This window comes from Acinetobacter sp. TAC-1 (genome assembly GCF_029025845.1).
Classification (GTDB): domain Bacteria; phylum Pseudomonadota; class Gammaproteobacteria; order Pseudomonadales; family Moraxellaceae; genus Acinetobacter; species Acinetobacter guillouiae.
Window position 1 is genome coordinate 807401 of sequence record NZ_CP118892.1, and the last position, 57671, is coordinate 865071.

Consider the following 57671-nt stretch of genomic DNA (forward strand, 5'->3'; position numbering starts at 1 on the left):
GATTGCAGGGCCTTCAGAAATTTTGGTTTATGCAGAAGGTCATAATGATCCTAAATGGTTGGCAATGGATGTTTTGTCACAAGCTGAACATGATACGGTTGCGCAAGCGATTTTTATTACGCCTGATGAACAGCTGTTAAATGATGTCGAGCAAGCCATTGAGGAACATTTGGCTGCACTACCCAAAGCTGAAATTGCACGAACTTCGATTGCAAATCGTGGTGCTTTGGTCTTGGTTAAAGATCGCCAAGAAGCCATTGATTTGATTAATCAAGTTGCGCCTGAGCATTTGGAATTGTGCTTAGATGACGCTGAGCTGATGTCAGAAAGTATTCGCCATGCAGGTGCAATCTTTATGGGGCGCTATACACCAGAAGCGATTGGTGATTATTGTGCAGGACCTAACCATGTCCTACCTACTTCTGGTACAGCACGCTTTTCATCACCTTTGGGTGTTTATGATTTTCAAAAACGTTCAAGTTTGATTATGTGTTCTGAGCAAGGGGTTAAATCGCTTGCCAAGGCCGCAGATATTCTTGCACAACAAGAAAATTTAGATGCGCATGCCCGATCAGCAAGATATCGTTATCAGTAATTCACCAATGGCCCAGTATCCGTAAAAATCCTTCTCCCTTAGGGAGAGGGTGTGGATGAGGGTGTAAAAATTTAACTGACTTAGTTTGGAGATTCTATCGAAATACCCAAACCCTCTCCTAGAGTGAGAGCGCTTATATAAAGTAAGTCAAGTGAGAAAAAATACGAGATAAAAATGCCAAATATTAGCCCTGAGCAAATGCGTTTTTGGAGTCCTGAAGTACGTGAGTTAGAACCGTATGTCCCAGGTGAGCAGCCTAAAATCCAAAACTTATTAAAACTGAATACCAATGAAAACCCATATCCACCATCGCCAAAAGTGGTTGCAGCGGTTCAGTCTGTACTTATAGATTCAGCAGATGTATTGCGACTTTATCCAGATCCAGATGCATCGGCACTCAAACACGCGATTGCGAAACAACAACATGTAGATGTCGCAAATGTCTTTGTTGGCAATGGGTCGGATGAGGTTTTAGCCCATATTTTTAAAGCATTTTTTGTTCAAGATAAACCGATTCTATACCCAGATATTACCTATAGCTTTTATCCTGTTTATAGTCAGTTTTTTGGAATTTCAACCCAAACTAAAATCTTGCCGTTAAATGATGATTTTGAAATTGACGTGGCTGATTATAAACAGCCGAATGGTGGGATTATCATTACCAACCCCAATGCACCAACCAGTATTGCATTGGGGCTGTCGGCAATTGAACAGGTCCTGCAAGCCAACCCTGATTCGGTGGTTGTGATCGATGAAGCATATGTAGATTTTGGTGCTGAGTCAGCTGTGAGTCTGGTTGAAAAGTACGAAAACTTAGTGGTTTGCCAAACGACTTCAAAATCGCGTTCTTTGGCGGGTTTACGCGTTGGTTTTGCAATTGCACAGCCACATTTGATTGCCGCATTGGAAGCTGTTAAAAATAGTTTTAACTCCTATCCAATTGATCGTTTTGCAATAGCTGCAGCTGTCGCATCATTTGAAGATCAAGAATACTTTGTAGCACAATGTCAAAAAGTCATAGTGAGTCGTGACAAACTGGTTGCAGATTTAGTGGCGCTTGGGTTTAAAGTATTACCATCTTCAGCCAACTTTATTTTTGCTTGTTTACCCTCAAAAGATGCTGGTGAATTGGCAAAAGCATTGCGTGAACGTGGCATTATTGTTCGATACTTTAATAAACCACGTATTGATCAATTCTTACGTATCACTATTGGTACAGATGAACAAAATCAACGCCTTGTTGATACGTTAAAACATGAGATTCTAGTCTAGGATTCATGTTGAGGTTGATGCCATGTATTGAGTAAATCAAGCATGGCAGCAACTTTATCAAAACATTCCTGATATTCTGCATCACAATCTGAAGCAATAGTAATTCCACCGCCTGCCCACAATGACACTTCATCTTGATATTTTTGAATTGAACGAATCAAAATGTTCCAAGAGCCGGTTCCATCAAAATTAAAATAACCCAGTGAACCACAATAAGCACCTCTTGGTGCACTTTCAAGTTCTTCAATAATTTGCATCGCACGAATTTTGGGTGCACCAGTAATTGAACCACCCGGTAATGCTGTAAATAAGACCTCAAATGGATTGACATCTGGTTTTAGGGTGGCAGTCACCTCACTCACCATATGATGTACTTGGTTAAAAGATTCAATATTAAACAATTTTGGGGTTTTTACTGAGCCAGTTTCAGCATAGACACTGAGATCATTGCGTAATAAGTCCACAATCATGACATTCTCTGCTTGATCTTTTTTAGACTGAATCAAAGCATTTTTTGATTGTGCATCTAAAGTTGGATCGTCATAACGCGGCATTGTCCCTTTAATGGGTTTGGTGATAATTTTACGCTCAGCTTCGAAATCAATAAATAACTCAGGTGAGCAACTCAGTAATTCAAAATCATTGATTTTTAAATAACCCGAATAGGGGGCATCTGTGAGTGTCCAAAACTTTTCGACGGTATCTAAAAGTAAACCATGTGCTTTTGCAGTGAATTCCTGAGTTAAATTAATTTGATAGCAGTCACCTGCTTTAATATATTCTTGAACTTGTGTAAATGCATGATCATATTGTGGCTTTGTCCACGTCGCAGTACAGTTTGATAAAAGTTTAAAGCGTTGATTCTGGGTGACGGGTGTGGTTAATAAATCTTGTATAAAGTTGAAAAACTCTTCTGCACAGGCTTCTAAACTATAAAAAAAGAATTGCTCATTTTCTCGTTTGATAAATGTTTTATAAATACCCATGTAAAAATTGGGCTGAGATTTGCTTTGAGCATCAACATATTGCTGACTGGCATAGTTATAGTCAATAAAACCCATATATCCACCCTGAAAACTGTGCTGTTTCGGAGCCGATTGAGCGGTGAAGTTAAAGAAGTGTTTTAAATGAGGATCGCTTTTATCTTTTTGATAATGAGTAAAATGATTTCTTGTATAACGATAAAGTTGTTGCTGGGTTGAGATACAGTATTGTTCAGGTGAAAAAGCAACAATGTCTTCACCCGCGTTTTTTAAATAGATACAACCGAATAATGAGTCAAAACGGTGTAATAAATCTGCAGTGCTATTTGATGGAAAATCTAATAACTTCCGAAACATAGGGAGGTTTAACTCAAGCGCAAAAAGGGTTTGTAAGGCACTATTCTACCTGAAAATAGCACTTATAAAAGTGTTTACCGTTTATCGGTTTAATTGGGTTTTTGATAAACAGCAGTTGAACAAAAAGTAACATACCGTTAATTTAAAAGGGCAAAACGGACTACTCAAGGATTGGTGTTCTAAGTTGTAAAACAACTAAAAACAACAGGGAACTATGGAGAGTGGTTAAAAATGAAAAAAAATGCTCTTGGGAGAGTACAGATTATGAAATTATTTACTAAACTTGCTTTAGTTTCCGCAGTGGCTATGAGTTCAAACGCAATGGCAATGCAAGCAATGGATGATGCAGCGCTGAGTGCTACGACTGGTCAAGATGGTATCAGTATTGGTATTGATGCATCTAAAGTTGAAATTGCAAAACTACATGTTTTTGATGGTGATGGTTTAGCAGTAAATCCAACGACTGGCGGTACGGGTAAAGCGGGTGCAATTACTTTAAATAACGTAGTTGTAACCAAAACTGGTGCTTCTGGTAACTTGGCTGACTTGGTCATTGATACTGACGGTGGTGCTACAGCTGGCGCTAGTGGTACGCCATTCCTAAACGTTGCTGCTGCAATTAATGCATTAAAAATTGATTTAGGTAAAATTGAAGTGAATAATGTCACGGGTTCAGCAGGCGCATATAAACCTGATACTGGATCTGCTGAAATTTTAAGTGGTTTGACGATCAATACTGGTGCTACGACAGCAAATATTCAATTGGGTAATACGCCTCAAGGTGCAATGATTAAATTGAATGGTTCGATGGTTGGTGGTTTATCAATCAGTAACTTAGCCTTGAAAGATGCTTCTGCAGCAGGTGGTGGTTATATCGTACTGGGTGGCATTAAAGTGACAGACACCGGTTCTTCTGATTTGGCTTTAAATGCTGATGTGGCTGTAACGAAAGATGGTTTAGCTGTTACTGCAATGAAAAGTTCAACAGGTACAGATATTTACTTAACTAAAGTTGTATTGGGCGGTGGTACTGGCTTTGTACCAGGTGGAACAGCAGGTTCTGGAACAGGTTCTGGTTCGATTGGTGATGTTGCGATTACAGGTATGAAATTCTATAACGGTGGTTCAGCAACGCCGAATGGTGTAAAACTGACGATTTCTGGTCACTAAGCCTAGAATTAAAATCTTAAAAAAGACGCATGCAAAGCATGCGTCTTTTTTTTACAAAAAAGCTGAGAAAAAGCGACAAAAGTTGAAAAAAAGACTGTTTTTTTTTTCAAAAACCGTTATCTTCATAATCACAGGGACGTAGAGTGTTCACTCTAAAAATAAAATCAGCACTTTAGGCAAAATACTGCCGACACTTGATAGTTAAAATTATGATAGAAATTACTTTAGGTTCGGCATTAATGTATTATTTTGCCAACCACGCCTTAGATGTGAAACCCAAGCCAAAGGATGCGATTTACTACACTGAGCTTGCGGATTCTAGAGATAAATCATTTACACGTAATCATCGTGAAATGGTGCATGTTAAACCCGCCTTAGAAAACCAATTCCGTGGCATCGTACGTCAAGGATATGACTATAGCTGTGGTTCTGCTGCGTTAACAACATTGTTAAATGGCTATGTTGGGACAAATTTAACCGAACAGCAAACCATGGAAGGCTTATTACGGTTTGGAGAATACAACCGCATTATTGAGCGACGAAGTTTTTCATTGCTGGATATGAAGCGTTTTGTCGCTGCAATTGGATATGAAAGCGGTGGCTATAGAGGTGAGTTCACGGATTTAATCAATCAAAATCAACCGGTGATTGTGCCAATTTCTTATGCGGGTTTTAAACATTTTGTTGTGTTTAAAGCTTATAAAGATGGTCGTGTTTATGTGGCAGATCCAGCCTTGGGGAATATCAGTTTTGATCAAGAGCGATTTAAGCAAATTTGGGAAAATAACACCTTATTTGTGATCAATGCGCCAAAAGATCAACAACGTAACTTGTTGGCACTACAAGATGCAGATATGCGTCATGTCGATGATGCAACAATCAACCGTTATGCTTTAGTTGAAGCGCAATATTCAACAGATTATACCAATAAATTAGCAGATAAGGCTTCGACAATGCGTAAGGTGATTGACCAAGATACCAAGTCTGCAACATACAATCAGCCAATTACATCTTATATGCGACTCTATTATAAACGTAAGTAAAAGATGGATTAAAAAATTACATAACTGAATTGGAATTTTTGGAATAGGAAGAATATGAATAATCAATGGATGAAACGGACTTTACTTGCAGTGAGTATTCAGTTTGCAATTGGAAGTTTATATGCAGCTGAAACAGAGGCAAGTGCGGATGTCGTAGCAGATCAGGCTGCGAGTACAGACAATGCCAGTTCTGCAACCAGCAGTCAAACAGCTCCAGTTGCAGATGTTGCACAGGCTACAGAAGATGTCAAAATTAATAAAGATGAAACAAAATCTTTAGCACCTAAACCAGGTACACAAGCTGCAGAAGCATTGCAGAAGAAAGAAGGTGATGCTTCTCAAGAAACCAATTTACAAGAAGTTTTTACATCCAATGAACGTCAATACTCTTTAATTAAAAAGGGTGAGTTCTCAACTTTTTATGATTTAGATTATTCTTACTATCGTGATTCGCAATTAAATTTAGGAATTAACGAAGGCACAGCTTATCAACTTCGTGTTGATGAAGATGCAAGTCATACCATTAGTAATACTTTTACTGCACAGTACGGGATACGTGATAATTTAACCTTTACCGCATCTATTCCATTTATTGCTAAATCAGATAGCTTAAAAGATGCCACGGCTGCGGGCCTAGGGGATATTAACTTTGGTGCACGTTGGGAACCGTTCCCGCTGAAAGCAGGGCGTTTACCACTTATTTTATTTGGTAGTTTATCTACTAAGACTGGTGATAGTCCATATGAGATAAACCCAGAAAAAGACCTTTCAACGGGTAAAGGCTATTATTCTGTAGGTGTTGGCGCAAGTACCCGTAAATATATCGATCCTGTTGTACTGTTTGCATCGGTCTCTGCCAATTATGGATTTAAAGAAACTGGCTTAAATCAAGTGCGTGGTGGGGGCAATGCCAATGGTCAAGGTGGTGATCAGACCTATCAGCGCGTTTTAGAAGAGTTTGATCCTGGTATGACCGGTGGTTTCTCTTTTGGTTTTGCTTATTCATTTAACTATGATGTTTCGATGACCATGTCATACCAACAATCATTTAATATGAATACTTCGTTTAAGTATAGACCTACAGCGGGACTTGCAGATTCATATAAAGCAGCTGACCAATCTAGCGGGATGTTTTCCATTGCTCTAGGGGTGCGTGTCAATCCAGATACGATTGTCAATGGTACATTGGGGATCGGCTTAACTGAAGACTCACCAGATATTTCGCTTGGTCTATCTTTCCCATTGGATATTTTAGGCTTTGGTAAGAAGAAAGCGAACTAAAGGAGTGTAAAGTATGAAAAACATACGTTTGCGCCCATTAGTTACAGCGATTTTATTAACAGGGTGTTCAACTCAAGTATTTGCAGCGTTAGGACTTAACCTATCGGTTGATATACGCTCACTAACCATGGGGAATGCAGTAACTGCCGATCCACCTGGAATTAGTGCGATTCATTTTAACCCCGCAGCATTAACGAAACTCAAAGGCTTACAAACTGACGTACAAGCGATTGTTGCAAACTTTGATATACAACGTGAATTTTCTGCGCCACCTGGTTATAACGTATTTGGTTATTCTGATGACCCATTGATCTGTAATGATGCACCAGACAATCCTTCGGGGCTTTGTACAGATTATAAAGATTCAGTGCGTGGCGATGTAGAGTATGCAAGTTTATATATTCCCATTCTAAAAAAAGTCGTGGATTTGGGACCTGGCTGGCCAGTGTTAGCGCCAACGGGAGGGATTTCTTATAATCCTCCAGGTTCAAAATTGACCTATGCAACTGCTGTATATGCACCAATGGTGGCAGGTTTTGGCTCAGAGGATGGTAACCCAGGTAACTATATGGGGCAGCAAGTTGCCATTGAGCGTATAACCTATTTGTCTCCATCTATTGCATACCAAGTCAGCGATGAATTGTCTATTGGTGCTTCGATCGGGATGTCATATAACGCAATGGCATTAAAAACTGATCTACGATTTCCAAATGAAATGATCGGTGTTCTACGATTGATTGATGAGTCTGTTTGTGGGCCTTTCCGAAATAACTCGAATGTAATTACTGACCTTATATTATTTGGTATTTGTAATGCAGATGAGGGTATGAACCCATTTGGTCAATTCGGCAAAATGCAGGTCAGTCTTGAGCAGAGTTTAAGCCCAAGTTATAACTTAGGTTTGATGTGGGAGCCTACGGAAAACTTTGGTTTTGGTATGGTCTATCAAAGTTCCGCCAAAATGCGTATGAAAGGTAAATATTTTATCGACAATGCCAACGCACCACGCGAGCTTATAAAAGGCTTAAACTCTTCAGCAACAGGTCAGATTCTTGCGGCGATTTTAGGTTTTCCAGGCTATATTCCACCAACTGAATCAGGTTTGATTTCAATGGATTTGGAATATCCTGCTCATTTTCAAACCGGTATAAAATATAAAATTTTACCTGATTTACAGGTGAATTTTGATGTGGGCTGGACCGACTTTAAAGCATGGGAAAAGTTTCAGTTTGAATTTGATCGACAAATTTCAGCATTAAAAATTGCCAAATTATTATCCAATCAAGTCACAGATACCTCATTGGCTTTTCCACTCGGCTTTCAATCACCGTGGAGCTGGGGAATTGGTATTGAGTATTCAGCAAATGATCGTCTAAAACTTCGTGCTGGTTATGAACCTCGTGCTAGTGCGATCCCCGATGATAAACGGAATACCATGGTGCCGATTAACAATGCGCAATTATTTGGTTTAGGTTTAGGTTATCGTTTTGATGAAGATAGTGATATTGACTTATCGATCGGTTTCTTGCGTAGCCGAGATAATATTCCAGCAAACAGCAGTAGTTTGGCCAATAAAACAGGGGTGGATAACTTGTTACTCAACCCATATGCTGGTTTAAATGTAAAGACCAATACAAAAGTTACAATTCTAGGGCTTAACTACAGAACGAGATGGTAATGCGTTTGAATGTTGGAAAAAAAACAGTCGTAACTTCTTTGTGGCTAGCTTTAAGTTTTAGTCTAGCCACATCAATTTCTTATGCTGCCAATTTTTATACAATTATTGGCCCTGATGGACATCCGATGATTGTTCAGAAACCTGAAGTAGCTCCAAAAGTAGATGTAAAGCAAAAAAATAAACCAGTACAAGACGTTAAACCAATACAAGAAGTCAAACAAATACAAGAGACTCAAGCTGCCAAGCCTAATGTACCAGTAATAGAAGCTCCAGCCATCGTTAAACAAAGTCAAAAAGAGGGGGCGCCTAAAAATACGCCATCAGCGGTTACTACTGCTCAGCCTGCACGGCAATCCGCTTTAATGGAGCATAAAGCTAAAATTCAAAGCCCTGTTCAGATACCAGATCAGCCTTTAGCACCAGCGTCACAGACGATAGTACCTCAGCTTGTTGTGGAAAAACCGCCACAGCAGCCCGCTGATATTACTCAAAAAACCAATAAGGTTGAGAAACTAGAGAAAATAACGCCAGTAGACCAAACTGCGGTCAAGACCAATAAAGAAGTTGCCCCAAAAAGTACTCAAACGATAGAAGATCAGCATTTCACCGTTATTGATGGTGAACAATATGTCAATAATGAGTATTTAGAAGATCGTGAATTCAATTTAGAAGGTAAAAAAAGATTTTATATGACGCCTGAGATCGGCGCAGTGCATGGTCGTTATGAAACCATCGAACGGCAAAAAGGTTTAAGTAAGAGCCTTTTAAATAGTATTCGTGGCAATTCAGAATCGAAAGAAAAAAAGCCAGTTGTTTTATCATCAAGCTACTTTCGTTTACCTAAAGATGAGGTTGTTCATAATTTAGAACAAGCGTGTTTTTCTGGTAAAAAAATAACTAAAGCAAAAGATTTATCCATAAAAAATCAAGAAGTTGGCTTGTGGCCAGTTGCACCAATCAAAGAGACTTTTGCTTATGAAGTCGTGAAATTAGATTCTCAAGTGCAAAATATTTTATTAACATCCTATGCATCTTCTTCAAAGCTTCAAAGTTATTATTGGCCTTTGGTGGTATTTTTAGATGGACAAGGTTGTGTCCTCGAAGGTGTAAGTGGTTTTAAAAATGAAGAATCCCACGACAATAATTTACAATATGCGGCTATGGAAGGCGTTTTAAGAAAACCTGATCAAGCTGTATATCTATTTTTAACACCACTATCCTCAGCATTAGATGTGGAAAATAAGCAATTAACAAATCATGGACAAATTAAGCTGAGTGTAATTCAGTAAGGATGAAGATATGAAAAAAAGATTATTCGCCCCTTTGGTTTTAACAAGTTTAGGCCTAGCACTCGCAGGGTGCGGTGGTGAAAGTGCAACAGTCAATGAAGACCCAAATAAAGGTATTCCAACCTATTCAAATGGTTGTGATGCAGATTCTACAGAAAAATGTTTAGGTTTTTATGTTGACTATCCAGTGGATGGTTTAAATTTTGATTGTAGTACAGATACCAGAAATCATTATGCGACTAAACTAGAAGGTGGTTTGGCACTTGGTGGCTGTTTAATTGGCGATAAAGCAAAATTTTATATAAAAGGTTCTCAATCAGAAAGAAAAATTGTTTTAGGTGATGTTGACTTAGCAAAAGTACGCCCTTTAAAAGTGCGTGGTCAACCTGCTGCAATTGGTTTGATTGATATTGCAACTGCCATGACAGGTAAAGAACCAACCAGTATGACCATGAGTGATGAGACATTTAAAGTAATGGTTGGATTGGTTCGCGTTTTCCAAGCGATTGGGTTGCAGCAGGATGCCAATCAGGTTGGCGATGTACAACCACTTGAGTTAACAGATAATATTAAAAATAATTTAACAACAGTCAATGCAGATATTGGGGTGGCTGATTTTATCAATGGTAGCTATGTTGAAAAATTAAAACCGTGGGTCAATATTGAAGCGGTCGATGAAGCTTCTGCAGTCGCGACTGCGCAACGCTTGGTTCAACAATCATTGGTAAATATTTATTCAACAAACTTCCTTATTTTCAGTGGTGCAAATGTTGATATTCAGGGCTTTACAGGTAAAAGTGAATTAAGCACCAAGAATGAATCTATCGCCAATATGTATTTAGTCACTGACCGTCAAGGTTATACCTCAGGTTATGCAATGCAATGGGTTGGTGTACCTCAAAAAGTAGAAGGCAGTACAATTGCTGACTCACTGTTAAAGTTTTTATTGCTCAATCAGGTTGTTCCACAAAAACTCAATGTAAATGGTCAACAAGGTTGGATCAATCCACTCACCCGTAAAATTACCTCTCCACTTGTATTTAAAAAAGATCAAAGTTCAACGGATAAACTTGAAATTTTTCAGGGCGCTTTGCTGAATAATACCAATGTCGCTGGTACTGAATATATGTATAAGCGAACAACGGGTGCAACTACGGCACCTGCGGATCCAACGATATATGGGAAATGGCGTCAAACTTTAAATGCTGATCAGCTTTCTGGTGGAATCGATATTTATAAAACCAATCCTGCCAATTATTTAGATCGAAAAGTTTTCCTCACTAAAAATACAGTAAAAGCTGGTGAAAAATACTATTTCCCACTGTATGCGAATATTACATTTGCTTTTGATAACAAAGAAGTTAATCCAAATACCCAAACACTCGGTATTGTGATTGATGAAAATGGAGATATCCGCACCAATTTAGGTAAAAATAGTGCGTTAAATTCAGATACATGTGCTGATGTAGATCCAAACACTTATATTGATAAAGAAACAGGGGTACAACAATATCGTATTGGTACTACGGGTACAGCTTATATAAATGGTAATGTTGAAAAGTCGATTACACTTCGTATGATTTTGGCCAATCCTGTATTTGGTAGTCTTGATGGTGCATTAGCCGGTTTAAATGAAACATTAGTTGTTCGACCAACCAGTGGTACATCTGCAGAAGAAATAGCCAACGCTTCAGTTTCCTCTGGCGGTATACGCTTAAACCTACAACGATTAATCAATGAGCAAAATACAAATAATGGTGTCAATATTACCAGTTGGGATGGGGATAAGACGATTACTGCAACATGGGTAAATTTGCATGCATTTTATCAGTCAGTTTATAACAATATAGAGGCCAATAAGGATAAGACCACTCCTGAGCAAAAAGAGCTAGCAAAGCGTTTATCAGGGACTTTAACTGTAAGCTTACCGCAGTGTTATACCATTAAAACCAAGTAATTTATCTTAATTAAAAAAGCCTCAATTCAAGTGATTTGAATTGAGGCTTTTTTTGTGCTCATATTTTTAATGCTCAACCATTGGTCGAAGCAATATCTATTTGTGATTATCCTGTCTGATCTAATCGGGTGCCTAATGTTTCAAGATGCATTGGAAAGGTATTGGTTTTACGGTCTTCAAAATAATGTCTTAATGTGCGTTCTACACTTGGGAAAGCTAAATCGTTCCAAGGAATCTCATGTTCTTCAAATAAACGACTTTCTATGGTTTCTTCACCAGCACCAAATACACCATCTTTTATTTGTGTTTTAAACAAAACATAAACTTGCCCAATACGTGGAATATTATACATGCAGTAAAGTTGTTCAATTTCAACCTCAGCTTCAGATTCTTCACGTGTTTCGCGTGCTGCACCTTGTTCCATGGTTTCAAAAAGTTCCATATAACCAGCAGGTAAGGTCCATAGTCCATAACGTGGTTCTATTGCACGGCGACAAAGCAAAACTTTATTTTCCCAGATCGCCAAAGCGCCACAAATCACTTTAGGGTTAACATAATGAATGGTGCCGCAGTGTGTACAAACTTTACGGATTTTTTGATCACCTAAAGGAATTTTTTCTATGGTTGGATGACCACAAGCACTGCAAAAACTCATAAGCTTCATTAAAAATGTGAGATAACTCAGCATAACTGAAAAATTCTACTTTCGCATCATTTATAGCCTTATCGATAAAATTTCCTATATGATAGAACGAGAACAAAAAAGATAGAGTGAGATCAATGAAGGATGATGAGCTAACCCAAGTATTGCAAAATCGATTACGTTTTGGCAAAAGAACCTATCCGGCCAATGCCGCAGTACTGATTGCAATTACTCAAGAAGCTGATCCTAAAATTTTACTGACGAGACGCTCTGCCTACTTATCAAATCATGCTGGAGAAGTTTCCTTTCCAGGTGGAAAACGTGATCCAAATGATACCAGTAATATCGTTGTGGCTTTGCGAGAAGCATGGGAAGAAACCGCACTCAATCCCTTTGATGTCAAGCTGATTGGTGATTTACCCATGGAACGGGCGAAAAGTGGATTGACAGTAAAACCTGTAGTTGGATTAATTCCTCCAGATATTCAGTTGATTGCTCAGCCGAGTGAAATTGATCGTATATTCTATGCCCCGATTAAAAAAATGATGGAATCACAGCCTATTCCTTATGAAGTACGTTTGGCACATCAATCGGTGTATTTTCCCAGTCTAAGAATTGAAAATGAAATCATTTGGGGGCTAACCGCCAGAATTTTGATTTCGTTATTTAAATATGGTTTGGATTATCAAAAAAATTGGCCATTTTTATTGAACTCGCCATCTTTTAAATCACAGATATTCAATAAAAAATAATGCTGAAAAGCTATGATCAAAACCAATGCTCTTAAAATATCTCAAAGGAATGTAATACCATGATGTATAAATTTAAAGGTTTTGTGCCAAAAGCATTGCATGCACCTTTTGATGGTTGGATTGCGGATAATGCGACAGTGATTGGTCAGGTTGAACTGGGGCAACAAGTCAGTGTCTGGTTTGGTGCAGTCATTCGTGCTGACAATGCCAAAATTCATATTGGGAATTTTAGTAATGTTCAAGAAAATGCCGTTTTACATACAGATACTGGGATTGAATTAACCGTTGGTGATTATGTAACCATTGGGCATCAAGCCATGTTGCATGGTTGTACGATAGGCGATAACAGTCTAATTGGTATTAACGCCGTGGTTTTAAATCATGCTGTAATTGGTAAAAATTGTATCATCGGTGCAAATAGTTTGATTCCAGAAGGTAAAGTTATTCCCGATAATTCCTTGGTCGTGGGTTCACCGGGTAAAGTCGTGCGAACTTTGGATGAGAATGCGGAGAATTTATTAAAAATGAGTGCCTTGCACTATGCTGCCCATTACAAGAATTTTATTGATTTAGAAGAATTTAAATTTGATTAAAGTCGTGGTTTTAAAATTATCACTTAAATGCCAAGCACAATGTCTTGGCATTTTTATGGATTATTTTGATCTAATGGATTTTATCTAGCAGGCTTTATCTCTAAGCCCTCGCGCTATTGAAATGAGTGGAGTATCATAGGCAGCATTTTTAACACAGTAAGGTTGTGCATGAAATTGCTGGCATTGGAAACTGCCAATGAGCAGTGTTCCGTTTCGATTGTTGATGAAACTCAAACACTCTATTTTCAACTTGATACGCGAGCAAAAGCACAAACTCAAACCATTTTGCCGATGATTGAGCAAGGTTTTGAGCAAAATCAAATCTCCAGTAAAGACTTGACTGCAATTGCATTTAGCCGTGGACCAGGTTCATTTAGTGGTGTACGTATCAATGCCGCAGTGACTCAAGCTTTAGCCTGGGCAAATGATATTCCTGTGATTCCAGTTTCAACCTTGCAAGCGTTGGCGCAAGCTGCTTATCAGCAAGCCCAATTGACTGAAGTCACCGCAGTTTTAGATGCACGTATGCAAGAAGTTTATATGGCAAGTTTTAAGCTTGACCAAAATAACATTATGCAACTTGTAGACGAAGAAAAATTATTAGACTATCAACACGCTGCAGAATATCAAAAATATACCTTGATCGGTTCAGGTTCAGCTTTGGTGAATGTAGAGGCAATCGCGTTTCAGCAGATTACTGCTTCTGCCAATGATATCGCCACAATTGCGCGTCAAAATGCACTGCAAAAGCAATGGTTCAGTGCAGAACAAGCTTTACCTGTATATTTACGTGATAATGCATGGAAGAAAATTCCAGAACAAGGTAAACCATAATCGTTTTTCGCTTTAATTTTTAGGATTTCACAATGGATCTTTTACTGCTACTCAAAGCAGCCATTATGGGTATTGTTGAAGGTATTACCGAATTCTTACCTATCTCAAGTACAGGGCATTTAATTCTTGCATCTGAGCTCATGAATTTCTGGACCAAAGAAAAGAGTGACTTATTTGTCGTTGCTATTCAAATGGGCGCAATCGCTGCGGTGATTTATGAGTATTGGGGCAAGCTTTGGGGCGCAGCAATCGGTCTATTTTCAGGTGAGCCGAAAGGGCGTCATCTTGGAGTCAGTATTATTGCAGCTTCTATTCCAATTATGCTGGTTGGCTTAACCTTTGGTGATATCGTAAAAGAGTTGTTGTTTAATGATATTTCTGTGGCGATTGGTTTAATCGTCGGTGGTTTAATCATTTGGTGGGTTGAAAAAAATCCACCAAAAGTCAATGCGGTTGAAGTGGAAAATATCTCGATTAAAGAAGCAATTTATATTGGTTTAATTCAGGTATTGGCGCTTATTCCAGGGACTTCACGTTCAGGTGCAACCATTATTGGTGGCATGATGCTGGGTGTATCGCGTAAGGCTGCAACCGAATTTTCGTTCTTCCTCGGTATACCTGTTATTGTTGGTGCAGGCTTATTAGATCTTTTTAAAAATTACCATATTTATGAAACAACTCAAGATTGGACCGTATTCTTTGTGGGGCTAATTGTTTCTTTTGTTTCTGCTTTAATTTTGATCCGTGTTTTGGTGGCTTATGTTTCTAAGCGTGATTTCATGGTCTTTGCTTGGTATCGTATTGCTTCAGGTTTGTTGATTTTATTGTTTGCATTAACAGGTTGGAAATTATGGTAAGCGAAATTCGCTTATTTACTGAATCCACATTTTTTGAGAAAGCACAGTCCTACCAAACTGTGCTTTCTTTACGTGGTGTCGTGGTAAACATTGCAACGATTGAAAAACTCAATGCACGGTTTTTAAGACTGAATCCTGAACTTGCCTTGTGTGTTGATGAACAAGGGTTAAGCCTGTGCGCCAATGGCATGAAAATGCAGCCTGATTGGAAAGCTGAGATCCCTCGTTTAAAACGTGCAACTTTAAAATCTGAAATGATTGCACGGGCATGTAATATTTCAGAAAAACCCAATTTAATTGATGCAACTGCTGGTCTAGGACATGACGCATTATTGATGGCACACTTAGGGGCGAAAGTAACCCTGATTGAACGTCATCCAATTTTATTTACTTTACTGGAAGATTCGAAAAAACAGCTGGAAAACGATCCGTTTTTAGCCAAAGTTGTTGAGCGTATTGATTTGGTTTTTTCTGATTCAGCTGAATATTTACAACAATTGATCATCACGCATCAAACTGTCGATGTTGTTTATTTAGATCCGATGTTTCCGCAGCGGGATCAAAATCAGCAAGCCATTAAAAAACAGGCACAAGTGAAAAAGCAAATGCAGCTCTTACACATGCTTTTACCTGAAGATGGTGAAATGGATTTAGGCGATCATCTTTTAGTCTTAGCACGGAAAATTGCCAAGCGAGTTGTGGTAAAACGTCCTAGACTGGCTGTATTTTTAAATGATCAGGCAACCGATCATCAATGGCAAGGTGATGCTTGTCGTTTTGATGCCTATTTTAACAGCAATCTTATTGAGTAATTTGGTAACTGTTTCAATAATAGTCGAATTATTGATATATAGTTAAATCAAACATTGATAATTTTTTAGCCAAGCCTAAACTAGATAGGCTGATTGAAGCCACTGCCTTAACAGAATCTTTATGATAGATCTTAAACCCTCGATTAACTTTTGGCATGATTTGAAAAGTAACCAACGTGCAGGGATTTGGTTATTCTTAGGTTCGCGAAAGTCTTTACAAATTGTTCGTCCATCGATTCTTCAATTGATTTTTTGGGGACTGTTGGGTGCAGGTGCAAATACACTATTTAGCTGGTTAGTTGCCGGTGATGGTGGTGTTTTTAATCGACAAGGTCTAGTCAGCTACGCATTGTGGCCTTTTATTGCCTTGATTGTGGGGATTTTCCTATCACAACGGACCAATAATCCACGTTTGATGTTGGTTCCAGCACTGTTATGGCTGGTACTTGATACGCACATCATGTTGTTTCAATGCTTGCTGCAATATTTAGGCAATCAAGATCTGCTGCCTTATTTCACTTATGATGTGATCCCACTGCTGTTTTTTGCTTTGTTTATTTGGCAAAGCCTTGCTGTGGTGTGGGTATTTTCAAGAGAATTACAATGGCCGTGGTGGGAACGTGCCTTGATCATGTTTGCGACTGTAGCCACTTTGTTTACTTGGCAGGTCTCGATTAAGGAACAGCCGATTTGGAAAGTAGAAGACGTTCCTCCAAGTATTAGCGAAAGTGCTTTTTATGCACAAAGTCATTTACTCAATAAAGCCTTGGAACAGGTGCAGTTTGGCGAGTTTGCACAAACGCATTGGTATTTTTTAGGCGTTGCTGGTGCAAGTTATCAAGACGTGTTTAAATTTGAAATTGATCGAATTAAAGAACAATTTGATACCCGTTTTGGAACCTTTGGACGTTCTGTTGAGTTGGTCAATAACCCACAAAGTATTAAAGACACTCCTATTGCATCTAAAACCAGTATAGATCTGGCTTTACGCCGTATTGGCCAACAAATGAATCGCGAAAGTGATGTATTGTTTCTTTATATGACTTCTCATGGCTTGCCTAATCGTTTTGAACTCGAAAATGAACCGATTAATTTGGATGATGTTGACCCAAAATGGTTAAGAGAAACCCTCGATAAATCAGGTATTCGTTGGAAAGTGATCGTAATTTCAGCCTGTTATTCAGGTAGCTTTGTTTCAGCACTCCAATCACCAGATACCTTGATTATTACTGCTTCTGCAGCAGATCGCGCCTCATTTGGTTGTTCAAATGAAGCTGATTATACTTATTTTGGCCGTGCTTTCTTTGATCAGGCAATGCGTGAACAAAGTTCTCTCAAAGCTGCATTTAAAGAAGCGACTGAAACAGTTGCGAAATGGGAAAACGCACAAGGCTTTGATCCATCTGAACCGCAATGGGTGATTGGGAAAAATATGGAAATGATGTTACCGCAGTTAGAACAACATTTATTTCCACAACAAGGCGTTATTACTACTGCGCAAACCCAAAATGTAAAACTGGATACACAACAAAAGCCATGATAAATAACGGCGCTTTAAATGCGAAAGTAAAAGCGCTTTAATTTATATTGAGTTGAATCTGTTGATGTTATAAGACGGTAGCCCTAAACAATTTAAAGATCAAAATGTGGAGCGATGCGCTGATGGAACTTTTAAGTAAAAATATCTGTTTTGATGGTGAACAAAGAATTTATCAAATTCAGTCAAATTATTTAAAAGGGGCAACGAAGTTTGCGACATATCTTCCGCCTCAAGCACTAAAAGGGCAGAAATGTCCTGCATTATTCTATCTAGCAGGGCTGACCTGTACGGAAGAAACCTTTATTATCAAAGCGCATGCACAGCGCTTAGCATCTCAGCTTGGTCTAATTTTGATCGCACCAGATACATCACCTCGTGGTGAACAGGTTGCACAAGGCGATTCATGGGATTTGGGGCAGGGTGCAGGATTCTATCTCAATGCAACTCAAGCACCTTGGGCTGAACATTTTCAGATGGAAAGTTATATTGTAGATGAACTTTATCCATTGCTAATAAAAAGCTTACCGATTCAATCTGAAGCTGTGGGAATCTTTGGTCATAGTATGGGCGGGCATGGCGCATTAACACTGGCTTGGAAATATCCAAATTATTTTAAATCAGTATCAGCATTTGCACCGATTTGTGCACCGACAGAATGCCCTTGGGGTGAAAAAGCCTTTTCACATTATTTAGGCGCTGATCAGTCTGAATGGGCAAAGCATGATGCGACCCAATTACTGCTTTCTAAAGGTCAGTTATTTGACGAAGTGCTTATCGATCAAGGTATAAAAGATCAGTTTTATAGTCAATTGAACCCTGAGAAATACCAACAAGCCTGTCATAAAGTTGGGCAAAAACTCACATTAAGATTTCATGAAGGTTATGATCACGGTTATTATTTCATTCAAAGTTTTATTGATGACCATTTACAATTTCATGCCTTGCAACTACAAAAATAATTGAATCGTCTAACAAAAATTGGATTTTGAGTAAAAGTAAATCGTTGTTTGCTTTTACTCTATTTCTTTCAGCGCAGAAAAAATATAAACTGCTTTTTGAGGTTTTTTATTTCATATCATTTTAGATTGTCATCAAATAATTTGAATAAAGAGAAGAATATGCAAGAACAAATACCGCCTCCATTTCCGAGTCATTTGAGTTTGGAAAAAGGCGCTACACCACCAGAAATACAGCAGCCCGCAGACCAGCAATATCCTAGAATTCATCGTTTTAAATTTCACGGTGATGCGATGGAATATTTTGGTATATGGATTGTGAATATCTTATTGACCATCATTACCTTAAGTTTGTACGCGCCTTGGGCGAAAGTACGTCGTTTACGTTATTTTTATGGCAATACTGAATTCTTTAAAAGACGTTTTGACTTTACTGGTATCCCCACCAAGATTTTAGTTGGACGTTTGATTGCATTGGGTATTTATGCCGCCTTTTCAATCTCCTCACAATATTCCATGATTGCGACGGTGGTTGGTTTAGTGGTGCTGTATGCAGCAGTACCATGGCTGATTCGGGCAACAATGCGCTTTACCGCAAGAAACAGTAAATTCGGCAACAGTCGCTTTTATTTTGCGGGAACCACAAAAGAATCCTATAAAGTCTTTTTTCTCAGTATCTTAATTTATATTTTTAGTTTAGGGATATTTGCTCCTGTTGCGATCTGGTTGTATAAAAAATACTACATCGATCATTTATATGCAGGGCAGTTGGATTTTAAATTGAATGCTGATTGGTCAGCTTATATGGCGGCAGTTTACATTCCAATTTTTATGTCTTTTGGAATCATGCTGGCATTTGGCATTATCTATTTCGGTATTATCGGTTTTATTGCAGGGTATACGCCAAACTTTTTTATCTTTGGTGTCTTTGCGATGTACGCTGTGGCAGGGTTGTTTATTTATCCATTGATTGCGGCACGTATTTTTATTACCACATGGAACAATACAACGGTTGGAAGCAGTCAATTTAAAACAGATTGTAATCAATGGCGTTATGCATGGATTGTGGCATCAAATTGGCTGGTTAAAATTCTAAGCATTGGTTTAATGTCTGCATGGGCAGCAATTCGTATTCACAAATATCAAGTTGATTCGATGAGTTTAATTTTGCATGATGATCCAGATCAAATGATGAATCTTGCACAGCAAGAGCAAAGTGCTTTAGCTGAAGAAATTAGTGACATCTTCGACATTGATGTTTCTTTATAATGATATGAGTTGAATAATTTATGTCACGACCAATAGAAGTCATTTTCTATGATGGTGTGGTGTCTAAACCACACCATGCCCAACTTTTCGCTCAATCTGAGTCCGAGGTGCTGATTCAGTATGGTGAACGTTTAGAACATCAACGCCGTTATGCATATCGCGATATGGAATTAATTGGCGCACTGGGGCAATTAAATCCTGCGATTGAGCTTAAAGATGACGCTAGGATTGAGTTTCAGGGGGCTTTACCAGAATGGTTTAATTTTGGGACTAAAAATGTTCAGCATTCGATCTGGAAATTAGAACGTTCTCCAAGTTTAATTGTATTCAGTATCATCTTTGTGGTGGCTTTTGTTTTTGCTTTAGTGAAATGGGGTGTTCCAGCAGCATCACATTATGTTGCTTTTCAGCTGCCTGAAAATAGTTTGAATAAATTAGGCGATGAAGCAGAAAAATATGTATTGAACAATTGGACTAATCCTAGTCATTTGGCACAAGGTCAAAAAGATCAAATTTCCAAGCAATATCTAAGTACTATCGCTGAAGGCAGACCAGCAAAATTGGTCTTCCGTGAAGGTGGGCGATTGGGCGCTAATGCAGTGGCTTTACCTAACAATACGATTATTATCACCGATGAACTGATTGAAATGGCGCATAGTGATCAAGAGATTTTAGGTGTATTGGCACATGAGCAAGGGCATTTGGTGGAACGGCATAGCTTACAACAAGGCTTGACCAGTTTGGGGTTGAGTGTGTTGTATATTGCCATGACGGGAGACAGCTCAGACCTATTGACCTCGTTACCTGCCGCGATGATTGGTGCAAATTATTCACGCAAATTTGAAGCTGAGGCGGATATGTATGCGCTGAAATTGATGGATCGTAAAGGCATTGAAGTGTCTCATTTTGCGAATTTCTTACAACGCTTAAGTGATGAAACTGCACTGGAAGAAAAACCAAAGCAGGCAGGCAAAACGGCTGAAGCTGATAAAAAAGCTGACCCAAATAAAAAACAACCTCAAAATGAGTCTAGTGAAAAAGAGAGCTCTTTAGAGATTTTTGATGCCTTGTCTTCACATCCTGCAACTGAAGAACGCATTAAAATGGTTCGTGATTTTGAGAAAAAACAACAGGCTAAACCTTAAACAGTATAGATAAGCGATGTTTATCTATAGATTGTGCAAGGTGGCGGTGACTGGATCTAGGGCTTTATGAAGCCCTTTATTTTTGTATTGTTCTCAAAAGATCAGATTATTCGTTAAAACCCATATCATCAAGTAATAGACAGTCGTTGATTCAACCAGATGATTGCTATGACCTGATAAATGAGCAAGATAAGTAAAACTGTTGCTTTTTGAAACAACCCAATAGGGTAAGTTTGTTATAATGGGAAAAATTTTTATCTTTGCCAGGTTGTTTCATGTCCAAGCCATATCTGATTGCACCTTCAATTTTATCTGCTGATTTTGCCCGTCTGGGGGAAGATGTGGAAAATGTATTGGCAGCTGGTGCAGATGTTGTCCACTTTGATGTCATGGATAACCACTATGTGCCAAACCTAACTTTTGGTGCGGGTATATGTAAGGCATTAAAGAAATATGGGATCAAAGCCCCGATTGATGTGCATCTTATGGTTTCACCTGTTGATCGTATGATTGGTGATTTCTTAGAAGCAGGCGCAGATATTATTACTTTTCATCCTGAAGCAACGCATCATATCGACCGTTCATTGCAATTGATTAAAGATGGTGGTGCTAAAGCAGGTTTGGTGTTTAATCCAGCAACACCTTTGCATTATCTCGACTATGTTTTAGATAAAGTAGATCAAGTGCTTTTAATGAGTGTAAACCCTGGCTTTGGCGGTCAAAAATTTATTCCTACCACTTTGGATAAATTACGTGAGGCGCGTAAAATTATTGATGCTTCAGGTCGTGACATTCGTTTAGAAATTGATGGCGGTGTTGGCCCAGCAAATATCCGTGAAATTGCTGAAGCAGGAGCTGATATGTTTGTTGCTGGTTCGGCGATTTTTAGTAAACCTGATTATCAAGCTGTGATTAACGAAATGCGTGCTGAGTTAGCAAAAGTGGGACAAGTTTCGGCTTAAACTTTTCCACAAATGTATTGTGTGAATTGTGGATAACTTTGATGATAACTATATGGATAACCATGTTGATAAGCATATGGATAAGCTGGGTATAGATTAATCAAAGGGTGATCAATCGTTTATCATACATGCAATTTCTGTTTAAAAAGAGCCCAAATGGGCTCTTTTGTTATAAAAATCATCCGCTATTCATCGATTTAATTATTCATTTTTTATTCAAAGTGCAGTTGATGCAAAATTATTCAGTGATATTGGCAATCTTTCCGCACGATATTTGCCAAACTCGTCATTATTGGCTATGCTCTTAGCTTCATCATAGATTAAAACATAGGTTTTAGTTTTGTTTAGACAACTGCACAAACAGCTTTGGTTTGTTTGTCTTATGGTTTTTGCCATAGGCTGGAGCAGTGTGTCTATTGCATCTGTAAATGTGATGCAACATGAGCAAATGATGAATTCATCACTTTTAGATGAACATCAATCGATGATGAAAAACAGTGCTGTACAAGAAATGAAACAGCATTGTGCCGATATACAACAAAAACAAAATGATCAAAACTCGCACCTCAATCATGAGCAACAGCTACAAAATCTAAAAGATTGCCATAATCAACAGGTTCAATCTCCAGATACGCAGCAGAGCAAATGCCCAGATTGTGCTGCATTCTCATGCCAATCTTCAGTGGTTTGGTTCAATCCTGATATTCCCAAATTGATTGCACCCGATCATCTGCACAATACTCAAGCCTATCAAATTAATTACCAAGCTCAGCACCTCGCAGGGCATTGGCAAGAAATCTTACGTCCTCCAAAAGCTTAATCTGATTTTAGACACTTTTTTATTCAAAGTTGCTTGTTAAAATTTAGGTTAAGTTATGTTTATTCAGTTATCTCAAAAGCGATTAGCTCAAAGCTTGGTTGCGACATTGTGCTTGGTTTCCTCAACTTGGGGAATTGCCGCAATCAAAGAATATCAACTCAGCATTGATGAAGGAATCGTCAATGTAACAGGTAAACCTGTAAAACGAATTACTGTAAATGGCCAGTTTCCCGCACCACTTTTAGAATTTGAAGAAGGTGATGAAGCGGTGATTCGTGTTAAAAATAATTTAAAGAATCAGGATTCATCGATCCATTGGCATGGTCTATTATTGCCCGGCATTATGGATGGTGTACCTGGCTTTAATGGTTATAACGGGATCAAACCCAACGAAGAATTTGTCTATAAGTTCAAAGTTCGTCAGAGTGGAACCTATTGGTATCATGCCCATTCGAAAGGCCAAGAACAGGATGGTTTATATGGTTCTTTAGTGATTTATCCAAAGAATAAAAAACCGCTGGCAGCGCATGAACGCACAGATCGTGATTATGTGGTGATGTTGTCGGATTTTCATGAGCAAACCAGTGACCAGATCCAAAAAAATCTAAAGGTTTCCGCAGAATATTATCAAAATCGACGTGAAACACTAGGGGATGTTTGGAAACAGTTACAACGTGATGGTCTAAAAGCAACGTGGTCTGATCGCAAAATGTGGAATCAGATGCGTATGCTAAAAACAGATATGTCTGATGTGACGGGTTATACCTTTCTTGTAAACGGAAAAACCCCTGAACAAAATTGGACGGGTCTGTTTAAGCCAAATGAAAAAGTTCGACTGCGCTTTGTGAATGCATCGGCAATGTCGTTCTTTGATGTACGTATACCTCAGCTAAAAATGACAGTGGTCAGTGCCGATGGGCAGCCTGTAAAGCCAGTGGCTGTGGATGAATTTCGTATAGGTACTGCTGAAACCTATGATGTGATTGTTGAACCTAAAACCAGTCATTATCAGATTGAAGCAGAATCTATTGATCGTTCAGGATTTGCGATTGGAACACTTCACAATGAATTAACAGCAAAAAGTGCTGCTATTCATATGCCTGCTGCTCGTCCACGTGCTGTGCTAACTATGGAAGATATGGGAGGTCATGGTGGCGGAGGTATGGATCACTCCAAGATGAGTATGGGTGATATGTCAGGCATGGACCATTCAAAAATGAATGCCAACGATATGCAGGGTATGGACCATTCAAAAATGAATGCCAACGATATGCAGGGTATGGACCATTCAAAAATGAATGCGAATGATATGCAGGCTATGGATCATTCAAAAATGAATACGAATGATATGCAGGCTATGGATCATTCAAAAATGAATACGAATGATATGCAGGGTATGGACCACTCAAAAATGAATGCCAACGATATGCAAGGTATGGATCATTCAAAAATGAATGCCAACGATATGCAGGGTATGGACCACTCAAAAATGAATGCTGACGATATGCAGGGTATGGATCATTCAAAAATGAATGCGAATGATACCCAAGCTATGGATCATTCACAGCATCGCAATTCATCGGCAGCGCAAAAAAATGATCAAGTGGTTTATGGTTGGGCAAATGCCTCGACACCGCAAGGAGATAAAGCACTGCAATACAGTGATTTAAAATCACTAACCCCACAACCTGATACTCGGGATGCCACCAGTGAATTGGTGATTCGTTTAGGCGGAACCATGGAACGCTACGTTTGGACGATTAATGGTAAAAAATTCAGTGATGCTGAACCACTCAAAGTGAAATATGGCGAACGTATCCGAATTAAATTTATCAATGACAGTATGATGGCGCATCCAATGCATTTACACGGCATGTTTATGCAATTGGAAAATGGTCAGCCTGCTGTGGATATGCCCAATAAACACACCATTGTTGTACCACCTGCAAAAACAGTTACAGCATTATTAACCGCTGATGAATTGGGTGAATGGGCAATCCATTGTCATTTGCTCTACCACATGAGTGCAGGGATGATGAATAAATTGATTGTTGCCAATGTGAGTGATGGCAAAGTGTCCACCCAGCCAGTTCAAACAACAAATACCACTCAAAAGGCTGAAGTGAAAGGAGACGAACATGCAAATCATTAATCTTTTTTCTAAATCAGTTCTGGCAAGTTCATTACTTATGCTGAGTGGTTTGGCTTTGGCCCATGAAGGGCATCAGATGCAAAGTGATGCGAGTATTGCGACTAAATCAACTGTAGTGACTGATCATTCAAGCATGGATCATTCAAAAATGAATCAGTTGGATGAGCAAAGCAATCCTGTAGATCATACACAGCATCAAGCGCCTACAACCACTACGGGAGAGGGAAGCATAGCTTCACATAGTACCCATGATCATCGTAAAGAACATGGTGCGCAGGTTTATCAGCGAGTGACTATTGATAATGCTTGGATGCTGGATGAAGATGGAAAAGGTACTTTAGATTCATCTTTAGAGTTACGCATAGGTACTGATGAAAATAAGTTATTCATTAAAGGGAGCTCCAGTAAGGCTGAATCAGACAAAATAGAATATGATCTAAGTGCCCTCTATAGCCGTAACATTGCTGATTTTTGGGATGTACAGGCGGGTGTGCGTTACAGTGATAATCCTGAACGAACCACTGATCAGGAACGTGTAGATGCTGCTTTGGGTTTACACGGCTTGGCGCAGTACTTTTTTGAAACAGATGCTTATCTGTATTTCGGACAGGACAGTCGGGTTGCATTTAGCCTAGAAACTGAACGTGATTTACTATTGACACAAAAGCTGATTTTAAAGCCTTATTTAGATTTAAATGTGGTGTTTAGCGATGATTCACGCTATGCCCAAAAAACAGGCCTAAACAGTATTAAAACAGGTTTAGAAACCCGTTATGAAATCACAAAAAAGGTGATGCCTTATGTAAGTGTGGCCTATGCATATTCTAAAGGTAACAAAGAGACAGCATGGCAAACTGCAACCGACTCCGAATCAGGTTGGTTATATGGTGCAGGTCTGCGTTTTAGATTCTAAGCTTTCGTTTTTCATATAAAGCAAAAGGTCACTTCTTTGGGAGTGACCTTTTACGTTTCTGCAATGCCAGCAACACGTTCAAGCTGGTTATTTACAAATTTAAATTCCATTCCATGCTCTGTATCTAAATCATAGTGAATAGAGAGGGTTAAGGTATCGGGTGCACTCACACGCAAATTTAACATGGTCTGTATATAAGGATTATGAGATTCCACATCCTGAATATTCAATGCAGCCTCACCTGATTTTTCTGGATTTTCATAATAATGTGCATAAAGCTTTTGATAGCGTTCAAAAGCATGTTGCTGAATGGTCTGAATATGTTGTTCAATACTATTGATAAATAATTGGTAGGTTTTTGCAAAAGCGTTGAGTTGATCAAGATTGGGCGCTTCTTCGATTTCATCGCCATCTTCATCAAACTCTTCCCCTAAGAAAATCTCCCGATCAGCATTTTGATTAAAAAAACAATGTGAAAAAAATGTTTCTGAACTAAACCCAGCCCAGCTCGGGTGGATATCACCCCAATAATCATGTTTCATGGTTTTGATTCCTGATTTTTATATTTAGCATGCTTGATCATAAAGTAAGCCTCATGAAAAAAAATTATTCGAAATGTAAAAAAGGTCAAATTTTGTAAATTTTAATAAATTCCTCAACATGAGTTGATATAATTAGCGTTCTTCAGGAGGAACGACCTCCCTCAATTTGAGAAAAATCGTCAGGACGGCCTGATTCTAATTTAAATTTGGAGCTGGTCATGGCTTGGGTTTTTCTTATTTTCGCAGGTATCTTTGAAATCGTTTGGGCATATAGTATGAAATTGTCCGAAGGTTTTACAAAGCTTACACCAAGTATTGTCACCTTATTTTTCATGATTTTAAGCTTTGGTCTATTGGCATATGCGATGCGTACTTTGCCATTGGGAACTGCTTATACCATTTGGACTGGGATTGGAGCGATAGGCTCATTCTTGGTTGGTATTTTTATTTTGGGTGAACCTGCAACAGCAATGCGTATGTTCGCTGCTGTACTGATTGTTTCTGGCTTAGTTTTAATGAAACTTTCTTCGTCTTAATTTATTGAAATGTTTAAGTGCTATTTCTGTAGGAGGTAGCACTTTTTTTATGTGTAGTTCATGGTGTAATCAATAGTGGAAACACCCAATAGAAAATGGTGAATGTGTAATGGCATGGGTTTTATTGGCAGTTGCGGGTGTGCTTGAGGTGGTTTGGGCATATTTTATGAAGGTGTCTGATGGGTTTACCAAGCTGACACCGAGTATCTTGACCATCATCTTTATGATTGCAAGTTTTGCATTACTTTCTTATGCAATGAAAACATTACCACTTGGAACAGCTTATACCGTGTGGACAGGGATTGGTGCGATTGGTTCTTTTGCCGTCGGAATTTTCTTTTTAGGTGAAGCAGCTTCAGCGATGCGGATGTTGGCTGCTGTATTGATTATTTCAGGTCTTATTTTGATGAAATTATCTTCAAGCTAAGTTAAGCTGTTGCTGAGTTGGAAAGGGAATAAGGACATGCAACTTTCATTTATGGAAATGAGCTCCCCAGTCGGGATATTAAAATTAGTCGCCCACGATCATGCCTTGGTTGCAGTACTTTGGGAAAATGAAAATCCTAAACGGGTTCGTTTGGCTGAATTAATTAAAAACAATACACATCCAGTTTTGTTGGAGACGGCGAAACAATTGAATGAATATTTTCAAGGAAAAAGAACCCAGTTTGATTTACCGCTAGATTTTGCGGGGACTGAGTTTCAGCAGAAAGTTTGGCAAGCTTTATTGACGATTCCATTTGGTGAAACGCGGAGCTATAAAGAGATCGCAGAACAGATTGGAAATGTCAAAGCAGTTCGGGCAGTGGGCGCAGCGAATGGTAAAAATCCGATCTCTATTATTGCGCCATGTCATCGTGTGGTCGGGGCTGATGGTAAATTAGTGGGTTTTGCGGGTGGGTTGGATAATAAGGATATTCTTTTAAAAATTGAACAAGTGCCATAGACTCAACGCTATTCATTATTACATTATAATTTAAAATGATTGCACAAATTTTTGCACCATTGTTATCAAATCTAGGTTGGATCGTTTTACTTTTAGTTGCGATTACGCTGGTTAAATTATTTAAGCCCTTTTTAAAAGGGAAAATAGGTGAATTTGCTGTCAGCACCCATGTAAAACTCTATTTAGACAAAGAAAATTATATTTTATTGAATGATTGTACGTTGCCTGATGAGCAAAATCAGACCACCCAAATAGATCATATTTTATTAAGTCCTTATGGTATTTTTGTCATTGAAACAAAGAATTATAAAGGTTGGATATTTGGTGGCGAGCGTCAAAAGATTTGGACACAAAAGATTTATAAAAAGAGCTATAAGTTCCAAAATCCATTACATCAAAATTATAAGCACCAAAAAGTTTTAGAAAGTGTGCTTACAGATATTGTTGATTCCACTCAGATCCATTCAATCGTGGTTTTTATGCCTGATTGTGAATTTAAAACCCAAATGCCAAACAATGTCTTTCGTGATGCAGGTTGGACAGATTATGTCAAACAATTTAAGCAAATCAACATTTCTCCAATGAAATTAAAACGTATTCAGTATCGTCTAGAGAAAGAAATTTTAGAAAAGTCGTGGAAAACCAATCGCCAACATATACAAAGCCTTAAAGATAAATATACTGAGAAATGAACATATTACTCATAATCAACATCGTACTGATTAAATTATATTTTTTGTATGATTGGATCCGTATCCTGTAACTGTGGCATTAAGATCAGCAGAGGATGAGGGGAAAAATCACTCATCCGCAGCTTTAGACTTTAACAATTTCCATTGCCCATTTTTAAATAGGTAAGTGTCGATCCACCATCTTGCGCCACCTCGACATGAGCTGGTCATTTGTTGCTTCTGGGGAATCAGTTTGAGATCCATCAATCCAGAACATTGTGCATGGCTAAAATCAAATTTTTCTTGGTCCAACACTTGATAATCTTTACTTTTAGGTCGGTAGAGAAAAATATCAAAAATAGAATAAACCCCCATTCCCATATCAGGTGTAGACACAGCAATATCGGTATATCCATCAAAATTATAGTCTTGAAAATGAATCTGTCGCTTTCGTTCAAATGGTAATTCTGCAAGATCAAATGCTTGCTGTTTAGCCGCTGTTTGAATGATGAGTTGACCTGATTCGTCATCGCCATCTTTAAAAATAAAATGGGTTTTTTGCCCATTCACTACATCGTTAATATTGCGATTTACAGTTTGCTGTTGTGGTTGAGCAAATGCGAATGGGGTTAAAAGTAAATTTGATAGCATTATTGTCGTGAGTGTTTTATGCATTGTTATTCTCATTGTCATTCCCATTGTTTTAGGGGAGTTCCCAAGTTTCAGCTGCTTAGTGAAACTTGGATGCTATTTTCAAAAGTGCAGAGCAATGTTCAACATTTAAAAGCGCTTTGGAATTTTTTGCCCACCTTCAATCGGCGTTTCGGCATTTTTTAATACACCAAATAACCATGTTTCAGCATGTTGTACCGCGATTTTAAGCGGATCTCCTAGTGCTAAACGTCCTGCAATAAAGCTTGCCAATGAACAACCTGAACCATGGTATTCACCTTCTAAACGGGGACATTTAGATTCAGCGATCATTTCACCATTCACATACAAGGCGTTGCGAATATAGTCTGGGGTATCTTCATGCCCACCTTTTACCAGAACGGCTTGTGCGCCCATTTCAAACAGCTTGGCTGTGGCTTTTTCTATGTCTTGTTCTGCTGTTAAGGCACGTAATTCCACAGTATTTGGGGTAATGATTGTTGCCAGAGGAATTAGTTCGATAAAGGCTTTAACCAAGGTCTCTTGATTACCCAGTGAACCACCACTATTTGCCACTAAAACAGGATCAAGTACATATAGATAATCTGGATGTTCACGTAAAAACTCAGCCAGCGCAGCAATATTATCTGTCGTCCCTAACATCCCCGATTTGATGGCTTTAATAGGTAAATCACCGACAACAGCATTGGCCTGAGCAAGCAGTAGTTCTTTGGAGCTGGCTTCAAAACCAAAAACTTGTTGAGAGTTTTGAATGGTTAATGCTGTACAAGCAATTGCCGCATGTGCGCCACTTTGACCAATCGCTTCAATATCAGCCTGTATACCAGCACCACCAGAAGGGTCTAGACCTGAAAAACAAAGTACAGTAGGGCGCACGATGATGTCCTTAATTCACAAATTTACGTTAGTATAGGCAAGTTTACGAGAACACTCGATAGTAATTTGATAATTGTTTCAAACACAGATTTAAAGGATTGGATGGTGATAAAGAATATTTTAATTGATCTCGACGGCACATTAACCGACCCAAAAGTAGGCATTACGACATCTGCACGTTATGGACTTGCAAAGGTTGGGCATCCGATTCCTGACAGTGAAAATATCGACTGGATTATTGGTCCACCGTTAAAGGCATCATTGGCAAAGCTACTCAATGTTGAAGCAAATGATATTTTAGCTGAACAAGCTTTATTGGGTTATCGTGAACGCTTTGCTGTAACTGGCCTATTTGAAAACCATGTTTTTGATGATGTTGCACAAACCTTGGAAGCCTTAAAAAGTAAGGGTTATCGACTGTTTTTAGCTACTGCAAAACCTGAAGTTTATGCACGTCAAATCTTAGATCATTTTGATTTATTAAAATATTTTGATTATCCCTACGGCAGTGAGTTAAATGGCGAACGCACCAATAAAGGCGAGTTAATCACTTATATCCTTGAAAAAGAAAAGTTAAATCCTGAAGAGTGTTTGATGGTGGGAGATCGGGAACATGATATTTTTGGTGCACGTAAAAATGCGATTGAAACCATTGCGGTAGAGTATGGATATGGCTCAAAACAAGAATTGGATGAAGCAGCGCCGAAAGCAAGAATTGCAAAGTTCTCTGAATTGTTAAACCTGCTCTAAATCTGCTTTTAGTTCAGACTTTTGAGATAATTCCAATTCACCTTAATCATCCCCAACATAGAGAAACCATACTCTGAGTTGGGGTTTTACTCGCAATCACATCGTTAGTAGTAATCACATATTTCAACAGGGACTAAATCCCCAGTAATCTTTTAATGTCATTCACTCAATCGGATAGAGATATCGCATGATGTGGAAGCATTAAACGCTTAAACCCATCACCGCTCAATTTACGATCCACTTACAGTAAAACTTGGCTTTAAGGTGGAGAGATATTCAAATCTGCAATGTATCCCATGTCAGTCCGTCTAAAGGTAAAATGATGGAATTAGCGCACATCCAAATACAATGATTCCTTAATTTCCTCCATCACAATATAGCTATGTGAAGAGGCTGAAGACGGAAGTTTTTTAAGTAAATCACCAAGTAAGCGTCGATAAGCGCTCATTTCTTTTAGTCGGGCTTTGACTAAATAATCAAAATCTCCCGAAATAAGATGGCACTCTTGTACTTCTGGTATTTCCATTAAGTCCTTAGCCACTTGTTCAAACACATCACCAGACTTTGCAGATAAACTAATTTCTAAAAAAACCAATAAGTTGCGATCAAGATGTTTCGGGTTTAGACGTGCATGATAGCCCATAATGATACCATCTCGCTCCAAACGTTTGACGCGTTCAGAACAAGGTGTGGTCGATAAACTGACCCGTGAGGCCAACTCGCTGATGGCAATTCGACCCTCATTTTGAAGAATATCTAAAATCATTCGATCTATACGGTCTAATTTACGCATCAATTATTCCCTTTTTTTTAATCATTTTTCACGACAATAAATTAAAACACCTAAATTTTAGCATTAAAAATAGTGAAATAAACTATTGAACCAAAAATATACTAGTGAAATAAACTAGTAAATGCATAAAGGATAAGAAATGCGTGTAATAGTATTAGGTAGTGGTGTGATTGGCGTAGCAAGTGCATATTACCTCGCGCAGCAAGGAGCACAAGTTACAGTTTTAGACCGTCAAGCAGGTCCAGCTGAAGAAACCAGCTTTGGTAATGCAGGTCAAATTTCTCCAGGATATTCGACACCGTGGGCTGCACCCGGTATTCCGTTTAAAGCGGTTAAGTGGATGTTTCAACATCATGCACCACTCGCGATTAATATCGATGGCAGTATGTGGCAGTTACAGTGGATGGCGCAAATGCTTAAAAACTGTAACTCAGAAAGTTATGCGATCAACAAAGAACGTATGACCCGTGTTGCAGAATATAGTCGTGACTGTTTAAGAGAATTACGTAAAGATACTGGCATTGAATACGAAAACCGTTCAAAAGGCACATTGCAAGTTTTCCGTAATGAAGCTCAATTAGAAATGGTTCAGCGTGATATTGCTGTACTTAAAGAATGTGGTGTTCCACATGAGTTATTGCTTAAAGATGATCTTGCTAAAGTAGAACCAGCACTTGAACATGCCAAAGATAAATTGGTCGGTGGTTTACATCTTCCAAATGATGAAACGGGCGACTGCTATTTATTTACCAATGCTTTAGCCAATTTAGCCAAAGGTTTAGGTGTCGAGTTTAAATTCAACCAAAATGTTGAAAGATTGGTGGTTGAAGGTGATGAAATCAAAGGTGTAGTGGTTAATGGTGAAGTGTTAACTGCTGATCGCTATGTCTTGGCTTTTGGTAGCTATTCACGTGATTTCTTAAAGCCGCTGGAATTGAATTTACCAGTTTACCCAGTGAAGGGTTATTCTTTAACTATTCCAATTGTTGATCCAACATTTGCACCACAATCTACAGTTTTGGATGAAACCTATAAAATCGCAATTACTCGTTTTGATCAACGTATTCGTGTTGGTGGAATGGCAGAATTAAGCGGTTTTAATCATGGTTTAAATGCGGATCGCCGTGGCACATTGGAAATGGTGACCCAAGATTTATTCCCGGGTGGTGATTTGGCACAAGCATCATTTTGGACCGGTCTTCGCCCAATGACCCCAGACAGCACACCAATTATTGGCGCAACACGTTTTAAAAACTTATTCCTCAATACTGGACATGGCACTTTAGGCTGGACGATGGCATGTGGTTCAGGAAAATTGATTAGTGATTTGGTACTTAATCATCAAACCGATATTAGTACCGAAGGTTTATCTATTCAGCGTTATCCACACGCTGCTTAAGTACCACTTTATTAAAACAGTGATAAATAAATTGTTTAGCGATAAATAATTTACAACGCCAATCCATATTCAGGGATGAATAAAATGCCTAGACCAATTACTGCCGTCATTCATCAGGATGCTTTGCTGCATAACCTGAATGTCGCCCGTCAATTTATGCCACAAAGTAAAGTTTTTACCGTGGTCAAGGCCAATGCTTATGGACACGGTATTGAACGTGTCTATGATGCATTCAAATCCGCAGATGGTTTTGCTTTGTTGGATATCGATGAAGCAAAACGCCTAAGAACATCGGGATGGACCGGTCCAATTCTGCTCTTAGAAGGCATTTTTTCAACAGATGATTTATTGGATTGTGAAAAGTATCAATTAAGTTTTAGCTTGCATAATGAAGATCAAGTGAATTGGCTAGAACAATTTCAAAGCCAATCTCTCAAAGACAATCCAGCACAGACGCAATTCGATGTATTTTTAAAAATGAATACAGGAATGAATCGCCTTGGGTTTAAACCTGATGTGTATCGGGCAATGTGGCAAAGATTAAAGCAATTCGATGTGGTGAAATCTATCACGCATATGATGCATTTTTCAGATGCAGATGGTGAGCGTTTGGGGCAATCTGGGATTGCCTACCAGCAGGCTATTTTTGAACAAACCATTCAAGATTTAGACGGTGAGCGCTCAGTTTCAAATAGTGCGGCCATTCTCCGACATTCGCAAGATTTACGTTCAGATTATATTCGTAGCGGGATTATGCTGTACGGCAGTTCTCCAGACTATCCAACACATTCAATTCAAGATTGGAATCTTAAACCAAGCATGAGTTTACGCAGTGAAATCATTGCAATTCAAGATTTACAGCCAAGTGAAACAGTAGGGTATGGATCTAAATTCACGGCAACCCAAGCCATGAAAATCGGAATCGTGGCATGTGGTTATGCAGATGGTTACCAACGTATTTCTATGGATGCACCCGTATTGGTTAATTCTGTACGAACCCAAACTATTGGTCGTGTCAGCATGGACATGTTAGCGGTTGATTTAACCCATATCCCAGATGCGCGAGTTGGAAGCGAAGTGGTACTTTGGGGACAGTCGTCAAATGGAACTGTACTGCCGATTGATGAAGTTGCAGCAAGTTCTGGAACCGTAGGTTATGAGCTCATGTGTGGTGTAACTGCACGGGTCAATTTTAAAATTTCAAAATAAGGACATCAACATGTCAAACAACGTTCAACACGCAGATATTCAAAAGCTCAACAGCAATCAAGTGATGAGTGCAGTCACCATTTTCAATAAAGTGGTTTATTTGTCTGGTCAAGTTCCTAAAAATACCCAACAGGATATTATTGGTCAAACTCAAGAAATCTTGGCAACGATTGATCAGTTATTGCTTGAGGCAAATACTGATAAATCACGTTTATTGTCTGCTCATGTTTACATCAAAAATTTGGATGATTTTGCAACTTTTAACACCATTTGGATTGATTGGTTAGAAGGCTGTGTTGCACCATCTCGTGCAACAATTCAAGCGGATTTGGTTAATCCAGATTGGTTGATTGAGATCGCAGTTATTGCGGCGCAGGCATAAATTAATCTCTTGTCATAAAGTAGAATTGATTATTGTCAATAATTAAAGCAGTATTTGCCCCGAATTAAAGCTGGTCACATGTAAACCATGTGGCCCAGTTCGCGTTAGGTAGAACAATAGAACGGGAATGTTCTTATGCCACAAGCGGGTTTTACCTCCAAAAAATTGTCAAAAAGGATATTTTTATGACAACTTCAAGCCATTCAGATGACGTACCATCGTCGCCAAATGAGCTACAACGGAAATTATCCAATCGTCACCTACAATTAATTGCGATTGGTGGTGCAATTGGTACAGGCTTATTTATGGGTTCTGGGAAAACCATTTCCCTTGCAGGCCCTTCAATTCTGATCATTTATATGATCATTGGTGCAATGTTCTTTTTCCTGATGCGCGCATTGGGTGAAATTTTACTTTCAAATCTGCACTATAAATCCTTTATTGATATGGCACATGACTTAATTGGTCCAGGTGCTGGCTATTATATTGGCTGGTCATACTGGCTCGGTTGGATCTTAGTAGGTATTGCGGATTTGGCTGCAATTATCAATTATCTCAATTTTTGGCTTCCTGACGGAACCGCCTTTACCCCCATGGGACAAGCCTTAATTAGTGCCGGATGCGTACTCTTGGTCTTGGGGATTAATCTCCTCACGGTAAAGTTGTTTGGTGAAATTGAGTTTTGGTTTGCTTTGATCAAAATTTTAGCCATTGTCGGATTGATTCTTATTGGTGGCTATATGGTGTTGAGCCATTTCCAAGCACCAACAGGTTCAGTTGCAAGCTTTAGCAATGTCTGGTCGCATGGTGGCATGTTCCCGAAAGGCGCAAGTGGCTTTTTAGCAGGTTTCCAAATTGCCTTGTTTGCTTTTGTCGGTGTCGAGCTGATCGGTACTATGGCGGCAGAAACCAAAGATCCTGAAAAGAACTTACCTAAAGCGGTTAATGCGATTCCGACCCGTATTATTTTGTTCTATGTATTGGCACTCTTTATCGTGATGTCGGTAACCCCTTGGAATGAAATTCCTGCGGATCAAAGTCCATTTGTCACATTGTTCCTACATGCTGGTATTGGTGCAGCTGCTGTGATTATGAACTTGGTGGTTTTATCCTCGGTAATGTCATCGATGAACAGTGGTGTATTTTCAACCAGTCGTATGTTGTTTGGATTGGCCAAAGAAGGGCAAGCACCGACGAAGTTGGCTGAGCTGTCTAAACGCGCCGTTCCTGCAAAAGGTTTGTTGTTCTCTTGTGGTTTTATTATGGCAGGTGCAGCACTACAATATTTTGTTCCAAATACCGTTGAAGCATTTACCTTAGCCAGTTCTTTATGTGTGATTTTATTCATTAGTATCTGGAGTATTATTATGGTGTGTTATATACGCTACCGTAAATTACGCCCAGAATTGCATGAGAAATCAAACTTTAAAATGCCGGGTGGTGTATGGATGTCTTATCTTGTTTTGATCTTCCTTGCCTTTACTTTGGTGATTTTAAGTCTAGAGCCTGATACTTTAAAAGCTTTAATCATCAGCCCATTGTGGGTGATTATTTTAGCGGTGACCTATCAAATGATGTATAAACCGCGTATGAAAAAGCGTAATCAACAGCTTTAATGTTGAATATTCAATTGATCAGGAGATGGTGTTAGATCATCTCCTGAATAACTATGATATGAAAGATTTTGATATAAATTAATTTTAAAAATTAAACACTTAGATTAAATATAAGATACTTAACTTTTTGGTTTTCCCCGTGATTGATTGCATAGATTCAATGTGAAATTTAACAAATTATTCAAAATAAAATACTGAAATAAAAATAAAAAACACGTTTAATAGCATCATTTACGCTAAACAACAGCATATATGCGCAATAACAAGATCGATCTCTTACGTGGAATTTCAATTTTATTGGTACTTCTCCACCATTTTAATATTCCTTATAAACTGCATGACACTTTTCTCGGAATACAAATCTTTGGCGAAAGCTTAAGTACTTTAATTGCTCGCAATGGTAATTATGGTGTGACCTTATTTTTTGTGATTTCAGGTTTTTTAATCACCCAGCATACTTTACAAAGAAGTGGCACACTCGCGCAGATTAAACTCAAAGATTTCTATATTCGCCGTATTGCCCGAATTATGCCTTGTTTGGTACTACTGGTGGTGCTGGTGACGGCACTGGGTGCAATGGGGTTAAAACCCTTTATCAATCAAGCGCCAAACGATATTGAAGTTTCTTACGGCTTAACTGTATTTTCTGCTTTTACCTTTTGGATGAATATCCTGATCATTGAAAATGGCTGGGTGAATTATGCACTTGGCGTGTTGTGGTCTTTATCTGTTGAGGAAGTCTTTTATTTAGTATTTCCGATTTTGTGTGTTGTATTAGGCCGTGGTAAAGGCTTTATTATATTTTTATTGGCAATCATCGTTTATGCACCTTATTTCCGTTCATTACATTTTGCCGAGGAAAGCGGGGCTTATCTTTATCATTACTTCTCAAGTTTTGATGGAATTGCGATTGGTTGCTTAACTGCTTTAATGACTCAGCGGATGAGTCAAAAAATACAGGTTTCAAGAATCGTGGTTCCAATCATTGTGGTATTGATGGTTACTGTTTATTTATATGCACCAATCAAAGAGGTTAGTACGTGGGGAATCAGCCTTTTTGCTCTATTGTCAGCAATGTTGATCTTCTGTTTTGCTCAGAACCCACATACTGAATCTCGCTCTATATTGTCAAAAGGTATAGCGTGGATTGGGCAACGTAGTTATGAAATGTACTTGTTTCATTTGATTATCTTGGGTTTATTTAAAGTTTTTTATTTTCCTAAAGAAACCTTAGCAAGTGAAAAATTAATGCTATTGCCAATTTATTTTATTGCTGTTTTTGTATTGAGTTGGGCCATTGAAAAGTATTACTCAACACCGATGAATGCAAAAATTAGAAATTGGCTAATTAAGCGCCATTGAAAAAATCCTATATTTATTGAGTTTGCACAAGCAAATGGTTATTCGGGAACGGATCCAATTGGACTTGATGTTGAGTGCAATAGCGTGATTGTGCATTGTTTAAGGTAATAACAACTACTTTTTACATTATTGAATCGTGTATGGAGTAATTATCGTATGGCGACATGGATGTCGCCGCAGCGCAAGGTTTGTCATCCCCTACGAAAAGTGGGGCATTGCCAGCTTAAACCTTGTATCTAAGATGTGGCAGTGAAGCCTCTATAAAGGCATGTATTAAGTGTTATGAATGATATTGTTGATTAAGTTTTTATAGTTTCATGTTGTTGAATTTATTAAAAAATTATTTAGGTGGGCCTGTAAATTACATACAATCAATAAAAAACCTCCATTTAGGAGGTTTCTATCTACAAGTTAAAATGTCGGTTTAACGACCACTAAAATCACCACTGCAAATAAAATCAGGGTTGGCATCTCATTGAAAAACCGCCAAAACTTATGCGATTTATAATGTGCATTGCCAATCAGTTTTTTACGGTAATAGCCACAAACAAAGTGGTAAATCACCAAAAGACCAACTAAACCGACTTTTAGATAAAACCATAAAGCTTCATGGTAATGACGTGTTGCATCACCCCAGTCTACGAGAAAATGTGCAGTGATTAATGTTGCGATCATCGAAGGCCACATAATGCCCCGATATAATTTACGCTCCATGATCTCGAAACGCTGATGACTTAGATTGTCATCGCTCATGGCATGGTAGACAAACAAACGCGGGAGATAAAACAGTGCTGCAAACCAACACACGACTGCAATGATATGTAAAGCTTTTACCCAAAGGAAAGCTTCTGAAGGAGCATCCATCAATTTACCCTTTTAAGGGCAGTGTGCGAGATGTTGATCATCCAAACTTATTTTAAATTTGAATGATCAACAATTCTTTGTTTAGCCTTCCCATTTTTTAAAAATGAGACAAGCATTGACACCGCCAAAACCGAAACTGTTACTCATCACAGTATTCAATTTTGTATCGCGTTTTTCAAGTACGATGTCATAACCTTTTGTGCCTTCATCAAGTTCAGTGACATTGATGTTTGGCGCGATAAAGTCATTTTGCATCATCAATACAGAATAAATGGCTTCTTGAACACCAGCAGCACCCAGACTGTGACCTGTCATAGACTTGGTTGAGCTTAATGGTGGAACATTACCTTCACCAAATGCACGACCCATCGCAAGAAGTTCAGTTACGTCACCAGCAGGTGTTGAAGTACCATGGGTATTGACATAGTCAACCTTATCCACGCCATGTTGTTTAGCTTCTTCTAAAGCCATCAAAATACAACGGGTCGCACCTTCACCTGATGGTGCAACCATATCCGCACCATCCGAATTTGCAGCATAAGCAACCACTTCTGCAAGAATATTTGCACCACGTGCTTGAGCATGTTCAAGTGATTCAAGTACAACGAAACCACCACCACCCGCAATCACAAAACCGTCACGGTCAGCTGAGTATGGGCGTGAAGCTGTTTCTGGAGCATCATTATATTTAGAACATAGTGCGCCCATTGCATCAAACAATAAGCTTTGTGACCAGTGATCTTCTTCACCGCCACCGGCCAACATTAAATCTTGTTTACCCAATTGAATCAGGTTGTAAGCATAGCCAATCGCATCAGCTGAAGTTGCACAAGCACTGGTGATTGAATGAGCAACACCTTGTAATTTAAATGCAACACCGACATTGGCAGTAATGGTGTTTGACATATTACGTGGTACGAAGAACGGGCCAATTTTACGCGCACCTTTTTCTTCTAAAAGTTTAACCATCTCTGTAACAGACGCAGTTGAGTTACCACCTGAACCCCCTGCAATACCGTAACGAGGATTACCGCCCAATTGCTCTGGCGTTAAGCCTGCATGTTCAACAGCTGCAAGCGCAGAATTGTAGGCATACATTGCACATACGCCCATGAAGCGCTTGAGTTTACGGTCAATACCATCAAAATCTTGTTCTGCTGCGGCACTGACATGACTTTTAAAATTAAGTTCTTCGTAAGTTGAATTATGACGTGTCCCTGAAATACCATTTTCCAAAGAGTGCTTAACAGCTTCCAATGTATTACCGATACATGAGTTAATGCCCATACCAGTGATGACAACACGACGGTTCATGCAAAGTCCTTTATTTTAGAATACAGAATGAATGTTTACATTTAAACGCGTTTACTTTTTTAGTTCAATGGCGAAAGATATTGATTCTTGTGCATCATTTAAAACAATATATTGTATGCTTAAAAGTTAATTAAATAACTGAAAATAAATATATTTATTATTTTTATAATAATATGAATTCATGATGGATATTTACATCAATTAGGCAAAACCATCCATAAGCAGGGCTTACCTGAGATGGTTTGAAGCACTATTTTTTGAAATAAATTTTAAATTGCTGAGATGAGCATGGTGTTTTATCCCTATTGTAGAACAAGGCTTCTCTTTACCTGCTGAGTTGAATTATCCATATAACCGATATGATGACCATCAAGACCAATCATATCGGTTGCAATACAACTGTTATAGCCTATTGCAAGCCTAAACAAAATTTCTTTGTCTTTATGAATTACCAAGGCGTTTTCTTTTCCCACTCTGGATCAAAACCTGATGTAGATGCAGCAACTTTTAAATAGTCTGCATAGCTCTCAGCTAATAAAATTGGTGGAATCTGTTTAAGTGGAAGTTCATTGTTATTCCAAGAGCGGCTGGCTTTCTTGCTAAAGGTGAGTTCATAAAGTACAGCTGGAATATTTTCCTCTGGTACATAACTTCCGCTAAATGTAATTTCTACATCGATACCCAACTGTTTATACGGCTTGGTATAGCGGTCAAATGAACCACCATCTTCAATGCTGGCACGTTGGTAGCCTAATTTGGTCACTACACCACGGAGGGTAAAGGTGTCTGTAAGCCAGCCGTTATGATCCTTAATTTCAGTGACATTATCATCTTCAAGCTTCGGCAGGTGGTTAGTCATCTGTTCAAATAAGAATTTCACTTTATAGTCTTTAAAGTGTGCAATCCAATCTTTTGCTTCCTTTTCACCGACCAAAACCGCATGAGAAATTTGAATTTTGCTGTCTGCATTGAGTTCGATTTCATCATCATCTAAATTCAGTAATGCACCATCATCACTTGGTCTAAAACTGATTTTTTCGCCATTGGTTTTGATCTCAAGCCAAATCAGTTTTTGGATTAAGCGTCTCATGATTGGATGGGCAAAGATATACTCTTGCCACTCAGCAACATTCCACTGACGTTCGCTACACATCGCCTCATACAAACGACCTGTTTGCATATCCACGACTTGTTTAAACTCTTTTTTACTGGTGCTAAATAGTGCTTTGGCTTCTTTGATCAGGCTTTCATCATCATTTTGGCGGGCAGCAGGTAGTGCTTTAACTTCTTTACCTTCTTCATTTTTAAGAATGAACTTGTCTTTATCATCGACAATGGCGCTAAAGTTACGTGAGCCATATTGTAGTTGTAACACAGCATTTTCATCTAAACCTGCTGTTGGAATAGTGCGGTCAGCCAGCTCATCACTTGTCCATTGATTGCGTTCAGCAATCTCAGCAACCAATGTGTTTGCAAGTGTTTGTACCGAAGCTGTACGGTAGCGACGTGAAAGTGAAAGCAACAGTTGGGTGATAGAAGGGTTATCGCTAATAGATAATGCACTAATCATGGCTTCTAATTGAGCTCGGCGCGTATAGTGCTGTTTGATAAAATCTTGTATTTGTTTGACAGCAAAACTTCCTTGAGCTGCAAATGCCAGTGCTAAGAAACCTTTACTTTTGATTGCTGAACCTAAAATACAAGAAAGCTGAATGTTTTTGATTTCTGTAATAACTTCTTCAAGTGTAATCGTCCCATAGTATGCATAATAAGTGTCATTTTTCGCCCAAGCCTGATAAGCATTGCGATACTGTTGTAAACGTTGTGGCGCATTTTTAACAGCATATTCTGTTGCTTCATCCAATCTAGGGCCACGAGTATCTTCAGTAATAAAGCTCTGTAGGGCGAAATTTGCAAGTTCTTGTTGGCTTTTTTCACTCAATAATCCTACATAACGTTGTAGCAATTGATTGGCTTTTGGTTCCTTCAATTTTTCTGCCAAAATCGCCCACCATTGTATAATTTTGGGGTCAACATCTGTGTTATTTTGCCATTTCACTTTTGGTAAAGTTTCAAAATCAAACCATTTAAAACTCACTGATAATTTACCTTTTAGCCCAACTTCTGCTTCTTTAAGCAGTACTTCTGGCTTGAGATAAGCATTAATATCCTGTCCGAGCTTTTCCAATGCCGTTAAAAGTGCAGCTCGAACGATTTCTTTTTTCTCTTTATTCAGCAAAGTATTCAGTGGTTTTACTGCATTTTGATTTTGCAAACGCGCCAACCACTCAATTGCAGAAATTCTTACTTCTTGCTTACCAGATTCAAGTGCTGTGATGGCTTGTAGATGGATGTCTGGAATTTTTGCCAAAGCCTGTTGTGCATCAAAGCGTAAGCTCTTATTTTCACCAAGTGCTAATTCTAATAATTTGGGAATAAACTCACTTGGCACTTGTGGAAAATATCTTAAAACATTGATTGCTTTTTGGGGATTAAATTGCTGCCAACTGTCTTTGAAAAGAGAAGGTGTTAAGCCTAAAGCTTCTGTTAAAAATGCTTGATGATCGGCAAAAAATGGCCAAATTTTTTCAGGGTCAACGATATAATGAGACAACATATTGTACTCATCCATTAACATACCTTGAGCAATTAAACGATCAGCTTGACTGAATTTGGTCCGATGCATGGCATCAGCAAGTTGTTTTAAATCGAGTGTTGCTGTCTGTTCTGTTGTTAATATATCAAATAAATCTTCCCAGTATAGATTTCCACGTTCAGAGTGGAATGAACGAAGTGCATGGAAGATCGTATAATTATTTTGTTCTTTTATGCGGTTTTTATAATGAATAATTTCAAAATCATAAGCAAATGATTTACGTTCTATTTCACCATTTAACTGTTGTACAACTGATTCTAAATTGGTTTTTTTGACATATGTCCGATTTTTAAAGTAGTTTTGAAAATGTCGTGATTGATAATCTGAGGTTTTATTTTCCTCAATTTCCAATAATGCTTTTCGCTCTGCTTTAGTTAAAATTTCTTGATAATTTTCCAATATGATTTCAGTAAAAGATTCAGGAAGTTTTTTCTCGACCAACGCTACAAAGTCAGGCAGTTTGACTTGTTCAAGCTGAGTTTTTTCACTTGGTTTTAATCTTTGTAATGCCATTTGTATGGCTTGTTGTACTGACTTTTGTTTTTCTTCATTTAGGGCTTTTTCTAAAAGTTGAGCATGATCTTGCCCTAAACGTGCAAAAAGTTCCGCTGCCGCAGAGCGTTCTTGGCTATTCCCTGAAAATAAGAAATAACGCATATGTTCTTGAACGCTATTTTGATCGATGATGCTCAATAATGGCGAAGCTTTATCACTGATGGCTTTGGTTTTATGCAATGAAAGTCGTACGATGAGTTTGCTAAGTTTATCGTATAAATCGCCATGTTTTTGCAAGAAATCTAAGAATATATGAATTCCGTTGCTGGTTAAATTGGGGATTTTTTCAATTAATTCATTTGCATATTGTGCTAAAAAAGATTCTGTGTCTTTCAAATTGAAAAGCAAATTTAAGCGATCAAAATCGTGACTTCTCAGATTCTTACGTTCAAATAAGGCCAATAATAAATGTTGTTCGAAACCTTCTTGTTCACTTTCGAGCAATTCAAAGAGTTTTTGTAAGGTCCAATGAGATTTGATATTTTGTGACTGTCCTAAAGCTTTAAAACCAACACCATAAGTTGTGTTTAATGCATCGACGATAAAATATAAAAACCAAACAGGTGCTTGTTCATAAAAATTAATAAAATTAAGTCGTTTGGTTGTTGCTTCTAACACTTTTGCAAAACGTACAATCTGCGCATGATCAAGCTCATCAAAAATTACGCCATATAACTTTTGACGTGCATTTTGCGAATGATAAGCCATGTGCTCTTGCTGACGATTAATATGAAAATTGGGTCTATACCAATTGTACGTGCTAGGATTACCCAGTAGGGCAGTGGCTTGATCATCAGGGAGTTTTTGAAAAACAAGTAATATTTCTGGATTTTCACCAGTGATTACAAATTTTAAGGTTTGGGCTGGTAAATCAGCATCAATATCGACTAAAGGTTTAAAAATATCTTGTAAATTTTGAGCTGTATCTAGGCTAAATGGAGCAAATAATTCATTTATTTGCATATATGTCATATCTTGCATTTGGCACCTTATTATTAAATTTCATTTTTGGATCTCATTGAATTTTAATCTAAATTTTTTATGGATGATATCGTGCTTAGTTTTATGACGACATGATGTGTCTTTGTGAATATTAATATTCCATTTTCACAATAAAATATCAAACAGCCAGTTTTGAAAAACTGGCTGTTATCCCTTTTTTAGCGATTATTTATACATTTTGATCCAGATTACCAAGGCGTTTTCTTTTCCCACTCTGGATCAAAACCTGATGTCGATGCAGCAACTTTTAAATAATCTGCATAACTCTCAGCCAATAAAATTGGTGGAATCTGCTTAAGTGGAAGTTCATTGTTGTTCCAAGAGCGGCTGGCTTTTTTACTAAAAGTCAGTTCATAAAGGACAGCAGGAATATTTTCCTCTGGTACATAACTTCCACTAAATGTAATTTCTACATCAATACCCAACTGTTTATAGGGCTTAGTATAGCGGTCAAATGAACCACCATCTTCGATACTGGCACGTTGATAGCCCAATTTGGTTACAACACCACGGAGGGTAAAGGTATCTGTAAGCCAGCCATTATGATCCTTAATTTCAGTGACATTATCATCTTCAAGCTTTGGTAGGTGATGGGTCATCTGTTCAAATAAGAATTTCACTTTATAGTCTTTAAAGTGTGCAATCCAATCTTTTGCTTCCTTTTCACCGACCAAAACCGCATGAGAAATTTGAATTTTACTGTCTGTGCTAAGCTCGATTTCATCATCATCTAAATTCAGTAATGCACCATCATCACTTGGTCTAAAACTGATTTTTTCACCATTGGTTTTGATTTCAAGCCAAATCAGTTTTTGGATTAAGCGTCTCATGATTGGATGGGCAAAGATATACTCTTGCCACTCTGCAACATTCCACTGACGTTCGCTACACATCGCCTCATACAAACGACCTGTTTGCATATCCACGACTTGTTTAAACTCTTTTTTACTGGTGCTAAATAGTGCTTTGGCTTTTTTGATCAGGCTTTCATCATCATTTTGGCGGGCCGCGGGTAGCGCTTTAACCTCTTTACCTTCTTCATTTTTAAGAATGAATTTGTCTTTATCATCGACAATGGCGCTAAAGTTACGTGAACCATATTGCAGTTGTAACACTCCATTTTCATCTAAACCTGCTGTTGGAATAGTACGGTCAGCCAGTTCATCACTTGTCCATTGATTACGTTCAGCAATCTCAGCAACCAATGTGTTTGCAAGTGTTTGTACCGAAGCAGTCCGGTAACGACGTGAAAGTGAAAGCAACAATTGGATGATTAATGGGTCATTACTGATCGATAATGCACTAATCATGGCTTCAATTTGTGAGCGACGAGGGTAGTGTTGTTTCATATAGTTCTGCAATTGTTTTACTGCAAAACTTCCTTGTGCATTGGCAGTCAGTGAAAGCATACCTTTACTTTTGATCGCGGAACCCAGATAAAGTCCTAAACGTTCGCGTTTAATCTCTTCAATCACTTCTTCTAAGGTGATGGTGCCATATTTGGCATAATATTCAGGGTATTTTTCACCATAACGTTTGTATGAATCCCGATAAGAACTTAGACGGCCAGGTGCTTCTGTAGTTGCATATTGCGTTGCTTCATCCAATGGTGTTTGTAAGGTATCTTGGTGAATAAAACTGTGTAATAAATGATTGGCAAGTTGTACCTGATCTTTTTGATCGAGTAAGTCACTATAGCGTTGTAATAAGGCATTGGCTCTAGGCTCTTTTAGTTTTTCAGCCAATATCACCCACCATTTGACAATTCTAGGGTCAACCTCTTTGCCATTCTGCCATTTCACTTTTGGCAATGTGTCAAAATCAAACCATGTAAAACTGCTTGAAAGTTTGCCTTTTAAACCGTCTTCTGCTTCTTTTAGTAGCACTTCTGGTTTGAGATAGGCACTAATATCCTGTCCAAGCTTTTCTAATGCTGTTAGAAGAGCAGCTCGAACGATTTCTTTCTTCTCTTTATTCAGCAAAGTATTCAGTGGTTTTACTGCATCTTGATTTTGTAGACGTGCTAGCCATTCAATTGCTGTGATTCGAATGTCTTGTTTACCCGAATCTAGGGCTTCGATGGCACGTTGATGAATGTCAGGAAGGTGCTGTAAGGTTTCTTGCGCTTCATAACGCAAACGCTTATTTTCACCCAATGCAAATTCGAGTAAGCGCGGAATAAACTGTACTGGTAAGGATGGGAAACATTTAAGTACAAAGATGGCATCGGATGGGTTAAAGCTTTGATATTCATTTTTTTCTAAAGATGGAGAAAGCCCCAGCGCTTCAGTTAAATATTCTTGATTTTCCGCAAAAAATGGCCAAATTTTATCTTTTTCATAAATATGATCTTGTAAACTTTGATAATAGGATGATCCCGCTAGAATCCCTTGAGCCACTCTACGTTTTGGATCATTAAATTTAGCCGCATCAAGAGCCTGAACAATATGGCGAAGTTCATAATTGGCATATTCTTCAGGTTTAAGCATTTCAAATAAATTAGGCCAGTAGATCCAATTTCGATTGCGTATTGCAATGATTCTCATGGCATGATTAATGGAAAACTCAGGATATTTTTTATATTTATTTTTATGGGTAATAATATTTTCAACTTGGTGGACATTTTTAAAAGATGCATCACCGTTCAATTGGTCAACAATCGATGTTAAGGTTTGATGATTGATTTTTTTAAGCTGCTTTAAATGATCTTGAGCCCAAGTTCTTTTATAACTTGCTGTTTTATTCTCTTCAATTTCATCAGCAGCATTTTGTTCAGCTTTTGCCAAAATTTCTTGATAATTTTCTAAAATAACCTCGGTAAAACTTGCTGGAATTTTTTGTTCAACAAATGGTTGAAAGGTAGGTGCTTCAAAGTCTTGCTGTAATTGAGCAGTATCAACAGATCTTAAGCGCTGAATCGCCATTTGTAAGATTTGTTGTACAGATTTTTGTTTTTCCTGTGCAAAAGCTTGTTCTAGTACAGTCAGATTGTCAGCACCTAAACGTGCCAATAGATCTGCAGAAAAGCCACGTTCCTGACTTGAACCTTCCAATAGATTTTGATTTAAATATTTTTGGCTATCTTCTGGATTTAAATTCGTCAATAAACTGGTGGCTTTAGTACGAATGATTTTAGATTTCCCTACAGAAAGTTTTACAATCAAGTCGGGGATTTGTTTGATCAATGTCGTTTGTTTGGCGATATAGTCTAAAAAGTTCTCTTGTCCAATGATGCTCAGTGTTGGAATAAGTTTTCTGAGTTGATCTAATCGGGCTGAAATGAAATCTTGGGTGTCCTTGAGTAATAATATTTTATCTAATTTACTAGAATGATAACTGTCGATATTTTGGCGTTCAAATAAATAAGGCAACAGTTCATCGCCTAAACCCTGTTGATCACTTTCAAGCAAATCAAATAGTTTCTGTTGGGTCCAATTTTGCTTTAACAATTTATTCGGATCTGCTTCACTAAACTGCTGACTATCAAACGCGGTAATAAATGTATCTACCGTGAGATAAATAAACCAAGCGGGCACTTTTTCATAAATATTGGTAAAATTTTTCTGTTGTGTTGCCGCTTCAAGCACTTTGGCAAAACGAATGATTTGTTCAAATTCTAATTCTTCAAAGATCTCACCATAATAACGACGGCGTAGTTTTAGTGCCGCTTCAGCAAGCTTATTTTCTTTTTTATCCAGTGATTGATTGTTTTGAGGCCAATACCAGCTATAGGTACCTGGCTTTCCCAGTAAAAGCAGTGCTTTTTCATGCGGATATTGCTGTAATTTAAGTAATATTTCTGGATTTTCTCCATCCAAAATAAACAAAACCACATTTTGATCTAGTTGGTCTTCAATGACGGCCAAAGGCTGGAAAATATGGTAGAGCTTTTCAACTTTATTTTTTAAATCTTCATTATGTTTTTGAATGTGGTCATGATCAGCGGTTGAGTTTGCTTGTTGCGTTTTCACTGCCTTATCCTCAGGCTTTAAAAACATCGACTCAATTTTTGAAAAAAGTTTATTTAACATCTGTATTCCTTTTGAGCAACTCGCTGTTGCTTTTCTATAGGCGCTAATACTTTAGGCTTTAATACTGTGCTTGGTAGTCCACTAAAATTATAGAAAAATATCATCAATTTAAATAGCAAGCTTAATTTATCACGACGTAACTTGTCCTTCTAAAGCGATTCTATGATTTAGGCGTTGTAGTTGTAATAAAACATGTCGCCATTTTAAAAGCTGACTGGCTAAATTGTGCTGTGTGGAATCTGATTTAAGTGAGTTTTGAATAAAGCTTAAACCCAAATCTGCAAACTTTTCAGCAAAATCATCCAGTTTAACCAGATCATCCATATCCAGTTTTGAACGACCTGTATTTGCATAGAATTCAAACAAGGCTTGTGATTCCAAGATCAAAAGGTCTAATGCAGATAAATGTTGCTGATGTTTCCATTGTTTTTTTTGTTCGAGCAATTTTTCAATTCGACCAGTAATCAGCTCAACCAAGCTACTTTTCTTCTGTACAGGATAATCATAATCCAGACTGAATATTTTTAAACCTTTTGGCGTTGTTAAAAACACACTACATGGAATGAATTGAATCTGTTGCTGTGTTGCTTCGATACGCACCAATGTTGCGATAATTTTTTCATTATGAATCAGTTGGGTGAGATGTTTAATTCGTGCACGGTATTCTGGTTCTATCGGAATGACCAGTTTGAGTGCTCTATTTTCATCGTCAGTAATACGGTATTCAAAATATTGCTCGAGTTCGTTGAGTTCAGGCGCTGTGATACTTTTATGGCGAAGCAGTATATAACGAGATTTAAGCTGTTCTAGGCTTGAATGCGGAACAAGCATTTCCTGTAAAGATTGCCATGTTGAAATGCCAGTATTCATCTGTTCTAAGTCAGATTGGCTGAGTGCATTGAACAAGCCTTTTGGTAAAAAACGAGTATCTGTGCTGGCACTCAGTTGTGTATCTGAACTGGATTTTGCATGGGTTAGTTCAAGTTGATGTTGGAGTAAAAAGCTGAGAGAACTTCCCCAAATTCCAGTATTGGCTGCACTGTGCATATCAAAGGTACGATCTAAATGATTGGCACGTGCCTGAGTCACTTCTTTGAGTTGTTGCTCTTTTACATCCCAGAAGCATACTGTTAGACCATGTGCACCACTCTCTGTATTCCACCATTCACAACCAAGCGGGATCAGATGTGCTATGGTTTCTTGTTGATAGTCGCGTTGTACAGCACCACGAAGTTGTCGCAATGCTTCGGCTTTAACATCTGGATTTAAATGCTCGATTTCTGACAGTGCAGCCAAATAGGCATACAAATGTGCCAATTGATTAAAAATCTGCTGCTCATCTACCTGTACATCTGCTTCTAAAAACTGCTTCATTGAGCCATGTAGGGCACGCAATAAGCTCCCTAGACGTGGTAAGTTTTGTGCGCGTGCTTGCATATTTAAAATATGCAATGACATGACCATTTCTTTGGCCAGATGTGACAAACCTTGCTGAATAAAGTTTTGACAAATGAGTTTAAGTTCTTGGATCAATACCTGATCATCAGGCGAAAGTTGCTGCGTAGGATGGTGTTGTTGCGCTGTTGTATCAATTGACCATTGCCATTTTTCAGGGGCATTTTTTAGAACTAAATAAGCAATACATGCCAAATGCCCAGCAACTTTTTGTTTGTCGGCAATTTCTGACAACATGCCTTCAAACCCTGTTGCAGGGTAGAGAACAACTGGATTGGGACTTAAATCGGTTTGAAAAGTGATTTTATGTTCTTGAATATCAATTTGACAGGGTTCAGGTTGCAGCAACCAATTTTGTACAAATTCATAGGCCAAACGGATATTGGCTTTGCCTGCTTGTTTTTGGATTTTGCTTGGATCAAATTCTAAAACAGTTTCAAGGGCTGATGTTGTGGCTTGCTCAGATGTCTCAGTATGTTGAGATGCTTCCTGTTGAGCTAGCAGTACTGCATTTTCTCGATTATTGTTAGGGCTATTTTCACTTGGGCTATTTGCGGTAGTTAGTAGTGTTTCATGTTCCTGAATCCATAAAATACTGCTGAGAATATGTTTACAACAGCCTTGTGCTGAACAATTACACAGTGCTTTGGTGATGCCCTCAAGGGGCAGTTTAACTTCACATTCTTCGACTTTAAATACCAGTTGATCGTGCTCTTGTTGTATTAGTTCAACAGCATCTAAGGCTTTACGGGCACGACGTAGAAGACCAGCATTGCTATGCATGGTTAGGCTGTCTTCATCGTATTGGGTATAAATATGCCAACTCATTGCATCACCTCTGCAAACCATGTTGCCAAATGTTCAGGGGTCATTGCAGCGATTTGCATACCGCGTTCTTGGAGTTTTTGTGCCATATTGATGTCATAAACAGGATTGGCTGCTTGATCCAGCGCAGCAAGCCCAAGTAATTTGCAGCCTTGTTGGTTGAGTTGGCTGGTGGTGTTGAGCATTTGTTGAACGGATGCACCTTCTTCAAAGTCACTGATCAAGACTAAAATACTGCGATTGGGTTGTTTAATTTTCTTTTGACAGTATTGCAAAGCTTGACCAATGTTGGTTCCACCACCGAGTTGAATGGTCAGTAAGACTTCAACCGGGTCATGTGCCAAATGGCTTAAATCAACAATTTGGGTGTCAAACAGGACCAGACTCATATTGACCGCAGGGAGAGCCGCCAAAATACTGGCACATACTGCTGCATACATGATCGAATCCATCATCGAGCCACTTTGGTCGACACACAGTACAATTTCCCATGGCAAATGTTTCTGTACACGGGCATTAAAATAAGGGGTTTGGATAATCAGTTTTTGTAAATCAGGCTGATAATTCTTGAGATTGGCTTGAATGGTCCGTTTCCAATCAAAGTTTTGTGCCTGTTTAAGATGTGAACGCTTAAAACGATTACGACGACCTTGTAGTGCTTTTAAAAATTGTGTGCGGATTTTTTGTAAGAGTTCTTCCACGACTTTTTGAATTAATTCTCGAATCGCATCCTTCATCTCATTGCTTAAACGTCCACGCATACTCAACAAAGCTTTAGCCACCGCAGGGTTGGGTTCAAGTTGTCTTACATGCTCTGGATTTTTAAATAATTCAGTTAATTCATAACGCTCTATGGCTTGTTTTTGCATACGTTCAAAGGTCGATTTTGGGAACAGTTTTCGACTTTGGTTGAGCCAGTTAATCGCGTTAAGCTGCGAAGCTTCCAAACCGCCATGGCGATTTTTCCCTTGTTGGATGCCACGACGCTTATATTCATTTTGGTAAAGATAATCGAGATTGCGCTCAAGTTTTAGTTGATCGCCTGACAATGCCGCTGCTGATAAATTCTGGTCGGCATAGCGACCGAGCATCAAACGCCAACGGCGTGCTTGATCCATTGCATCAAGAGAAGCGGGGGTATCTGAGTTTTCATCAAGATTTGGTTCAGGAGGTAATTGACTCATTTATTCACTCCTTGTTGTTCTGGGTTGAGTTGCTTTGAGCGATTGCTTGCCCAGCGATCTAAGTGATCATATTCAAATATTTTTTGCAGTTGCTGGTTAAGTTGTATGCCTTGGAATACATCCTGTTCCCCAATATGACTAAGCACCTGATCGAGAATGATATCCTCGCCAAGTCCTGTGGTTTTTGCGATAATTTGCGATACTTTGGTGCTTTGCTTTGGGGTGAGTTGACTAAAGATATAGCGTAAATCAGGTAAAATCCGAATAAAGGTATTTTCCGTCCAATGACTGACCAATTGGTGAAGTGCATCAATTGCAACCTTGGATTGCACAAAGATTTCAGGCGCAATAAAAAACATGCCATGTAGGTATTGCACAGCATCTTCAGGATCACTTCCCACTGCAAAAGCCAGTTGTAATTGTTGTTGAAGCTGATTTTGTTCAATTTGATGGTCTAAAAACTGCAAAGTATGCAGCGCACCTTTGAGTGAACTAAGATGAAATTCATCAATTTTTGCCAGATCAATTTGGCTATACATCAGTTCCAGTAAATCTACATCTTGTGCATTTACAACTGCATGCTGTAGTGAAAGATTTCGTTGCTTGATATTTAAAATCAGCTCATGCAAGGTTTTTAAGTTGCTAAGATTTTGTTCAATTTTTTCTTCATGGGTATCGTAAATTTGATCAAGTAAAAAACAGGCCTGATAGACGGCAAAACTTAAACTTTGTATCACGATATTTTCGGGTAAATTTAACAGCTTGTGACCATGCCACAAATAATACAATTGCTGTGCTGCACCAATCACCGAGGCAAGGTTTTGATCGCTTTCTAAAAAAGTATCGAGTTGTTGACTAAGCAATTCTAAATGTTGCTTTAATCCTAAGCGACACGCCAAAGCCAGCAATTTGGCAGTTTCAAAGGCAGATTGCCCGACACCTTTTGCTTCATTTTCTTGCTGTAGTTTAATAATTTTAAGCAGTGCAATTTGTTCGAGTTGATTGCCCATTTCAGCCAGTTCAATCAAACGCGCTTCGACACTGGGTGTCCATGCATAACGCCATTCCTCAAACAGCAAATCTAGACTGGCACCTTGAACAAAATCTGGACCCGAAATACGTTGGGCAAAATTACAGCCAACAAACTCCAGTAAATGCAAATATTGGCTAATGTCCTGATGTAAAGGTTTACGATAAATATCGAGTTTTCGATTGCGTAAAATGGTGTCATTTAAATTAAAACGATAGGCTTTAATCTGTTGATAGGTATTTTGTAATAATGCAGGGCTGTGCTGATTTTGAGCAACCTTACCAAGTTGTTGTCCACTTAAAAATTGAAAAATCAGGGTAAATAAATGCTGTTGTCCATCATCCATTTCCCCTTTGATTAAGGCGGATTGTAAGGCATCGAGTAAATCATAACGGCTCGGTTGATAATGCCCTCGAAGGCAAGCCAATTGCCAAGCAAGTTCAGCGGTATTTTTTAGCGCGATATAAGGCGTTACATCCAGTGCATTTTCTTGGTTTAAAAAATGGCATAACTCATTTAAATATTGAAAAAATTGCAGTTGCGTTTGTTCAACCGTTGGATTGTTTGCAGATTTTAAATTTTGCCAATGTTGTTGATAATATGCAGGTGAGGGCATACCTGAAGCATAGCCATTTAAAGCATCTAAACGATCGAAACTATAGCGAATCAGCCAAGCTTGCTCTTGCCAGTTTTGCTTTTGATCTTGGACAATAAAACGTTCTGCTTGCTGTGGGGCTGCTAGATTTTCAATTAAGGCAAGACTATGAAAGCCACCCGTGATCACCAAAAGTTTATGCTTGGGATCAATACTGTCTTGGATGCAATTCCACATCACATCTTCACGATGTAATGAAGCATCTTGCAAAAGTACCTCACGCTCATAATCCAAACGTGCCAATGAACACCAAGCAAAAACATCATCAAAAAATGTTTGAGCATGCTGCAGTTGTTCAACACTTTGCAGCTCGAATAAATGATCCCAAAGTTCATCGTGATTTCGGCAATGCATGGTTTCAGCAAGTTTTTGGATATATTGGCTATGCGCAAAATAACGTTCAGACAGCAAACTTTTTTGTTGCCAGTCCAAATCGGATTGTTGCGTTTTTAAGGCACTTTGTTTTGCCCAATCCAAGTCAATAAATTTAACATCTGCTTGAATGAGTTTTGCCTGTTGGATGGCGACCCATTCAGGTGAGTATTCACAAAAAGGGAAGTAGGCAGAAAAGATTTCTGGTTGAACCTCGTCATCACTTTCATGTTCTTCACCAGCACTCTCTTTATTTGCAGCGCCTTTTTTGGGTGAGGTTTTATTTGAAGAGCGTTGTGCTTGTGCAAATATAGCCACAGGAGGCTGAGTGGCTTGGTTCTGTAAGCTTTCAATTAAGAATTCAAAACTTGTTGGTGCTTCGATTAAAATGTGTGTGGGCTTCAGTTCATCGATATAATGTTTTAACGCGTATGCACAAGCGGGGCTATGATGGCGGATTGGCGCAAAAAAAACGTTTTGCTCTGCCATTTGCTGTTTCAGGTGAAATGCCTGTTTTAAGCGTTCAGGCATTTCACCTCTCTCTATATTTCGATCCAACAGCTGCATGATTAAAACTCTCGGCTGGCGTCATAGAAACTTTTCCAGTCGGCATCTTTACGTGCACGCTCTTTCACCACAGTATCCAGATAGTAACGTAGGCGTTTAGCGTCATCTGGATTATCTTTAAACACAACCCCAATTAATTGTTGTGCGAGGTGTTCTGCTTTTAATGTTCCATCACTGAGATAAATGGCTTGTAGACCTGCCGCATGGGCAATATTGACCGCTTCAGCAGTAGACATAACAGCATCAGGCGTTTTAAGTGTTGCGCCTTGCAGACTTTGTCCTGTTCTGAGCTCATTGAAAATGGTCACCAAGAGTTCGATAACTTCTGGGCGAACTTGGATTTCACTGTATAAATCAGCAAGCTGGTTCTTAAGTTGTAATCCCACCAGTTCGATTTCAAATTTTTGATCACGAATTGGTTTTACTGTTTCAAAGTTAAAGCGGCGCTTTAATGCTGCTGACATTTCATGTACGCCACGATCACGCAAGTTTGCTGTTGCGATGATGTTAAATCCTTGTGTAGCTTGCAAACTAAAATCTTGTCCCATTTCAGGGATCATCATTTGCTTCTCAGACAGTAAAGACACCAACACATCCTGAATTTCAGGTGGACAACGGGTGATTTCTTCAAAGCGGGCAATTTGTCCGTTTTTCATGGCATAGAAGAGCGGGGAGGGAATCAGTGATTTATCTGTTGGTCCTTCCGATAAAAGGAGTGCGTAGTTCCAAGAATATTTAATATGGTCTTCGGTTGTCCCTGCTGTCCCTTGAATTGTGAGCTGAGAATTGGCTGAAATGGCAGCACTAAATAGCTCTGAAAGCATCGATTTGGCTGTACCTGGTTCACCCACCAGCATCAAACCCTGATTGCCCATCAACGTAACCAAGGCACGGTCAACTAAAGCATCATCACCATAAAACTTTTTTTGAATATCCAGCTTGGCATCACCCAAGATAAATGAGCGAACAGCGTAGGCAGAAAGTTGCCAACCTGCTGGCTTTCTATGTTGATCTTGTTCTTTTAAGCGTTCTAGTTCCGCTTGATATTTTTGTTCTGAACTGTGCTTAATTTGATTTTGAAAATTTTGCTTCATAATGATTCTATATATATTTTATCCAATGAATCTATCATAACTGGCAAAGGCTGAGATGACCACTGGTACATAAGTTGTTCGCGACAAATTGTGACATCTGTTTGTTATAAAAAGTATTTTTAAGTAAATTGAGTGCTGTAATTGCAAGTGAACTAGGGTTAGATTGTTTATAATTGTATAGTATGATGATCTGTATTGAAATTTTGTGAAATAGTGATTGTATTGATTCGTAAATCAGTACATTAATGTAAGCGTTGAGAAACTATTTAATACAAGCTTTAGTGTTTGAAAAACCACAGTTACGAGGGTGCACATGGCAAATTCTAATAAAAAACAATCAGGCGGATTTATTTCAAATGCTTTTGGCGTGGCCAAAAAGCTAAGCGAAACAGGCTTAAGTGTGATCAATCATGTTGCTCCTGGTACGGTGAGTAAATTGAGCCACAGTCTTAAAGATGAATCCGTTGTACAAGGCACTGCTCAAGAAAAAAGTGCTTTTGAACGTAAACAATATGAAAATCCTCAACAAATGCTACGGGAACATCTCCCCAATGTAACTGGGCAGCTTTTGGGGAAACATTATAAAAAAATCAATAATGTCGCTTCGTTTATTTCACCAGATTTAAACGATAAATTGTCTGATTTTATTTTTGATAAGCTCAATGAGTTTGTTTCAGAACTGACTTCTGTAGAAGCCGTTCTAAAAGAAGTGGGTGCAAAAAGCTTGGCAGAATTGGCCAAGGATCCTGAACGTTCACAACGGATCAGTACTGCGCTGGCGAATCAGAATAAAATTATTGCTGCAATTCAAGGTACAGTGACAGGTGCGTTTGGCGGCTTAGGCGCAATTCTTGATGTACCTAGTTCACTGGCTTTGGCACTCCGAAGTGTTTATCACACTGGGCGAGCGCATGGTTTTGAGTTGAATGCAAAAGATCATGCTGTTGTTGAATACATTTTTAAACAAATTGATCTAGGCACTGTTGCTGAAAAACACGCATTGATGGCGGCAATACGAACTTTTGCAGGGGTGTTGCAAACCCACAATGTGAGCCAATTGCAACAGCTATTAGGTTCAAGCAATGATATAGAGCTGTTAAAAAAATGGGTGGCAAATGAGGATGGTACATTTAAGTTGCCATGGATGAATAATCTTCCACATTTTAGCCTGTTGACACGACTTACTCCCTTAGCCACGATGGGCATTAGTGCTGCATATAGCTGGAAACTGGTCGATGATGCTACCGATAAAGCACAAATCGTATTTTCTGGTGCAAGGCAATATCTGCTACAGCATTCTGATGAAAAAATTGATGTATTAGATGCTTATGAAAAATTTAGTCAATTGATCTCAGACGCGCATCCCTTGCTTTTAGAAGCCAGCAAAGCAGAAACGCTTGCAGAGAAAGTCGAGTCTCAGGTTGAAAATGAAGCAATTACTCATGTTGAAGTGAAGGAAAAAACCAGTGAAGCTGTTGAAGAACCCAATGCTGAGCAAAAAGTTGAGCAGGGGATTCAAAAACTGGCTGAAACGCACATTGAAGATAAACATGCGACTCAGCAGCAAGACAAAGCGACACCCGTAAAACCTCGACGTACCGCGCAAAAGAAAGGCGCAGCAGTGGATACCACTACAGCGAAAGTAACTGATGTGGCGAAAACATCGACAACTGCAAAAACTGTAACAAAAAAGCACACCCCGGCAAAAGCCAAAGCGGCTCCTGAAAATACGGTAAAAGCGTCTGAAAAAACGCAAGAAGCTACTGAAACAAAATCAGAAAGTAAGCCTGAGTAAGTTGAATCATTGATTTAGCCAAAGCTTGAAATGGTCAATATTTGACACCATGTTGAATGTTGACCATTTTTACTTCTTGGCTTACAATTGCATGCCCTCAAAAAGTGGTAATTTTTTGAGGCTTTTTATTAACGGGAGAATTGCCATATGGCAACAACAAATCAGTTGATCCGTAAGGGTCGCACAACTTTGATTGAAAAATCAAAAGTTCCTGCGTTGAAGGCTTGTCCACAACGTCGTGGTGTTTGTACACGTGTTTATACAACTACACCTAAAAAACCTAACTCAGCAATGCGTAAAGTTTGCCGTGTTCGCTTAACTTCAGGTTTCGAAGTTTCTAGCTATATCGGTGGTGAAGGCCATAACCTACAAGAGCACAGTGTTGTTCTTATCCGTGGTGGTCGTGTTAAAGACTTACCAGGTGTACGTTACCATACCGTTCGTGGTTCTTTGGACTGTGCTGGTGTTAAAGATCGTAACCAGTCTCGTTCAAAATACGGTACTAAACGTCCTAAGAAATAATCTTTTAAAGATTAGCTTCTTAAGAATATAGAGCCGCAATCCTTTATCGTCTCGCTTGTCTGATTTCTGCATTAATTTTGTGAAATTCAAGCGACGTGTAGTAAGGCCAGCGAATAGCACACG

At 38.6% G+C, this 57671-nt stretch carries 47 protein-coding genes (1 of these 47 cut by a window edge); 33 read left to right on the forward strand and 14 right to left on the reverse strand.

Annotated features, from left to right (window positions below):
• Together hisD and hisC are read left to right on the forward strand one after the other, a co-directional pair.
• Positions 1 to 595, forward strand: the final stretch of a protein-coding gene (gene hisD, locus PYV58_RS03880; RefSeq protein WP_171077765.1) for a histidinol dehydrogenase. 707 nt of this gene lie to the left of the window's left edge; only the last 595 of its 1302 coding nucleotides appear in the window; its start codon lies off the left edge, out of view; the stop codon is at positions 593 to 595.
• Between the two features lie 174 nt (positions 596 to 769).
• The gene (gene hisC / locus PYV58_RS03885; RefSeq protein WP_034613834.1) at positions 770 to 1867 is read left to right on the forward strand and encodes a histidinol-phosphate transaminase; all 1098 of its coding nucleotides are present in this window, start codon (positions 770 to 772) and stop codon (positions 1865 to 1867) included.
• On the opposite strand, the gene PYV58_RS03890 is transcribed toward hisC, so the two are convergent.
• On the reverse strand, positions 1864 to 3207 hold the full coding sequence (locus tag PYV58_RS03890; protein WP_034613836.1) for an anthranilate synthase component I family protein: 1344 nt from the start codon (positions 3205 to 3207) through the stop codon (positions 1864 to 1866). The two genes, hisC and PYV58_RS03890, sit on opposite strands and share 4 nt — an antisense overlap.
• A 264-nt stretch (positions 3208 to 3471) precedes the next feature.
• On the opposite strand from PYV58_RS03890, the gene PYV58_RS03895 reads away from it, so the two are divergent.
• The 6 genes from PYV58_RS03895 to PYV58_RS03920 all read left to right on the forward strand — a co-directional run bounded on the left by PYV58_RS03895 (position 3472) and on the right by PYV58_RS03920 (position 11625).
• Positions 3472 to 4377, forward strand: coding sequence for a DUF6160 family protein (locus tag PYV58_RS03895; protein ID WP_034613873.1), 906 nt, complete (start codon positions 3472 to 3474; stop codon positions 4375 to 4377).
• Positions 4378 to 4586: 209 nt separating this feature from the next.
• Positions 4587 to 5420 carry a C39 family peptidase gene (locus tag PYV58_RS03900; protein ID WP_034613839.1) on the forward strand — a complete coding sequence of 278 codons (834 nt, stop codon included), beginning with the start codon at positions 4587 to 4589 and terminating at the stop codon, positions 5418 to 5420.
• Positions 5421 to 5474: 54 nt separating this feature from the next.
• Positions 5475 to 6701 (forward strand): hypothetical protein, encoded by a 1227-nt coding sequence (locus PYV58_RS03905; protein WP_004723711.1) that lies wholly within the window; start codon positions 5475 to 5477, stop codon positions 6699 to 6701.
• A 13-nt stretch (positions 6702 to 6714) separates the two neighbouring features.
• Positions 6715 to 8379, forward strand: a complete 1665-nt coding sequence (locus PYV58_RS03910) for an outer membrane protein transport protein (RefSeq protein WP_275059708.1) — start codon at positions 6715 to 6717, stop codon at positions 8377 to 8379.
• Positions 8379 to 9668, forward strand: a complete 1290-nt coding sequence (gene filE / locus PYV58_RS03915) for a putative pilus assembly protein FilE (protein WP_034613842.1) — start codon at positions 8379 to 8381, stop codon at positions 9666 to 9668. The genes PYV58_RS03910 and filE overlap by 1 nt, the downstream gene beginning before the upstream one ends.
• 10 nt (positions 9669 to 9678) lie before the next feature.
• Positions 9679 to 11625: a hypothetical protein gene (locus PYV58_RS03920; protein WP_034613845.1), complete on the forward strand. Its 1947-nt coding sequence runs from the start codon at positions 9679 to 9681 to the stop codon at positions 11623 to 11625.
• A 106-nt stretch (positions 11626 to 11731) separates the two neighbouring features.
• On the opposite strand, the gene PYV58_RS03925 is transcribed toward PYV58_RS03920, so the two are convergent.
• Complete coding sequence (locus PYV58_RS03925) at positions 11732 to 12280, reverse strand: NUDIX hydrolase (RefSeq protein WP_034613876.1); 549 nt, start codon at positions 12278 to 12280, stop codon at positions 11732 to 11734.
• Positions 12281 to 12405: 125 nt separating this feature from the next.
• On the opposite strand from PYV58_RS03925, the gene PYV58_RS03930 reads away from it, so the two are divergent.
• The 13 genes from PYV58_RS03930 (at position 12406) to PYV58_RS03990 (ending at position 25873) form a co-directional block, all read left to right on the forward strand.
• Entirely contained in the window at positions 12406 to 13020 is a 615-nt protein-coding gene (locus PYV58_RS03930) for a CoA pyrophosphatase (RefSeq protein ID WP_004817626.1), read from the forward strand.
• A 59-nt stretch (positions 13021 to 13079) separates the two neighbouring features.
• On the forward strand, positions 13080 to 13613 hold the full coding sequence (locus PYV58_RS03935) for a gamma carbonic anhydrase family protein (RefSeq protein ID WP_034613848.1): 534 nt from the start codon (positions 13080 to 13082) through the stop codon (positions 13611 to 13613).
• Between the two features lie 168 nt (positions 13614 to 13781).
• Positions 13782 to 14447, forward strand: a complete 666-nt coding sequence (gene tsaB, locus PYV58_RS03940) for a tRNA (adenosine(37)-N6)-threonylcarbamoyltransferase complex dimerization subunit type 1 TsaB (RefSeq protein ID WP_004817620.1) — start codon at positions 13782 to 13784, stop codon at positions 14445 to 14447.
• 32 nt (positions 14448 to 14479) lie between these two features.
• Positions 14480 to 15304 (forward strand): undecaprenyl-diphosphate phosphatase, encoded by an 825-nt coding sequence (locus tag PYV58_RS03945; protein WP_004817618.1) that lies wholly within the window; start codon positions 14480 to 14482, stop codon positions 15302 to 15304.
• Positions 15305 to 15309: 5 nt separating this feature from the next.
• Entirely contained in the window at positions 15310 to 16116 is an 807-nt protein-coding gene (locus PYV58_RS03950) for a class I SAM-dependent methyltransferase (protein ID WP_171077766.1), read from the forward strand.
• Positions 16117 to 16237: 121 nt separating this feature from the next.
• Complete coding sequence (locus tag PYV58_RS03955) at positions 16238 to 17656, forward strand: C13 family peptidase (protein ID WP_244013940.1); 1419 nt, start codon at positions 16238 to 16240, stop codon at positions 17654 to 17656.
• A 122-nt stretch (positions 17657 to 17778) separates the two neighbouring features.
• A complete protein-coding gene (fghA, locus tag PYV58_RS03960) occupies positions 17779 to 18615 on the forward strand; it encodes an S-formylglutathione hydrolase (protein WP_004817613.1) in 837 nt (278 codons plus the stop codon).
• Between the two features lie 159 nt (positions 18616 to 18774).
• Entirely contained in the window at positions 18775 to 19881 is a 1107-nt protein-coding gene (locus PYV58_RS03965; RefSeq protein ID WP_004723692.1) for a YjgN family protein, read from the forward strand.
• A gap of 20 nt (positions 19882 to 19901) precedes the next feature.
• Positions 19902 to 21026, forward strand: coding sequence for a M48 family metallopeptidase (locus tag PYV58_RS03970; RefSeq protein ID WP_034613855.1), 1125 nt, complete (start codon positions 19902 to 19904; stop codon positions 21024 to 21026).
• Positions 21027 to 21301: 275 nt separating this feature from the next.
• Positions 21302 to 21988: a ribulose-phosphate 3-epimerase gene (gene rpe / locus PYV58_RS03975; protein ID WP_034613857.1), complete on the forward strand. Its 687-nt coding sequence runs from the start codon at positions 21302 to 21304 to the stop codon at positions 21986 to 21988.
• A gap of 409 nt (positions 21989 to 22397) precedes the next feature.
• The gene (locus tag PYV58_RS03980; RefSeq protein WP_227504239.1) at positions 22398 to 22808 is read left to right on the forward strand and encodes a hypothetical protein; all 411 of its coding nucleotides are present in this window, start codon (positions 22398 to 22400) and stop codon (positions 22806 to 22808) included.
• 55 nt (positions 22809 to 22863) lie between these two features.
• Positions 22864 to 24960: a multicopper oxidase domain-containing protein gene (locus tag PYV58_RS03985; RefSeq protein ID WP_244013936.1), complete on the forward strand. Its 2097-nt coding sequence runs from the start codon at positions 22864 to 22866 to the stop codon at positions 24958 to 24960.
• Positions 24947 to 25873 (forward strand): copper resistance protein B, encoded by a 927-nt coding sequence (locus tag PYV58_RS03990; RefSeq protein ID WP_034617604.1) that lies wholly within the window; start codon positions 24947 to 24949, stop codon positions 25871 to 25873. The genes PYV58_RS03985 and PYV58_RS03990 overlap by 14 nt, the downstream gene beginning before the upstream one ends.
• A 50-nt stretch (positions 25874 to 25923) precedes the next feature.
• On the opposite strand, the gene PYV58_RS03995 is transcribed toward PYV58_RS03990, so the two are convergent.
• Entirely contained in the window at positions 25924 to 26415 is a 492-nt protein-coding gene (locus PYV58_RS03995) for a hypothetical protein (RefSeq protein ID WP_034617607.1), read from the reverse strand.
• A 218-nt stretch (positions 26416 to 26633) separates the two neighbouring features.
• Between PYV58_RS03995 and PYV58_RS04000 the strand changes: the two genes are divergently transcribed.
• From PYV58_RS04000 to PYV58_RS04015, 4 genes are all read left to right on the forward strand, one after another.
• Complete coding sequence (locus PYV58_RS04000) at positions 26634 to 26951, forward strand: multidrug efflux SMR transporter (RefSeq protein ID WP_004723678.1); 318 nt, start codon at positions 26634 to 26636, stop codon at positions 26949 to 26951.
• A gap of 109 nt (positions 26952 to 27060) precedes the next feature.
• Complete coding sequence (sugE, locus tag PYV58_RS04005; RefSeq protein WP_034617609.1) at positions 27061 to 27378, forward strand: quaternary ammonium compound efflux SMR transporter SugE; 318 nt, start codon at positions 27061 to 27063, stop codon at positions 27376 to 27378.
• Between the two features lie 36 nt (positions 27379 to 27414).
• On the forward strand, positions 27415 to 27897 hold the full coding sequence (locus tag PYV58_RS04010) for a methylated-DNA--[protein]-cysteine S-methyltransferase (RefSeq protein ID WP_004723675.1): 483 nt from the start codon (positions 27415 to 27417) through the stop codon (positions 27895 to 27897).
• A gap of 35 nt (positions 27898 to 27932) precedes the next feature.
• Positions 27933 to 28589, forward strand: coding sequence for a nuclease-related domain-containing protein (locus PYV58_RS04015; protein WP_034617611.1), 657 nt, complete (start codon positions 27933 to 27935; stop codon positions 28587 to 28589).
• Positions 28590 to 28697: 108 nt separating this feature from the next.
• On the opposite strand, the gene PYV58_RS04020 is transcribed toward PYV58_RS04015, so the two are convergent.
• Both PYV58_RS04020 and PYV58_RS04025 read right to left on the reverse strand, forming a co-directional pair.
• Complete coding sequence (locus PYV58_RS04020) at positions 28698 to 29243, reverse strand: hypothetical protein (protein ID WP_034617614.1); 546 nt, start codon at positions 29241 to 29243, stop codon at positions 28698 to 28700.
• A gap of 105 nt (positions 29244 to 29348) precedes the next feature.
• A complete protein-coding gene (locus PYV58_RS04025; protein ID WP_004723672.1) occupies positions 29349 to 30116 on the reverse strand; it encodes a hydroxymethylpyrimidine/phosphomethylpyrimidine kinase in 768 nt (255 codons plus the stop codon).
• A 105-nt stretch (positions 30117 to 30221) separates the two neighbouring features.
• Between PYV58_RS04025 and PYV58_RS04030 the strand changes: the two genes are divergently transcribed.
• Positions 30222 to 30866: an HAD-IA family hydrolase gene (locus tag PYV58_RS04030; RefSeq protein ID WP_034617626.1), complete on the forward strand. Its 645-nt coding sequence runs from the start codon at positions 30222 to 30224 to the stop codon at positions 30864 to 30866.
• Between the two features lie 328 nt (positions 30867 to 31194).
• On the opposite strand, the gene PYV58_RS04035 is transcribed toward PYV58_RS04030, so the two are convergent.
• Positions 31195 to 31659, reverse strand: a complete 465-nt coding sequence (locus tag PYV58_RS04035; RefSeq protein ID WP_004723670.1) for an Lrp/AsnC ligand binding domain-containing protein — start codon at positions 31657 to 31659, stop codon at positions 31195 to 31197.
• Between the two features lie 139 nt (positions 31660 to 31798).
• Between PYV58_RS04035 and PYV58_RS04040 the strand changes: the two genes are divergently transcribed.
• The 5 genes from PYV58_RS04040 (at position 31799) to PYV58_RS04060 (ending at position 37627) form a co-directional block, all read left to right on the forward strand.
• Positions 31799 to 33058 carry a D-amino acid dehydrogenase gene (locus tag PYV58_RS04040; RefSeq protein WP_004723669.1) on the forward strand — a complete coding sequence of 420 codons (1260 nt, stop codon included), beginning with the start codon at positions 31799 to 31801 and terminating at the stop codon, positions 33056 to 33058.
• 84 nt (positions 33059 to 33142) lie between these two features.
• Positions 33143 to 34267: an alanine racemase gene (gene alr, locus PYV58_RS04045; RefSeq protein WP_034617617.1), complete on the forward strand. Its 1125-nt coding sequence runs from the start codon at positions 33143 to 33145 to the stop codon at positions 34265 to 34267.
• 10 nt (positions 34268 to 34277) lie between these two features.
• On the forward strand, positions 34278 to 34649 hold the full coding sequence (locus tag PYV58_RS04050) for a RidA family protein (RefSeq protein WP_004723667.1): 372 nt from the start codon (positions 34278 to 34280) through the stop codon (positions 34647 to 34649).
• A 185-nt stretch (positions 34650 to 34834) separates the two neighbouring features.
• On the forward strand, positions 34835 to 36265 hold the full coding sequence (locus PYV58_RS04055) for an amino acid permease (protein WP_004723666.1): 1431 nt from the start codon (positions 34835 to 34837) through the stop codon (positions 36263 to 36265).
• A gap of 252 nt (positions 36266 to 36517) precedes the next feature.
• The gene (locus tag PYV58_RS04060; RefSeq protein ID WP_034617619.1) at positions 36518 to 37627 is read left to right on the forward strand and encodes an acyltransferase; all 1110 of its coding nucleotides are present in this window, start codon (positions 36518 to 36520) and stop codon (positions 37625 to 37627) included.
• A 411-nt stretch (positions 37628 to 38038) separates the two neighbouring features.
• On the opposite strand, the gene hemJ is transcribed toward PYV58_RS04060, so the two are convergent.
• From hemJ to PYV58_RS04100, 8 genes are all read right to left on the reverse strand, one after another.
• Positions 38039 to 38491 carry a protoporphyrinogen oxidase HemJ gene (gene hemJ / locus PYV58_RS04065; protein ID WP_004723664.1) on the reverse strand — a complete coding sequence of 151 codons (453 nt, stop codon included), beginning with the start codon at positions 38489 to 38491 and terminating at the stop codon, positions 38039 to 38041.
• An 81-nt stretch (positions 38492 to 38572) separates the two neighbouring features.
• Complete coding sequence (locus tag PYV58_RS04070; RefSeq protein ID WP_004723663.1) at positions 38573 to 39805, reverse strand: beta-ketoacyl synthase N-terminal-like domain-containing protein; 1233 nt, start codon at positions 39803 to 39805, stop codon at positions 38573 to 38575.
• Positions 39806 to 40253: 448 nt separating this feature from the next.
• Entirely contained in the window at positions 40254 to 43997 is a 3744-nt protein-coding gene (locus tag PYV58_RS04075) for a DUF4132 domain-containing protein (RefSeq protein WP_275059709.1), read from the reverse strand.
• Between the two features lie 209 nt (positions 43998 to 44206).
• Complete coding sequence (locus PYV58_RS04080) at positions 44207 to 48049, reverse strand: DUF4132 domain-containing protein (RefSeq protein WP_275059710.1); 3843 nt, start codon at positions 48047 to 48049, stop codon at positions 44207 to 44209.
• Positions 48050 to 48178: 129 nt separating this feature from the next.
• Positions 48179 to 50332, reverse strand: a complete 2154-nt coding sequence (locus PYV58_RS04085) for a hypothetical protein (RefSeq protein ID WP_034617740.1) — start codon at positions 50330 to 50332, stop codon at positions 48179 to 48181.
• The gene (locus PYV58_RS04090) at positions 50329 to 51513 is read right to left on the reverse strand and encodes a VWA domain-containing protein (RefSeq protein WP_151956472.1); all 1185 of its coding nucleotides are present in this window, start codon (positions 51511 to 51513) and stop codon (positions 50329 to 50331) included. Before PYV58_RS04090 ends, PYV58_RS04085 begins: the two co-directional genes overlap by 4 nt.
• Positions 51510 to 54137, reverse strand: a complete 2628-nt coding sequence (locus PYV58_RS04095; RefSeq protein ID WP_171077809.1) for a DUF5682 family protein — start codon at positions 54135 to 54137, stop codon at positions 51510 to 51512. Before PYV58_RS04095 ends, PYV58_RS04090 begins: the two co-directional genes overlap by 4 nt.
• A 2-nt stretch (positions 54138 to 54139) precedes the next feature.
• Positions 54140 to 55231 (reverse strand): AAA family ATPase, encoded by a 1092-nt coding sequence (locus PYV58_RS04100; RefSeq protein ID WP_034617731.1) that lies wholly within the window; start codon positions 55229 to 55231, stop codon positions 54140 to 54142.
• 313 nt (positions 55232 to 55544) lie between these two features.
• On the opposite strand from PYV58_RS04100, the gene PYV58_RS04105 reads away from it, so the two are divergent.
• Complete coding sequence (locus tag PYV58_RS04105; RefSeq protein WP_034617728.1) at positions 55545 to 57026, forward strand: EcsC family protein; 1482 nt, start codon at positions 55545 to 55547, stop codon at positions 57024 to 57026.
• A 147-nt stretch (positions 57027 to 57173) separates the two neighbouring features.
• Positions 57174 to 57548: a 30S ribosomal protein S12 gene (gene rpsL / locus PYV58_RS04110; RefSeq protein WP_004648013.1), complete on the forward strand. Its 375-nt coding sequence runs from the start codon at positions 57174 to 57176 to the stop codon at positions 57546 to 57548.
• The last annotated feature ends 123 nt before the right edge of the window (positions 57549 to 57671 follow it).

What these genes read in the sequence shown, in the direction of transcription:
- hisC (WP_034613834.1), top strand. Translation starts at nt 770, where the DNA reads ATGCCAAATATTAGCCCTGAGCAAATGCGTTTTTGGAGTCCTGAAGTA.
- PYV58_RS03890 (WP_034613836.1), bottom strand. Translation starts at nt 3,207, where the DNA reads ATGTTTCGGAAGTTATTAGATTTTCCATCAAATAGCACTGCAGATTTA.
- PYV58_RS03895 (WP_034613873.1), top strand. Translation starts at nt 3,472, where the DNA reads ATGAAATTATTTACTAAACTTGCTTTAGTTTCCGCAGTGGCTATGAGT.
- PYV58_RS03900 (WP_034613839.1), top strand. Translation starts at nt 4,587, where the DNA reads ATGATAGAAATTACTTTAGGTTCGGCATTAATGTATTATTTTGCCAAC.
- PYV58_RS03905 (WP_004723711.1), top strand. Translation starts at nt 5,475, where the DNA reads ATGAATAATCAATGGATGAAACGGACTTTACTTGCAGTGAGTATTCAG.
- PYV58_RS03910 (WP_275059708.1), top strand. Translation starts at nt 6,715, where the DNA reads ATGAAAAACATACGTTTGCGCCCATTAGTTACAGCGATTTTATTAACA.
- filE (WP_034613842.1), top strand. Translation starts at nt 8,379, where the DNA reads ATGCGTTTGAATGTTGGAAAAAAAACAGTCGTAACTTCTTTGTGGCTA.
- PYV58_RS03920 (WP_034613845.1), top strand. Translation starts at nt 9,679, where the DNA reads ATGAAAAAAAGATTATTCGCCCCTTTGGTTTTAACAAGTTTAGGCCTA.
- PYV58_RS03925 (WP_034613876.1), bottom strand. Translation starts at nt 12,280, where the DNA reads ATGAGTTTTTGCAGTGCTTGTGGTCATCCAACCATAGAAAAAATTCCT.
- PYV58_RS03930 (WP_004817626.1), top strand. Translation starts at nt 12,406, where the DNA reads ATGAAGGATGATGAGCTAACCCAAGTATTGCAAAATCGATTACGTTTT.
- PYV58_RS03935 (WP_034613848.1), top strand. Translation starts at nt 13,080, where the DNA reads ATGATGTATAAATTTAAAGGTTTTGTGCCAAAAGCATTGCATGCACCT.
- tsaB (WP_004817620.1), top strand. Translation starts at nt 13,782, where the DNA reads ATGAAATTGCTGGCATTGGAAACTGCCAATGAGCAGTGTTCCGTTTCG.
- PYV58_RS03945 (WP_004817618.1), top strand. Translation starts at nt 14,480, where the DNA reads ATGGATCTTTTACTGCTACTCAAAGCAGCCATTATGGGTATTGTTGAA.
- PYV58_RS03955 (WP_244013940.1), top strand. Translation starts at nt 16,238, where the DNA reads ATGATAGATCTTAAACCCTCGATTAACTTTTGGCATGATTTGAAAAGT.
- fghA (WP_004817613.1), top strand. Translation starts at nt 17,779, where the DNA reads ATGGAACTTTTAAGTAAAAATATCTGTTTTGATGGTGAACAAAGAATT.
- PYV58_RS03965 (WP_004723692.1), top strand. Translation starts at nt 18,775, where the DNA reads ATGCAAGAACAAATACCGCCTCCATTTCCGAGTCATTTGAGTTTGGAA.
- PYV58_RS03970 (WP_034613855.1), top strand. Translation starts at nt 19,902, where the DNA reads ATGTCACGACCAATAGAAGTCATTTTCTATGATGGTGTGGTGTCTAAA.
- rpe (WP_034613857.1), top strand. Translation starts at nt 21,302, where the DNA reads ATGTCCAAGCCATATCTGATTGCACCTTCAATTTTATCTGCTGATTTT.
- PYV58_RS03985 (WP_244013936.1), top strand. Translation starts at nt 22,864, where the DNA reads ATGTTTATTCAGTTATCTCAAAAGCGATTAGCTCAAAGCTTGGTTGCG.
- PYV58_RS03990 (WP_034617604.1), top strand. Translation starts at nt 24,947, where the DNA reads ATGCAAATCATTAATCTTTTTTCTAAATCAGTTCTGGCAAGTTCATTA.
- PYV58_RS03995 (WP_034617607.1), bottom strand. Translation starts at nt 26,415, where the DNA reads ATGAAACATGATTATTGGGGTGATATCCACCCGAGCTGGGCTGGGTTT.
- PYV58_RS04000 (WP_004723678.1), top strand. Translation starts at nt 26,634, where the DNA reads ATGGCTTGGGTTTTTCTTATTTTCGCAGGTATCTTTGAAATCGTTTGG.
- sugE (WP_034617609.1), top strand. Translation starts at nt 27,061, where the DNA reads ATGGCATGGGTTTTATTGGCAGTTGCGGGTGTGCTTGAGGTGGTTTGG.
- PYV58_RS04010 (WP_004723675.1), top strand. Translation starts at nt 27,415, where the DNA reads ATGCAACTTTCATTTATGGAAATGAGCTCCCCAGTCGGGATATTAAAA.
- PYV58_RS04015 (WP_034617611.1), top strand. Translation starts at nt 27,933, where the DNA reads ATGATTGCACAAATTTTTGCACCATTGTTATCAAATCTAGGTTGGATC.
- PYV58_RS04020 (WP_034617614.1), bottom strand. Translation starts at nt 29,243, where the DNA reads ATGCATAAAACACTCACGACAATAATGCTATCAAATTTACTTTTAACC.
- PYV58_RS04035 (WP_004723670.1), bottom strand. Translation starts at nt 31,659, where the DNA reads ATGCGTAAATTAGACCGTATAGATCGAATGATTTTAGATATTCTTCAA.
- PYV58_RS04040 (WP_004723669.1), top strand. Translation starts at nt 31,799, where the DNA reads ATGCGTGTAATAGTATTAGGTAGTGGTGTGATTGGCGTAGCAAGTGCA.
- alr (WP_034617617.1), top strand. Translation starts at nt 33,143, where the DNA reads ATGCCTAGACCAATTACTGCCGTCATTCATCAGGATGCTTTGCTGCAT.
- PYV58_RS04050 (WP_004723667.1), top strand. Translation starts at nt 34,278, where the DNA reads ATGTCAAACAACGTTCAACACGCAGATATTCAAAAGCTCAACAGCAAT.
- PYV58_RS04055 (WP_004723666.1), top strand. Translation starts at nt 34,835, where the DNA reads ATGACAACTTCAAGCCATTCAGATGACGTACCATCGTCGCCAAATGAG.
- PYV58_RS04060 (WP_034617619.1), top strand. Translation starts at nt 36,518, where the DNA reads ATGCGCAATAACAAGATCGATCTCTTACGTGGAATTTCAATTTTATTG.
- hemJ (WP_004723664.1), bottom strand. Translation starts at nt 38,491, where the DNA reads ATGGATGCTCCTTCAGAAGCTTTCCTTTGGGTAAAAGCTTTACATATC.
- PYV58_RS04070 (WP_004723663.1), bottom strand. Translation starts at nt 39,805, where the DNA reads ATGAACCGTCGTGTTGTCATCACTGGTATGGGCATTAACTCATGTATC.
- PYV58_RS04075 (WP_275059709.1), bottom strand. Translation starts at nt 43,997, where the DNA reads ATGCAAGATATGACATATATGCAAATAAATGAATTATTTGCTCCATTT.
- PYV58_RS04080 (WP_275059710.1), bottom strand. Translation starts at nt 48,049, where the DNA reads ATGTTAAATAAACTTTTTTCAAAAATTGAGTCGATGTTTTTAAAGCCT.
- PYV58_RS04085 (WP_034617740.1), bottom strand. Translation starts at nt 50,332, where the DNA reads ATGAGTTGGCATATTTATACCCAATACGATGAAGACAGCCTAACCATG.
- PYV58_RS04090 (WP_151956472.1), bottom strand. Translation starts at nt 51,513, where the DNA reads ATGAGTCAATTACCTCCTGAACCAAATCTTGATGAAAACTCAGATACC.
- PYV58_RS04095 (WP_171077809.1), bottom strand. Translation starts at nt 54,137, where the DNA reads ATGCAGCTGTTGGATCGAAATATAGAGAGAGGTGAAATGCCTGAACGC.
- PYV58_RS04100 (WP_034617731.1), bottom strand. Translation starts at nt 55,231, where the DNA reads ATGAAGCAAAATTTTCAAAATCAAATTAAGCACAGTTCAGAACAAAAA.
- PYV58_RS04105 (WP_034617728.1), top strand. Translation starts at nt 55,545, where the DNA reads ATGGCAAATTCTAATAAAAAACAATCAGGCGGATTTATTTCAAATGCT.
- rpsL (WP_004648013.1), top strand. Translation starts at nt 57,174, where the DNA reads ATGGCAACAACAAATCAGTTGATCCGTAAGGGTCGCACAACTTTGATT.